This is a genomic window from Tautonia marina (assembly GCF_009177065.1).
In the GTDB taxonomy this organism is placed as follows: Bacteria; Planctomycetota; Planctomycetia; order Isosphaerales; family Isosphaeraceae; genus Tautonia; species Tautonia marina.
Genome location: NZ_WEZF01000025.1, coordinates 1 through 57671, shown reverse-complemented (window position 1 = coordinate 57671; position 57671 = coordinate 1). Strand labels below are relative to the sequence as shown.

Below are 57671 nucleotides of genomic sequence, written 5' to 3'. Positions count from 1 at the left end.
GCCATCGGGAGTGTGCTCACCGGGACGATTGGGATCCAGGGCCACTTCGCCAATGGGCTGGCCGCGCTCTACCTCGCATGCGGCCAGGATGTCGCCTGCGTGGCCGAGTCAGCCGTGGGTGTCTCTCGATTTGAGGTGACCCCGGAGGGCGAGCTTTACGGGTGTGTAACGCTCCCGAACCTCATGGTGGGCACGATTGGAGGCGGGACTCAGCTCCCGAGCCAGCGCGCTTGCCTGGAAATCCTCGGGCTCTCGGGTCAGGGCCACGCCCACGCGCTGGCCGAGGTGGCCGCGGGGCTCTGCCTCTCTGGCGAGCTCTCCATCTCCGCGGCCATGGCGACCGGTGAGTTCTCGAAGGCTCACCGCACTCTCGCCCGGGGGAAACGATGACCGAGGAGCCCGGGATCACCTGAATGGCCTCCCTTGCCTTGCGGCGGTCCCTGGTCTAGTCGCGGCCACCTGGTGCCCTGACGCGTCTTCGTCTTCTCGATGGCTGTCGACCTTCTCTTCACACCGCAGCGAGGATCTCCAGACATGTCCCGACGTTTCAGACCGATGATCGCTTGAGAAAGACCTGCGATCCGCCTATACTTGGGTATCAGCGGTTCACTTCTGACAGGTGAATCGCCTGGTCGTGACGGCCCCGGCTCGCACCGCTGCTTGCGCGTGTGAGATCGGGGCTTTTTTCATTTCCACTTACCCGAATCCCTTCGATCTTCTTCGGGGACGATTTGAGCCCTGGGAGCGCTCGGAACGTTCGGGTGAGCCCCACGGAGGCCGGGCCATGTCGACTCGGACGGCCCAGGGCGCAGGGCTTGAGCATCGGTCGGTCGATCCGGACAGCCCCGAGCGAGCGGGCCCACCCTCCCGGATCCGGGTTCGTCTCCACGGTCGAGGCGGTCAGGGGGTCAAGACCGCCGGTCGCATCCTCGGTACCGGGGCGTTCCTCTCCGGCTCTCACTGCCAGGACTTCCCGGTTTATGGTGCCGAGCGCCGGGGCGCCCCGGTGGCGGCCTTCGCGCGGATCGGCAGCCAGCCGATCGACGAGCGGGGCGTGATCTCGGAGCCGGACCTCATCATCGTGGCCGATGCGACCTTGCTCGACGATCCCGCCACCGGGGTGCTCGACGGGCAACAATGCGCCTCGGCGGTCTTCCTCAACGCCGCCCCTGACGCCCCGCTCCCTCGGGCTGAGATCATACCTCCCCTGATCCGATGGGACCTGACTGGCGCGGCCATCGAGCGCCTTGGCCGGGCCGGAGCCCTCAGCGCCGGCCTCGGTGCGGCGGCTGCTCGACTCGTCGGACTCGTCACCGAGGACCGGCTCGTTGAAGCGATCCGATCAGAGTTCTCCCATCTCGGGCTGTCGCCTGGTGAAGTTGAGGCGAATGTTGCCTTCGGCCTCGACGTCTTCCACGCCTTGCCGGTCGTCTCGTTCCGAAGCGCCACCGAAACCGAGGAGCGGCCGGGCGATTCGGTGATCCCGATCCTCGCGGCCGACCCCCTTACCGGCGGGCCGAACGTGATCAGCCCCGGCAACGCAATCCTGCGAAACACCGGCGCCTGGCGACTGGAACGGCCCGTCATCGATCGCGACCGCTGCACCCGATGCGGACTCTGCCTGATTCGCTGTCCCGATGGGGCGATCTCCTGGGATGAGGAGGGGTTGCCGGTCATCGACGAGCAGCACTGCAAGGGGTGTCTCATCTGCCGCCAGATTTGCCCGATCCACGGCATCGGCCTCGAAGAGGAGGCACGGACATGACCACGACCATGCTTACCGGGAATGCCTCGGCAGCCTGGGGGGCCCGGCTTGCCGAGGCTCGCTACGTGCCCGCGTTTCCGATCACCCCGCAGACCGAGATCATCGAGAGCCTCGCGGGGTGGTTTGCCGACGGGTCGATGTCTGGACGGTTCGTGACCCTCGACAGCGAACACTCGATGATGACCGCCGCCGGTGCCGCCGCCGCGGCCGGGGTCCGCACCTTCGCCGCCACGTCCAGCCAGGGCTTGCTCTACGCGATGGAGGTCCTGTATACGGTCGCCGGCTGGCGCGTGCCCTTCGTTCTGGTGAACGTCTCTCGGGGGCTTTCTGCCCCAATCACCCTCGGTCCAGACCACAACGACGTGCTGGCCGCGCGTGATTCGGGCTTCGTCCAGCTCCATGCGGAGACCTGTCAGGAGGTACTCGATTCCGTCCTGATGGCCTACCGAATCGCGGAGGACGACCGTGTTTCGGCCCCGGTGCTCGTAAACCTCGACGGCTTCTTCCTCTCGTTCACCCGAGAGCCGGTCGAACTGCCCGACCCCGAGGAGGTGCGCCGGTTTCTCCCGTCCCCCGAGGCGAGACCTCTGGGCTTCACAGCCTCCCGCCCGGCGGCGAGGGGGGTCGCCGTGCTGGAAGGGCCGACGTATAGCTATTTCCGCTATCAGCTCCACCTCGCCGTTGAACAGGCCCGGGCCGTCCACGACGAGGCGGCCGAGGAGTTCGAACGCCGCTTCGGTCGCCGGTACGGGGCAATCGACGGCTACCGCCTGGACGACGCCGAGACGGTGCTGATCATGGCCGGGTCGTTTGCGACCAAGGGTCGGGCCGCGGTCGACCGCTGGCGATCGAAGGGCCGCCGCGTCGGCCTGCTACGCCTGCGAATGATCCGGCCCTGGCCTGCGGCCGACCTTGCGGCCGCCCTTTCGGGTCGGAAGGCGGTGGCGGTCCTCGATCAGAACCTTGCGCCCGGTCTGGGCGGCATCCTGTTCCAGGAAGTTGCCGCCGTGCTCGCTCAGTGCCCGGGGCATCCTCCCGTCCTCCGGTCGTTTGTCGGTGGGCTTGGAGGCAAGGAGATCAGCCGAGGCGAATTTGATCATCTCCTGAACATCACCGAGCACGCCAGGCCGGACGAGGGCCCGGTGGGGCCGGTGCTGCTCATGACCGCCCGAGAGGCCGAACAGGTCGGGCAACGGCTCCGAATCGCCGGGCATGTCCCGGAGGAGGTGGTGTCATGAAGGTCGCCCGCGAGCACTATCGCAGTGTGAAGGATCTGCCGGCCGACGAGATCATCGCCCCCGGTTCGCCGCTCTGCGCCGGCTGCGGCGCCCTGACCACGCTCCGGCTCTTCCACAAAGTTCTCGGCGGCAACGCCGTGGTCGTCAACGCGGCCGGCTGCATGACCTTGATGGCGACCTACCCGTTCACCCCGCTCCGGTCATCGTGGCTGTACACGACCATGGCCAGCCCTTCGGCCGGGGCTCAGGGGCTCCGCGACGCGCTTGACATTCTCATGGAGTCGGGCCGGCTTCCGAAGGACGAGAACCTGAATGTCCTGGTTCTGGCCGGCGACGGTTCCACGCTCGACATGGGCCTGTCGTCGACCTCTGGGGCAATCCACCGCGGGCTCGACTTCTGGTACCTCTGCTACGACAACGAAGCCTATGGCAACACCGGCTTCCAGGCCTCGTCGGCCTCGCCGCTCAACTCCCACACGGCGACCTCCCCGTTGGGAACGCCGTGGGTGAAGAAGGACATCTTCGAGATCTGGCGGTCGCACCGGCCGCCATATGTCGCGACGATCTCGGCCCACGACGCCGTTGACCTGGCCGAGAAGGTCGAGCGGGCTCGGCCCCTGCGAGGCGCGAAGCTCTTCGTCGCGCTGGCGACCTGCCCACCAGGCTGGGGCTTCGAGCCCGCGATGGGCGACGACCTGGCGAAGCTGGCGGTCGAAACCGGCATCTGGCCTCTGAAAGAGGCGGTCGAGGGCTCGATCCGCCATACCTTCATCCCCGAGCGCCGCCGGCCGGTCGAGGCGTACCTTGAGCCCCAGCGCCGCTACCGCCACCTGTTCCAACCCGAGCGCCGGCCCGAGGCGATCGCTGCGATTCAGGAGGCCGTCGACCGTTACTGGGACGCCACCATCGCGTCCGAACGACCTTGATTCGAACGGTGGGCCGGTCGGGTCGGAACCCGGCCGGGCCGACCGCCTCTGGCCTCGACAAGAAAGGGGGGCCGACGTGGCTGCTTTCCCCGAGTTTGCCGTGTTCGACGAGCTGGGTCCATCGAAGGTTGTCCACCTGTACGATCCCGGGTCCGGGATGAAGGGGGTCGTGGTTGTCGATAACGTCGCGGCGGGTCCGGCGATCGGTGGCGTTCGGATGGCTGCCGATGTCTCGACCGACGAGGTCGCTCGCCTGGCGCGGGCTATGACCTTGAAGAACGCCGCGGCGGGGTTGCCGCACGGTGGCGGCAAGGCCGGGATCCAGGCCGATCCGAAGACGGCCGACGCCTCTCGCCTCGTCCTCGCCTTTGCCCGTGCCATCCGGGATCTGGCCGAGTATATCCCAGGCCCCGACATGGGGACCAACGAGCGAAGCATGGCGATCGTCCGCTCAGAAACCGGACGGGCTGTCGGCTTGCCCAGGGTTCTCGGTGGCATTCCGCTCGACGAGATTGGCGCCACCGGCTTCGGCCTGGCCCGCTCTGCCGAGGTGGCCGCCGAGTTCGCCGGCATCCACCTGAAGGGGGCTCGGCTGGCCGTCGAGGGGCTGGGAAACGTCGGCCGCCATGCCGCGCGGTTTCTGGCCGAACTCGGTGTTATTCTGGTGGCGGCCAGCGATCGGGGCGGTGCCGTATCTTGCTCGGAGGGGCTGGATCTCGATCGGCTTGCGGAAACCAAGCGCAAGGCCGGGACCGTCGCCGCCTTCGAGGGGGGCCGTCGCCTCTCCCAGGCCGAGCTTTTCCTGGTCGACTGCGACATCCTGATTCCCGCCGCCCGGCCCGACTGCATCCGGGCCGACAACGCCGGAGCGATCAAGGCCAGGCTCGTCCTTCAGGGGGCGAACATCCCCGCCACTCCCGAGGCCGAAGCGATCTTGCACGAGCGCGGGATTGTCAACGTGCCGGACTTCATCGCCAACGCCGGTGGTGTGATCTGCGCCTCTGTCGAGTACCACGGCGGGACCGAGGCCGACGCCCTGCGCCGGATCGCCAATCAGATCAGCCGGAACACCCGGGAGGTCCTCCAGCGCGCTCGGGACGAGCGGATCGAGCCCCGTCGCGCTGCGGTCGCCCTGGCCACCGATCGCGTCCGGGAAGCGATGTCTTACCGGATGCCTTGCTAGCGGAATCGAAGGGGGAGTGGTCGGGCGTCCGGGCCGCCCGGTCCCATCGACCCGCCTGACCGTCCCAGGAGGGAGAGGAGATGGCCATGTCGCCCGACGACTCCCCAGACCCCGAGACCCTCGATGTCTTCTTCCGTCCTCGGTCGATCGCGGTCGTCGGGGCGGGCCGCGATCCTGACTCGATGAGCGGCCGCCTTGTGCGGAACTTGCTGGCGACCTTCCCGGGACCGGTCTACCCGATCAACCCCCGGGCCGGGATCATCGCTTCGGTCCCAGCGTATGCCTCGATCGACGACCTGCCCGAGCCGGCCGACCTGGCCTTCGTCGCCGTGCCGGCGGCCGTGGCGCTGGAGGCGGTGACCGCATGTCTTCGGGCCGGTGTGCGCGGGATCGTGATGATCACCGCGGGGTTTTCCGAGGTCGGCCGCGAGGGAAAGACCCGCCAGGGAGAGCTGGCGGCCTTGATCCGATCGTCCGGCGCTCGCCTGATCGGACCGAACTGCGTGGGGATCGCCGGCACCGATCCGCGTGCGCCGATGAATGGCACGTTTGCCGACTTCCCAATGATTCCCGGTAACGCGGGGCTCGGGGCGCAGAGCGGCGCGTTCGGGGTGGTCATCCCCGAGCGACTCCGACGAGCCGGGGTCGGCCTTTCGGCGATGGTCGCCATCGGCAACAAGGCCGACGTGGGCGAGAATGACCTCTTGGCCTGGTGGCGCGATGACCTCCGAACCGAGCTCGTGCTGCTCTACCTCGAATCATTCCAGGAACCCCGGAACTTCCTCCGGATCGCCCGGGAGGTCGCGTCTCGGAAACCGGTCGTGGTCCTCAAGGCCGGTCGTACCGAGGCCGGTTCTCGGGCCGCCGGCGGCCATACGGCAGCGCTGGCCAGCCCCGATGCCCTGGCCGACGGCTTGCTCCGGCAGGCTGGGACGATCCGGGTTGACGATCTGGATGAGCTCATCGACATCGCTGCGCTGCTCGCGTCTCAGCCGATTCCCGAGGGACACCGCGTTGCAGTACTGACCAACGCCGGCGGGCCGGCCGTGCTCTGTGCCGATGCCCTGGAAGCCGGCGGCCTGCTCTTGCCAACGTTTTCCCCGAGCTTGCAAGGCCGGCTCAGAACCTTGGTTCGACCCGAGTCCCAGGTGGCGAACCCGGTTGATCTGATCGGCTCGACCGATCCGGTCCTCTTCGCCGGGTGCCTCCGACTGCTCCTCGAATCGGGCGAGGCGGATACCGTGATTGCGTCGTTCGTGCCGCTCAGGCCCGGCGACTCGCTGCCGATCGTCCGGGCAATCGACGAAGTTGCCGCCGCCACGCCTGATCACCCCCCGCTGCTGGCCGTCTTGCCGCTCATCGACTCTCCCCTGCCCGATCGCGTCGAGGGCTGCCGCATTCCCTTGCTCTCCGATCCGGGTCGGGCGGTTCGGGCGCTGGCTCGGGTCGTCCGCTACGGCGAATGGTGTCGATCGGGCGGCCCGGGTGCGGTTCCCGAGGATCTCGGGCTCGATCGGTCGGCACTTCGTCGCATCATCGATGCGGCACGTGTGGGTGGAGACGATTCCGGGACGTGGCTTGTCCCGAGGGACACCCAGTCGATCCTCTCGACATGCCGAATGCCCGTGCCCCGCTGGGAGGTCGTGGCATCGGCCGAAGCCGCTGTCGAGGCGGCCGACCGGATCAACGGGCCGGTCGCGCTGAAGGTTGACGCGCCAACCGTGGTCCACAAGCGGGCCGCCGGCGGGATCGCCCTTGGTCTCCTCGGCGCCGATGCCGTGCGCCACGCCTTCGCCCGCGTGACCGCCGCTGCGGCCGACGCCCGGGGCGCCTTCGTTCAGGAAATGGTGGACGAGGGGATCGAGGTCCTGGTCGGCGTGGCCCGAGACCCGCAGTTCGGCCACGCGATCGGCCTGGGCCTGGGTGGCTCTGCGGTCGAGGCTCTCAACCTCCTCGCGTTCCGCCTTCACCCGTTGACGGATCGGGATGCCGAGGATCTTGTCCGGTCCGGCCCCCTCGCCGTCATGCTGGACCGAACCGCCGGCCGATCGGATGCAATAAAGACCCTGCAGAGCATCCTGATGCGCCTCTCTGCCCTCGTGACGGTGATCCCGGAGATTGCGGAGGTCGATCTGAATCCGATCCGGATTCACCCCGATGGGTCCTGCGTCGTGGTCGACGCCCGAATCCGGGTCGCCGCCTCGGGCTCTTTGTGAACCGAGCCGACGGGCGGCGTTCGGAGCACCACCCCGGTCATTCCTCGCTGGGTGAAAAAACCGGGGACTCCGTCGCGGAGAACAGTGGCAGCGACGTGACAACGCTCCGCGAGATTCCCCAGCCCAGCGGGATCAGCACGAGGGTCCAGTAGACGACAAGTCTGATCAGCGAGCCACCGGACTCAGTGCTGGTCATTGATCCGCCTCCAAGGCAAAAGGCTTCCGATTCCGGTTCAGGCCTCGTCCGCGGATGAGTCGAGCGAGTGCCCCGCGAATCGTCGTTCGACCGGTCGAACAAGCAGGTTGCAAACCAGCCCGATCACCAAGAGTCCGGCCATCAGGTACATCGTCAGATTGTACGCTTCGGCCCTCGGGACACCCTGCGCGATCCGATACGTCGAGATGTAATTGACCAACTGCGGTCCCAGAACAGCGGCCACCGACCAGGCGGTGATCAACCTCCCATGAATCGCCCCCAGGTGCAGCGTCCCGAACAGATCACGCAGATAGGCCGGGATGGTCGCAAAGCCACCCCCATACATGGAGATGATCAGGGCGGTCAGGCCCACGAACAGCGCCACGCTCCCGGTCTTCTGACTCAAGGGTATGAGGGTGTAAAGCACGGCTCCGAGCAGGAAGTAGACCCCGTATACCGCCTTGCGCCCGGTCAGGTCAGAGAGTGACGACCACGCCAGCCGGCCCCCCATGTTGGCTAGGCTCAACAGGCCCGCGAATCCTCCGCCGACGGCCGCGCTCACCGCAAACATATCCTGGCACATCAACGACGCCTGCCCGAGAATCCCAATGCCCGCCGTCACGTTCAGGCAGAGCACCAGCCAGAGCAGCCAGAACGGCCGGGTCCGCCAGGCAAGATCCACGGGAATGTCCGAGCGAGCCATCATGCTCTTGCGTCGGATTGCCGGATCATACCCCTTCGGTTGCCAGTCCGGCGCGGGAACTCTGACGGTCGCGGCGCCGAAGATCATGTAGGCAAAGTAGACCGTTCCCATCACCAGGAACGCTTCCCTGACCCCCACCGAGGTCTCCGACGCAAAGGTTCCCATCAACTTGACCCCAAGCGGAGCACCGATCAACGCTCCCCCGCCGAAGCCCATGATCGCCAGGCCCGTCGCCATGCCGGGACGGTCGGGGAACCAGCGAACCAGCGTCGAAACCGGCGCGATGTAGCCGAGGCCAAGCCCGAACCCGCCGATCACCCCATACCCAAGGTAAAGCAACCCGAGGCTGTGCCACTCCACCGCCAATCCTGAGAGCCACAGACCGCCACAAAAGCAGCACGCCGCGGCAAACATGGTCTTCCGCGGTCCTGCCCGTTCGACCCATCGGCCGAGGACGGCCGCCGACAGCCCGAGCATCACCAGCGCAATCGAGTAGGCCCAGCCGACCTGCGGGATCGTCCAGTCCTTCCCCGGAATCGGCTCATCGATCCCGAGAACGCGGGTCAAGGGCTCATTAAAGACACTAAATCCGTACACCTGACCAATGCAAAGATGCACCGCCAGCGCGGCCGGCGGAATGAGCCAGCGGTTGTATCCCGCAGGGGCAACCGTGCGATCGCGATCGAGGAAGCGAAGACGGGGCATGGTCTCGGCCGGTTCGAGAAGGGGGCGGGCGATCGCCGACCGAGCCGAGGTCACCCCCGGGCGTTCGTCGGACAGCATCGTGCCGTCAGCCTTCGGCCGACAGCCTACCCGAGGACCACCGGCGATTCCAGGCCCGATGCGCCTTCGACTCGAATCAGGGAAAAACTCGGGTTCCGACAGCCGTATTCAGGCGGAACATCGACCGGCGATGACGGACCAGGGCATCGAGGTACTGACGTGCGATCTCACCAAAGGCCCGTTGCGCCTCAATCCGGGAAATGGAGTCGGGTTCCTCCGGGCCGCGTTGGGCGAGGCTCAGTTCGAGGTTTTCCCGAGCCGCCGGCAACGTCTCCTCCTGAAGCCGCTTGATCGTGGCGAGGGTCACCGAATAGGCAGCCTCCGCCCGCTGGACTTCGAGAATGATCTGGCGCTCCAGGTTCTCCAACTGGGTCTGCGTCTGCACGACCGTATGCTGCGCCCGAGCGATGTTCCCCTGGTTGCGGTTGAAGATGGGCACGGGAATCGTCACCCCCATCGCCCAGGAGGTCGCAACCCGTTCGCCCGGCATCAACGCCTCCTGAGCCGTGAACGGTTGATAAAGCAAGAAGACATCGTCGATCCGATTGGCCCGAGCCAGGCGAACCTCGGACTGAGCCCGGTGAACTCCGAGGCGAAACGCGGCAAGATCGGGGCGAATCGCCCTGGCTTGCTCGATCAGGAACTCAATGGGCGGAGACGGCAGGTCGAGCCCTCGCAGCGTTCCCCGAATCGGAAACGTCTCGGCCTCATTGAGCGGAATCAGCAGCAATGCCGCGAGGGTCCGCTTGGCGTCTTCGTAGGTTTCGACGGCTTCCAGAAGCGTCAGGTCGGTCGAGTCGATGAGAATTTCCAGATTGTTGAATTCGGTTCGGCTCATGGTCCCTTCGCGGACCCGTTGCTCGATGATCCGCTTCTGCGATTCCAGACTTTCCATCCCCGCCTTGAGAAATTGAATCGTCGCCTGCGCCGCCAGCACGTCGATCCAGGCGGTATAAAGGTTGTCGATCTGCAACCGGATGGAATCCTGGTACAGCGCCTCGGTCACTTCCTGAGCCCGAACGGCGACCTCGATCCGACGCTTCCGTTTACCGTTCAGATCGATCGGCAAGGTGATGTTCAGGTCGTACTGGGTCGGCCCCCCCGCGCTCCCCTCGAAATCTCCGTAGGGCACCTGCGAGGCGTCGGTATAGATCAACGGATTTCCACGCAATCCGGCCGTGAGCACATCGGCCCGAGCCTTGGAAATCTCCATCGCCTGAGACCGCAGCTCAAGGTTCAGCCCCAGAAGCCGATCAATCGCCTGGTCAATCGTCAGGCCGTTGGGCGGGCCTTCCAGATCCTCGAGTGGAACGGTGCCAAGCCGACCACCGATCGGCAAGGACGACTCGGTCAGGGGCGAGATCGACTCAATTCCCAACCCTTCCTGCGGCCCGAATGGTTCCGGAGGCTGGGTGATCCCTCGCGGCACCCGAGGGTAGCTCGGCCCTGGACCAGCCGGAATCACCTGCTCGATTCCCCCCGAGCCCCCCAGATCCACCGTCCCGGTCGCCCCCGGTGCATCTCCCAGGGCCGACGATGAGGGATCACCCGGCGTGACCGACGGAATGGAACGCTCGCCCCCTTGTGCTGGGGCCTCGCTCCCCACCAGCAGCACAACCGCGACAACGATTCCGCTCATTTGCACATGGATCAGACCGAGTTTCATCACGTTCCTCACGATCCGATCCACCCGGCAGATGCGACCGACGCCAGTCGATCCGGTCGAATGGTTCAACCTTGAAAATCGGACAAATTCCTGAGGTTGATTCAGTCGTTCCGGAGAATTCCGCGAAATCTCGTTCGTGAGTCGGGCTGGTCGAGATGGTCTTGCCCCGTGCGCGTGTCCGAGCCAATTCCCTCGCAAGCCGAATCCAATTCACGACTTTCGCCGATCCGTGCCCTCGTCGATTGCCTCCCGTGGGCACCTGTCAATGGCTCAGGTCGGAGCTCGTCCGGGGTCTCTCGGCGCGATCCGAACCGTTCCCGAGCAGTTGTCGAGGGGCTCCAAGTCGGGATTCGGCGCGTCGGCAGCTCCACCCCCGCCGGGTCGAACGCCCAAAGCGATTGCCCCATCCGTCTCGACCGGCTAGTGTAATCCTTTGTTGAATTTTGCGCGGACGGACGACGGAAGCGGAGGGGCATCGCGTGTTGCGGACGATCCTGCTGATGATCGCGGGCATGAGCCCCTTGCTGGCCCTCACCCGCCAGGAGTCTCCCGACGAGGTGCCGGTCTCGCAGCCCAACACGGTCGATGCCCGCTTCGCCGCGGAGGTCCGGCCGTTCCTCGAATCCTACTGCCTGCGATGTCACGGAGCCGACGCCCCGAAGGCGGGCCTTGACCTGAGCGGTTACGACTCGACCGCCTCCGTCCTTGAAGACCTCGCCCTCTGGGAGATCGTTCTCGACCAGCTTGACGCCGAGGCCATGCCCCCGCCTTCGGCCGACGCCCACCCGGACGCAACGGCCCGGCATCGGGTCATCACCTGGATCAACGACCTGCGTCGCCTCGAGGCTGATCGCAACGCGGGAGACCCCGGTCCCGTTCCTGCCCGACGCCTCAGCAACGCTGAGTACGACCACACGATCCGCGACCTGACCGGCGTCGATCTCCGGCCGACCCGCACCTTTCCCGTCGATCCGGCCAACGAGGCCGGGTTCGACAACTCGGCCGAATCGCTCATGATGTCCCCCGCCCTGGTCAAGAAGTACCTCGACGCCGCCCGAGAGGTCGCCGATCACCTCGTCCTCACCCCCGACGGCCTCGCCTTCGCCCCCCACCCGGTCATCGCCGCCACCGACCGCGACAAGTACTCCGTCAACCGCATCATCGACTTCTACGCCCGCCACGACGTCGACCTGGCCGAGGTCTTCCTCGCCGCCTGGCACTACCGCCACCGCGAGGCCCTTGGCCAACCCGATGCCTCCCTCACCGACGTCGCGGCCGATCGGGGAATCAGCCTTCGATATCTGGAAATCGTCTGGGACCTGCTCAACGATCCGCCCGAGGCCGAGTTTGGCCCCATCGTCGCCCTTCAATGTCTCTGGAACGAACTTCCCCCGCCCGAGGGAGCCGACCCGGTATCGGCGGCTCGACCAGCCTGCGAGCGGCTCCGGGATCTCGTGGTCGATCTCCGCAAACAGCTCACCCCGGAGGTCGAGAACCTCACCGCCCGAGGCATCAGCAACGGCACCCAGCCCTTCGTCCTCTGGAAGAACCGGCAAATGGCCGCCAACCGCATGCGTTACGCCGGCGGCGCGGCCGACCTTCGGCCCGCTGACCTCGACCCTGACAGCCCCGCCGCCCAGGCCCTTGCCGTCCCGACCGACCCCGACGCCTTCGCCCGTTTCGAGGCCACCTTCGACCCCTTCTGCCGGGTCTTCCCCGATGCCTTCGTCGTCACCGAGCGGGCCAGGGTCTACCTCGATCCCGATCAGGACAAGAACAACACCGGGCGTCTTCTAAGCGCCGGTTTCCACAGCATGACCGGCTACTTTCGGGACGATCAGCCTCTGTATGACCTGGTCCTCGACGACGCGCAACGGCAGGAACTGGACCGCCTCTGGACCGAGTTCAACCTCATCAGCGATCTGCCCATGCGGCAGTTCTCCAGCTATCTCTGGTACGAGCGGGCCGAGACCGGCTTCATGCGCGGCGACCCCGACTTCGACTTCGTCCGCGCCGAGGACCGCGACGCTGCCTCCGAGGCCAAGATGACCCGTCTGGCCGAGGTCTACCTTGCCAAGGCCCGCCGCATCGGTGCCGGCGACCAGGCGATCCAGGCCATCGAAGACCAGTTCGCCATCATCGCCGAGCAGATCCGCCACGTCGAACACGTCCGCGCCGAGGCCGAACCCCACCACGTCGCCGCCCTCGCCGACTTCGCCGAACGCGCCTACCGCCGCCGCCTCTCGACCGCCGAACGCGACGGGGTGGCCGCCTTCTACCTAGGCCTCCGCGACGAGGACGGTCTGGACCATGAAGACGCCGTTCGCGACACGGTGGTCAGCATTCTCATGTCTCCCCACGTCCTCTACCGCGTGGACCTGCCGCTTGAGGAAGGCTCGGGCATCCAGCCCCTCTCCCCGAACGACCTGGCCAGCCGCCTCAGCTACTTCCTCTGGGCGAGCATGCCCGACGACGAACTGATGACCCTGGCCGATTCGGGGGATTTGCAGGACCCCGAGATCCTCGTCGCCCAGGCCCGCCGGATGCTCCGCGACGATCGCGTTCGCGGCCTGGCCACCGAGTTCGCCGGCAACTGGCTCGACTTCCGCCGCTTCGAGGCGCACAACAGCGTCGATCGCTCCCGCTTCCCGGCCTTCGACGACGAGCTGCGGCGGGCGATGTTCGAGGAGCCGATCCGCCTGTTCCTCGACCTCGTCCAGCACGACCGCCCGGTCGACGAGCTGCTCGCCGGCACCCGAACGTTCGTCAACCCCCCCCTCGCCCGCCACTACGGCATCCCCGAGCCCGAGGGCGGCCCCGACACCTGGGTCGAGATCGCCGACGCCACCCCCTTCGGTCGCGGCGGACTCTTGCCGATGGCCGTCTTCCTCACCCAGAACTCCCCCGGCCTTCGGACCAGTCCCGTCAAACGCGGATACTGGGTCGTCCGCCGCCTGCTCGGCGAGCACATTCCCCCCCCTCCCCCCGACGTGCCCGACCTGCCCGACGACGAGGCCGATCTCGGTGCCTTGACCCTCCGCGAGGCCCTCGCCCGCCATCGGGCCGACCCGGCCTGTGCCGTCTGCCACGACCGCTTCGACGGCATCGGTGTCGCCTTCGAAGGCTTCGGGCCGGTCGGTGAACTTCGGACGGTTGATCTCGGCGGCCGACCTGTCGAAACCGAGGCCGAATTCCCACGCGGCGGCCAGGGAACCGGGGTCGAAGGGTTGCGGGCCTACCTCGAACAGGCACGCCGGGACGAGTTCGTCGAGAACCTCTGCCGAAAGCTGCTCGCCTACGCCCTCGGCCGAACCTTGATCCCCTCCGACGACGCTACGATTCAAAACATGCAGGCCCGTCTCTCGGCCGAAGGCGGGCGGTTCAGCGCCCTGGTCGAGGCCATCGTTCTCAGCCCCCAGTTCCGGAACACGCGCGTCGAGCGCGATCTCGCGGAGTGAAGCCGATGAAGCGACCTTCGAACCCGGCGGCCGACTCGAATCCAGGCGATCGCCTCTCGACCTCCCGGCGCATGTTCCTCCGGGGGGCCGGCGTGACAATGGCCCTCCCCTGGCTCGAATCGATCCCCGCCTGGGGGGCCGCCGCCTCCGGCGAGATCGCGCCCAGCCCAAAGCGGTTCGCCGCCATGTTCATGGGTTGCGGCGTGAACCCCGATCAGTGGTGGGCGAAGCAGTCCGGCTCCGAGATCGAGCTGGGGCCGTCGCTCGAACCGCTCTCGGACGTGAAATCCAAGATTAACGTCATCAACGGTCTCTTTAATCAGCATGCCCTCGGCGTCGGCATCCATCCCGGCCAGACCGGCAACATCCTCTCCGGCGCCGCCCTCCAGCGCGGGGCCGAACTGAAGGGGGGCATCAGTGTCGATCAGATGCTTGCCCGCCACCTGGGCGAGGACACGATCCAGCCGAGCATCGTCCTGGGCTGCGAGCAGCCGATCACCGGCTACCACGAGACGAACTTCTCGATGGCCTACAGCTCGCACATCTCCTGGCAGAGTGCGACCTCTCCGGTCCCGATGGAGGTCTACCCCTCCCTCGCCTTCGACAGCCTGTTCGACAACCGCGGCAGCCTCCGCAACCGAAGCATCCTCGACCGCGTCCGCGAGGAAGCCGCCACCTTGAGCCGCCGCGTCAGCGTGGCCGACCGCGCAAAGCTCGACGAGTATCTCACCAGCGTCCGCGACGTCGAGCAGCGGGCCGCCGCCATGCGTGCCTCGAAGCTCGCCGCCGACGAACGTGCCCAGGGCGGCGACCGCCCCACGCTCGCCATGCCCCGGCCCGATAACGGTCTGCCCGAGGACATCCGCGAGCACATGCGCCTGATGTGCGACCTCATCGCCCTCGGCTTCCAGACCGACAAGACCCGGATTGCCTCGCTTCTGCTTTGTCGAGACATCTCGGGCCTCTTTTATCCGTTCCTCGACGTCAGCGCCGCCCACCACGGGGCCTCGCACGACGATACCTCCGAAGCTTACGGGCGGGTCACGCAGTTCTACGTCAGCCAGCTTGCCTACCTCGCTTCGCGGCTCGACGCCATGCCCGAAGGCGAAGGGACCGTGCTCGACCACTCCTGCCTCCTGTTCATCAACAGCCTCTGGTCGGGCACCCAGCACGACGCCCGCAAGGTGCCGGTCGTCCTCGCCGGTGGCCTCGGCGGCACCCTTCAGACCGGCCGCGTGCTCGACTACTCCGACCGCTCCGACGACGACCGACGCCTCTGCTCCCTCTACCTCGGCATCATGGACCGCATGGGCGTGGAACTCGACTCCTTCGGCGATGCCGACGAACGGCTGGCGAACCTTTGAGATGCGGGCTGGATCTCTCTTGGCCGGGGATACCCTTGCATCGTCATCCCCGGCCCGTTGGGAGAGCGGTGTCAGCGAGCCAAAGGCAATGAGCTGATGAGTATTCGGATGATTCGTATCAGCAGTTCCATTTTCCTTGTCTTGATGGTTTGCGGGGCCATCGATGGGGGGCCCTCGGCTCGGGCAGACGACGTCTACCTGACCCGGATCAAGCCCTTGCTCCGGGAGCGTTGCTACTCCTGCCACGGCGCCCTGAAGCAAGAGGCCGGGTTGCGGCTCGACACGGTCGATTTGATGCTCCAGGGTGGCGACGCCGGCCCCGTGGTCGTTTCGGGCAGCGCCGATGAGAGCGAGCTGCTGGCCCGAGTCTCGACCGACGAACCCTTCGACCGCATGCCTCCCGAACACGAAGGGGAGCTGTTCACCGACGAGCAGGTGGTCTTGCTCCGCGACTGGATTCTCGCCGGGGCCCCTGCTCCTCCGGACGAAGCCCCCGAACGCGACCCCGCCGAGCACTGGGCCTTCCAGGCGATCGTTCGACCTCCCGTCCCCGAGGTCGAAGGGGCGACCAACCCGATTGATGCGTTCATCGCCCGGAAGCAGGATGACCTTGGACTCGTTCCCCAGGGAGAGGCCGACCGTCTGCTCCTGCTCCGTCGGCTCTCGATCGACCTGATCGGCCTGCCGCCGACCCTGGAGGAGATCGACGAAGCTCAGCGCGACCCCTCGCCCGAGTGGTACGATCGCACCGTCGATCGCCTGCTCGACGACCCTCGCCACGGCGAGCGCTGGGCGCGGCACTGGATGGACATCTGGCGATACAGTGATTGGTGGGGGCTGGGTGAGCAGTTGCGCAACAGCCAGCCGCACATCTGGCACTGGCGCGACTGGATCGTCGAGTCTCTCAACGCCGACCTGCCGTACGACGAGATGGTCCGGTCGATGCTCGCCGCCGACGAGCTGTACCCGAACGACCTCGACCGCCTGCGGGCCTCGGGCTTCCTCGCACGCAACTACTTCCTGTTCAATCGGCATCAGTGGATGGACGAAACGGTTGAGCATGTGTCGAAGGCCTTCCTCGGCCTGACCACCAACTGTGCCAAGTGCCACGATCACAAGTACGATCCCATCTCGCAGGCCGACTATTACCGCTTGCGGGCCTTCTTCGAGCCGTATCATGTGCGGCTCGATGTCCGACCGGGCGAGGCGGACCTTGCCCGCGACGGCATCCCGCGTGCCTTCGATGGGCTCCTGGAGGCACCCACCTATCGGTTCATCCGGGGCGAGGAGAGCAACCCCGACACCTCCACACCCCTCTCCCCGAACCTGCCCGAGGTCCTGCGGTTCAAGCCCTTGGAGATCGAGCCGGTGGACCTGCCGGTCGCGGCCTGGAAACCCGAGCGCCGCCCCTGGGTGGCCGAGGCCTACCGCCTCGCCGCCGTTGCAACTCTGAAGGCCGCCGAGGACCGGCTGGCGACCGCTCGGGCCTCGTTCGACGCCTCGTGCCAGGACGATGCGGGGACCGCCGAAGCCTCGCCCGGCGATCCCTCGACCCCCGACGCGGCCTCAGAAGAGGCTCGTCTTGCCCTCCTCGTGGCCGAACGAAGCCGGGATGCGGCCGAGGCCGAGCTACGGAGTGTCGAGCTGCGGATCGCCGCCTTGCAGACCTCCTGGGAACGGGACGATCGGTCCGAAGCCGAGGGAGCAGAGGCCGTCGCCCTGGCCGAGCAGGCTCTTTCCTCGGCCCGCGAGGCCGCTCGGGCCGAACGCGAGGCGAAGGCCGCTCAGGCCCGGCTGACCCTGGCCGAGGCCGAGCTGCAGCTATCCCGCGCCGCCGAGGCCGATCGAGACGGCGCCGGCAAGGCGGTGGAGACGGCCCGCACGGCTCTCGACGAGGCCATCAAGGCAACCGAGGAACCGGGCGACCAGTTCACCCCGCTGATCGGGGCACGCTGGACCCCGACGCGGTTCCTGAACTCGGGCCAGGACGATCCGACCGTTGCCTTCCCGCCCCAGAGTACCGGCCGTCGCAAGGCCCTGGCGGATTGGATCACCGACCCTCGCAATCCCTTGACGGCTCGGGTGGCGGTCAACCACGTCTGGACCCGGCACTTCGGGACGCCGCTCGTGCCGACCGTCTTCGACTTCGGCCGCAACGGCCAGCCGCCGACTCATCCGGAACTGCTCGACTGGCTGGCCGCCGAGCTGATCGAGCATGATTGGAGTCTCAAGCATCTTCATCGATTGATCGTTCGGTCGGCGGCCTACCGGCGTTCGTCCTCGATGGCGGATGCGGAGGAGAACCTGGCGATCGACCCGGACAATCGATTCCTCTGGCGTCGGACCCCGATCCGGATTGAGTCGCAGGCGGTCCGCGATACGGTCCTGAGCCTGGCGGGCACGCTCGACCCGAGCTTCGGAGGCCCCCCGGTCCCGAGAGCCGCTCAGGAGGAGTCGAACCGCCGCAGCCTCTACTTCTTCCACTCGAACAACGAGCGGAACCTGTTCCTGACCATGTTCGATGAGGCGCTCGTCAAGGAATGCTACCGGAGGCAACAGAGCATCGTCCCGCAGCAGGCCCTGGCACTCAGCAACAGTCGCCTTGTTCTGGATGCGTCTCCCCTGGTCGTCGCTCGGATCACCGACGCCATGACCGCTCAGGGCCATGAGGCCGACGATGACGAGGCGTTCCTCCGCCTGGCCTTTGTGCTGGTCCTGGGGAGCGAGCCGAGCGCGACCGAAGCGGCCGCCGGCCTGCGGGCACTTGACGACTGGTACCATCTGTCTGAGGCATCAAAGGGTGAAGATTCTGGCGTCTTTGCGCGTGAGCAACTGATCTGGGTGCTCCTGAATCACAATGACTTCGTGACCCTTCGCTGAACGCGACCGGCGATCGAACCGAACTCGGGATGCTGAGAGATGATTCACTTGCCTCAACGCTCAGGATGGCCCGCCGCATCAGGACTTCTGGTACCATCGCGGAGGACGTTCCTCTCGGGATTCGCCTCGCTCGCGGTCGGGGCCATGCTGCATCGGGATGGCGTGGCTCGCGACGGCGGATGGGCACCTCCTGATGGGAAGCCGCACTTCCCGCCGAAGGCCAAGAGCGTGATCTGGCTGTTCATGAACGGCGGCGTTAGCCACATGGAGAGCTTCGACCCGAAGCCGATGCTGACCCGCTACGGCGGCAAGACGATTGCCGAGACGCCGTTCGCCGATGCGCAGGACCCGGAGAAACTGGCCCTCGAACGCCTGGTTGTGCCCGACGGGAACGGCAACCAGCGGAACACGCTCTACCCCCTTCAAGTCGGCTTTCGCAAGCACGGTGAGAGCGGGATTGAGGTCAGCGACTGGTTCCCGCACATTGCCCGGCATGTGGACCGCCTGGCGATCATCAGGTCCATGTGGACGACCGACAGCAACCACGGCGCCCAGACGCAGTTCCACTCGGGCCGGCACCTGAACGACGGCGACTTCCCGAACCTCGGGGCCTGGGTTCACTACGGCCTGGGGTCGCTGAACGACAACTTGCCGCAGTACATTTCCATCGGCAATCGTGAATACTGGAACCTGAAGGACGGCCATTACCTCGGCCCGGCTCACGACGCCGTCCCGATGCGGGTCGATCCGGACAACCCGCTCGATTTCGGCCGACCGCAACGCCCGATCTCGGACCAGGCCCGGTCGGTCGGGATCGACCTGCTCGAACAGCTTCATGCGGAACGGCTGGCGGAATCGCCGCGCGATGCGGCCATTGCCGCGCGGGTGGCCTCGTACGAGCTAGCCTTCCGGATGCAGCAGTCGGTGCCCGAGGCGGTCGACTTCTCACAGGAGTCGGACGAAACAAAGTCCCTCTATGGGCTCGATCTGCCGCACTGCCGCGAGTTCGGTATGCAGATGCTGGCGGCCCGTCGCTTGGTCGAGCGAGGGGTGCGGTTCATCCAGGTCCAGCACGGGGCCGGAGGGGCCGGGCGCTGGGACGCTCACGGGGGCCTTCGGGCGAACCACGAGCAGAACGCCCTGGCGGTTGATCGGCCGATCGGCGGCCTGATCGAGGACCTGGCTCGGCGCGGGTTGCTTGATGAGACGTTGGTGGTCTTCGCCACCGAGTTCGGCCGCACGCCCGGCTCGCAAGGGGCCGACGGCCGCGACCACCACATCTTCGGCTTCAGCGTCTGGATGGCCGGCGGCGGCATCAAGGGGGGCGTCGTGCACGGGGCGACCGACGAGATCGGCTTCCACGCGGTCGAGAACCGCCACTACGTGACCGACGTTCACGCCACGATCCTCAAGCAACTGGGGCTCGACTCCAGGAAGCTGGAACTGCCGGGCCGCAAGCGATTGGAGATCGATCACGGATCGCCGATTGAGGATGTCATCGCATAAGATTGTCAAAGAGCGTTTGAGACTTTCGAGGGAAAGGTCAAACCTTTCCCTCGAAACCGGAGGTCACTGAGTCGGCAGGGCTCCGGGTTGGAGCAGGCTGAGCGGGACCTTGTGCTGGATGGTGACTTCCCCCTCGTCGTCTCGGATCTGGAGGCGAAGGAGCGGATCGTCGCGGTTCCAGTCGATGGTGATGAGGCCGAAGTTGTCGCCGCGGTTCATGGTGGCCAGGCGGTGGCGATTCGGTTCCAGCGGCTGATAGCGCTTGGAGGCCTGGTTCAGGCCGCTCGAGGTCAGGTCGTAGAGCGGGTAGCCGATGCCGGCGTCCATGACCGACAGCTCGGCGTGGTGGCGGTCGCCGCTGATCAGCACGACGCCGTTTGCCCCGGTGTCTCGGAGGAGGGCAAACAGGCGATCACGTTCGCGGGGGATGTTGGTCCACTTCTCGAAGGGGTGGTCTTCGGCGACGCACTGGATGCTGGAGGCGATGATCCGCACGTCGGCCGGCTCGCGGAGCTGGGTTTCGAGCCAGGCCCACTGCTCCTCGCCGAGGATGGTGGCGTCGGGGGCGGTGTTGGGCAAGTAGGGTCGAATGTGGGGAAAGAAGGCGTCGGGCTGGTCGGAAACCTCCAGGGGGCTGCGGTGGTATCGGGTGTCGAGCAGGATGATCTGGAGCCGACGCCCCTCGGGGCCGAACGTCACGGCGTGGTAGACCCCCTCACGATCGCGTCTCGGTGAGTCGGTCGGCACCTCGAAGAAGTCGAGGAACTGCTGCTGCGAGTCCTCGCGTTTCGAGTAGGTTCGGCCGCCGTCGTTCACGCCGAAGTCGTGGTCGTCCCAGGTGGCCAGGATCGGGCAGGTGGCACGGAGGCGCTGATAGCCGGGAATGGCGGCGAGGCGGTCGTACTTGGCCTTCATCAGGCCCATGTCTTCGGTGTCGGCGTAGATGTTGTCGCCGATGAAGAGGAACAGGTCGGGCTGGGCGGCAACGACGGCATCCCAGATCGGCTGGGGTCGGTTCTGGTCGGCACACGAGCCGAAGGCGATCCGGCTGGGCGGGTCGTCGGCGGCGATGGCGTCGGCAGGGGCCGCGCCGAGCGCTGCCAGACCAACGGTGAGGAGGATGAGCGAGAGGGGACGCCAGGGCATCTCATGACTCCGGGGTTTGCGGGGGAGAAGGCTCAACGGGGTGCTTGAGGGTATCGCTCGATTCTCGACACGACAACGTCGGGGAGCCGGCGGGGCAACCGTCTTGAGTCAAGGGGGGGCCGGAAGCGGCGGAGCGTGCCCTTCGGTCGTCAGGGGAATCGACTGCCAGATTGGCAATTGGCTTTGTTCGGTCCGGGAGGCGGGAGTCCTTGCACTCTGTCAGATTGGCAATTGGCTTTGTTTGGTGACGAGGGGTGAGTCGCGGGGGACTGCCAGAATGGCGATTGGCTTTGTTTGGTTCGGGAGGAGTTGCGGAGGGAGCGTCGGGGCGGTGCGCCTCGGTGCGCGGTCGGGGTGCGCTGAGGTGCGCCGGGGAGGTGGAATGGAAGTGCTTGCTGAGAAGCGGTTTGGGCAATTTGCGCTCGTTCGTTTCGAACATTGAGGGCGCGGGGCGGCTTCTGGAAGGAGTGAGGATTGGGAGGAGGGATCGGACCATCGAGCGGGATCGGGTGACGGATTCTTCTGGAGAGGCAATGGCAGAGAGAGCGGCGACACGGGGCAATTGTGTGCTTGGATGTGTGTGTTTCCGCTGGAAATTGCTGGACAGAGCAATTCGAGCAGAGATGCAGGACGGGTTCAGAGGGGGTTGCGGGTTCATGGGAGGAGGAGGGGTGGAAGCGAGGGGATGAAGGCGTCTCTCTGTTAGTTTCGGGAAAACGGGGAGGTTCAGTCACAAACGGTTCGAGGGGAGGAGAAACGCGGAGCTGCGGAAGAATCGGCGTCAAACGCTTGTTGAACAGAGTGGGGGGCGCTAGCATCAAGGGAGTGATCGCTCCTTGAGCTTGGGAGAAGGGGCCGGTGGGTGGTCCTGACCTCGCGATCGAAGGGGACGAGCGGGTTGGTGAATCGGGCTTCGAGGATCGGCTCGGGTCGTCAAGGGGCGAAGGCGTTTTTCGGAGGAGGAGGCGAATCGTGATGCGTCGGATGCGAGACGAGGCGATCGGGCGCGGTTGGGCGCTCGTGTTGGGGTGGCTCGGGGTGCTGGTGATCGGGGGGAGCGCTCCGGCACCGGCCGAGGAGCCGAGCGGGCCTCGGGTGGCGGCGGTGGTGACCGAGTATCGGCACAATTCGCATGCGGATGTGATTGTCAGCCGATTGTTGTTGACGGACATGCTCGACGGGACGGGCAAGGACTCGCCGTTGACCCTGGCCTCGTTGTATACCGATCAGCGGCCGGCGAACGACATCAGCCGGTTGCTGGCGGCGTCGCATCGGTTCCCGATTGCGCCGACGATCGGCGAGGCGCTGACGTTGGGGACGGAGGAACTGGCGGTGGATGGGGTCCTGCTCGTTGCCGAGCATGGGGACTATCCGTTCTCCGCAACGGGGAACCATCAGTATCCCAAGCGTCGGTTCTGGGATGAGACGCTGGAGGTCTTTCGCAAGAGTGGTCGGGTGGTGCCGGTGTTCATTGATAAGCACCTGTCGGACAACTGGGAAGATGCCTCCTTCATTTATGAGACGGCCCGCGAGCTGAAGATTCCGTTGATGGCCGGTTCGTCGATTCCCGGAACGTGGAGACACCCGCCGGCCGACGTGGAACGGGGGGCGAAGCTGACGGAGATTGTGGCCTTTACATATGGGTCGACCGATGCGTATGGGTTTCATGCGCTGGAAGCGGTGCAATCGCTGGCCGAGCAGCGAGCGGGGGGAGAGTCGGGCGTGCAATCGGTGCAGTGCCTGAGCGGAGACGCGGTCTGGCAGGCGCTGGATGAGGGGCGGTGCGATCCGGAGCTGTTCGAGGCGGCCCTGCGCCGGGTGCCCGCGTATCAGGAGGGGAAGGCGATTGCCCGAGAGGCGGTGCGGGACCCGAAGCTCATGATTGTCAATTACATCGACGGCCTGCGCCTGTTCGTGTTCGAGCTCAACGGCGCGGTGGCCAACTGGACGGCCGCCTGGCGGTACGAGGAGGATCGGGCGATCGAATCGACCCTGTTCTGGACCCAGGAGGCCCGGCCGGCGGCGCATTTCACGCTCTTGCTCAACGGCATCGAGCGGATGATGCTCACCGGTGAGCCGTCCTGGCCGGTCGAGCGGACCTTGTTGACGAGCGGGACGCTCGACGCCCTGCTTCTGTCGTTGACCAGGGGGGGCGAGCCGATCGAAACCCCTTATCTGGACGTGCGCTATCAACCCACCTGGCGATGGAAAGAACCGCCGCCGTCGCCGCCCGGCCGACCGTGGAACGAACAGTAGATCGCGGTCGCCCGGTAGCGTTCTTCGCCGGGGTTCGAGCGGTTTGAGATGGTCCCTGGCCCACTCACCCGGCCTTCGGCCACCCTCTCCCCGCAGGCGGGGGAGAGGGTTGGGAGCTGGTACGCTTGCACCGGGAACGAGCGGGGGGAGAAGGTTGAAGAAGTCGCGGTCAGGGGGCGTGGTGGAGGATGACGCGATTGCGGCCGGATCGCTTGGCCTGATAGAGGGCCTGGTCGGCCTGGCCGATCAGGAGGTCGCGGGCTGAGGTGCCGGCCAGGCCGGTCGAGACGCCGAGGCTGGCGGTGATGGGTCGGAGGGGCCAGGATCGGGCGGCGATGGCCTCACGAAGGCGCTCGGCGATCTGGAGTCCGGCTTCGGCGTCGGCACCGGGCAAGATGATCAGGAATTCCTCCCCCCCGTAGCGAATGGCGCAATCGTACGGGCGAAGGATTTGGCCCAGGATCGAAGCCAGGGAGCGCAAGACCTCGTCGCCGGCGGGATGGCCGAAGTCGTCGTTGAACCGTTTGAACCGATCGACGTCGAGCATGACGAGCGAGATCGAGCCGCCCAGCCGCTCGGACTGCGCGATGGCCGCGTTGAGTTTGGCGTCGAGCGCGTGCCGGTTTGCCAGGCCCGTCAGGGCATCGACCGAGGCCAGCCGGGCCAGTTGTTGCTCGGCTCGAACCCGGTCGGTCACGTCGATCATGAAGGCGGCCCAGCGGTGGCAGCCATCAAACCCCATGATCCGGGTCGCGTCGAGCTGAACGTGGCGCAGCTGGCCGTTCGCGTCGGTGACTTCCAGCGTGCCCCCATAAACCAATTTGCCGGAGGGGCAGTCTTCGAAGATATCTTGCACGAGGGGTTGCAGGGGTTCTCGAAGGAGCGAGGAGAAGCGAAGGCCCGTGAGCCGGGCTGAGGTTTCGCCGAGCAGGAAGGCACAGCGGGGATTGACGGCTTCGATCAACCCTTGTTTGTCGATGATGGCAATACCGATGGACGCGCCGAGGAATAACTGGCGGAAGCGGTCTTCGCTCCGGCTGAGGGCCAGTTCCGCACGTTTGCGTTCGGTGGTGTCCTGAACGACACAGGCGTAGCGTTGTCTGCCCTGGCCAGCGGAGGCAATGGCGCTGATCGAGACATCGAGCCACCGAGGGCCGTTTGGGTTGACCTGATCCAGGTATTCGAAGTGGGCCGGACCTTGACCGGGTTGGGTGGAGCGGAAGGCCTCGTTCCAGAGTGTTCGGTGTTCGGGACTGAGGTAGAACCGCGGGCGCGGCTCCTCGCGCAGGCTTGCGGGATCGAGGCCGAGGTGCTGCGCGGCCGAGGTGTTGAGTTTGACGAGGCGGGGCTCGTCGTCCTGAACCTCGACGATGGCCATCATCATCGGGACGCTGTCGAAGAAGCTGCGGAGGGTTTCTTCCCCCTCGCGGAGGGCGGTCTCGGCCTGGACGTGGTCGGTCACGTCTCGGGAGGTGAACAGCAGGCCGCGGAAGGTGGGGTGATTCAGGAGATTGGAGCCGACGGCCTCCAGCACGCGCCAGGAGCCGTCCCTGTGTCGAATGCGAAGGGTGAGGGCCGGGTGATACGACGGATCACGCAGGAGGTCTTCGAAGGCGGCCCGGATGCCAGGAAGGTCGTCTTCGTGGACATAGGAGAAGACGTTGGTGCCGATCACCTCGTGAGATTGGTAGCCGAGCAGGTGGTCGAGGGAGGGGCTTTCCCATCGGATGGTGCCATCGACCTCGACGATGGTGAGCAAGTTGGAGATTTGCTCCATCAAGAGGTTGAGCCAGCCGGCACCGGCCCCCGGCGTGGCTCCCGGAACGGCCCAGGCCTCGAAGGAATGGCGGGATGGGATGAGCTGCGGAGGAGCGGCTTCGCCCTGGCACTCGATGGCCGAGTGGCCGCGGTCCTGAGCGACCTGATGACAGGAGCCTTCGATCTCTTCGAGCATCTGGATCAAGGCGCGGACGACCTCGGGGTCGAGGTGCGAGCCGGAGAGGCGTCGCAGGTGGTTTCGGGTGCGGCACTCGGTCCAGGCGGATCGGTAGGGGCGATCGGATCGGAGGGCGTCGTAGATGTCGACGGCGGCGAAGATGCGAGCGGCCAGGGGGATCTGTTCACCGACCAGGCCGCGGGGGTAGCCGTTGCCGTCCCAGCGTTCGTGGTGGCAATAGGGGATATCGAGGGCTGACTGAAGGAAGGGGATGGGGGCGAGCATGGCGTGGGCGAGCACGGGATGGCGCTCCATCACCGCTCGCTCACTCTCGTCGAGGGGGCCGGGTTTGTTGAGGATGCGGTCGGGAATGGCCATTTTGCCGATGTCGTGCAGCAGGGCACCGCGTCGGAGGTGGACAAGCTCGGCCTCGGAGACTCCCATGCGCTGGGCGAGCTGGAGGGTCAGGGCCGTGACCCTTCGGGAATGCCCCTCGGTCTCGTGATCGCGGAAATCGAGGGCGCGCGACCAGCCGGCGATGGTGGCGTCGTAGGCGGCCTCCAGCTCGGTGTTCGCGTGTTCCAGGCCGGCGACAAGCCGGGCGTTTTCGAGGGCGATGGCCGCCTGAGCGGTGAGCCCGGCGACGAGCCGTTCGGAGCGCTCGGTGAAGACGCCGGGGCGCTCGTGGCCGAGAAGAATGGCGCCAAGGATGGCTCCGGAAGGGCCGACCAGCGGCAGGGCCATGCAACTGACCAGGGAAGGCCCATCAGACGAGCCGCCGGCTACCCGCTGAAAGTGCGGATCGAGCCGGGCATCGTCGAGGCGGATGATTCCCTGGCCTCGGAACATTGGGCGGAGCAATTCGATCCAGCTCAGGCCCGGGACCTCGGCGGATTCGAGGTGGTCGGAGCCGGAGCTGGTGAACATGCGATAGATGCGTTCGTCCTCGTTGGGGGCCTCGGTAAACAGCACGGCGAACCCGGCTCCGGTCAGGCTGACGGCGGCGTCGGCGATCGCCTGGACGAGGGAGCCGAGGTCGAGCTCGGAGGCGAGCATCAGGCCGACCCGATTGATGGCCTCGACCGCCTCGGCCTGCTCGCGGAGTTCGGCCTCCAGCTCCAGGCGGTCGCTCATGTCCCGGGTAACGCCGGCCATCCCGATCACCGCTCCGGAGGGATCGCGGAGAGGGGCGGCGGTGATATGGACGGGGCACGGATCGCCGAGCCGGCGCAACAGATGGCCCTGGTAGGTGGCGGCTCCCTCGGCGTAGACCCTGGACATGGCCTCGATGACTTGCTCCTCCTCCTCCGGGGGGAAAAAGTCGACGCTCTGGCGGCCGTCAAGCTCGTTGGGAGTCAGGCCGGTGAGCTGTTCGAGCCGATGATTCCAGCGGATGAGCCGGCCGTCGAGATCGAGGACAAAGAGGATATCAGGGACCGCCTCCATGATGGCCTGAAGTTCGCCGAGGGCCGCCTCGAGTTGACGCTCACTTTGTTTCCGTTCGGTGATATCGGTGGCTTCAGGAATGAGCAGGGTGACGGCGCCCGAGGCGTCGCAAATCGGCTTGATCGAGAAGTCGATGAAGGCGGTCGCATCGCCGGCGCCGCGGACCTGCTCCTCGTACCGAACGGAGGCACCGGCTGCGGCCTGGGCAATGGCCGATTGGAGCCGTTGCTGGACCTCGGGCGAGATGGTCCACCAGCGGCATTCCCAGAACGGTTTGCCGATGACGTCGTCGGGGGTCAGGCCGCCGAACTCCAGGGCATGGTCGTTGGCTTGCAGCACGGTGCCGTCGGGCAGGAGAATGGCCGCAAACTGGAAGGTCTGATCGAAGATGGCCCGGAAACGCTGCTCTCCGGTTCGGAGTGCTTCACTGGCCTGAGCCTGCTGGGTGATGTCGGCCAAAAAGCCGATGAACCGAGCGGGCCGGTCCGATTCCTCGGGGAAGTAACTCCCATCGTCTTGCAGGACGATGGAACCTCCTTGTCGGGTGAGCACGCGGTAGGCGCCGTGGAAGGCATTGCCGGGTTGAGAGGAAATGCGGAGGTCTTCGACGAACGCCTCTCGGTCGTCGGGGTGAATCAGCTCGATCCAACGGTCGATGCCGCCTTCCAGCTCCTTGGGGGAGTAGCCGAAGACCTGCTCGCAGGCTCCGCCGAAGGTGAGGTGATCCGCCTGGCAGTCCCACTCGTAGAGCACCAGCCCGGCGGCCGAAGCGGCTTCTTCGTATCGGGTCTTCCACTCGGCCTGCACCTGCTCGGCGAGGCGTTGCCGGGTCACATCCCGGACGATGAGACCCAGGGCGCAGGGAGTGCCATCGGCCTCCCGGATCGGGAAGACGAGGGTACTGGTGACCGTGGGGTGCTCGATGGGCCCGTGGCGATCTTCGAACTGCCGCGGAGCGTCTTGCTCGAGCACGAGTTGCTCACGACGGCGAGCCTCGGCGGCCTGGTCCGGAGCGAGCAGCTCCTCGACCGATCGGCCGATCAGCGCCTCGGGATCGAGGCCGAAGGGGACGCTGTAGCGCGCATTGGCCATGAGGCAATGGCCGTCGAGCCCCTTGAGGGCCACGCCGGCCGGAACGTGATCGAGGAATCCCCGGAGCAGGGCCTCGCGGTTGCGAAGGGCTTCGTAGGCGGTTTCGAGGGCGGCGGTGCGATCGGCGACGTGAGCTTCCAGCGCGTCGCGTTCGGCCCTGAGCTCGGCTTCCAGCCGCTTGCGAACGGAGATGTCGCGGATGCTGGTGCGAAATCCCATGGGCTGGTCGTGGGAATCGACCATCGACTGCCAGGAGATCGCGGCCCATCGGATCGATCCGTCTCGATGAAGGATTCGGAACTCGACGTCGTTTCCGGAACGGCCGGCAAGAGCAGTGCGGAGGATCTCGGCAAAGGTTGCCTGGTCTTCGGGGTGGACAAAGCCGATCGGGTAGTCGTGACGCTCCAGGCAATCGGTAACGGAGTATCCCGTGAAGCGCTCGACGGCCGGGTTGATCCATCGGGTCACGCCGTCGGCGTCGATCCAGCTTTCCCAGTCCGACGTCGTGTCGGCGATCAGGCGAAAGAGGTCGTGCTGGCTCCATCGCGTCTCCGCGGTGCTTGTCGAACAATCAGAGCAGAGGGGTTGCACGTCGAACCCCCTGATCTCGGGTTTGGGCTCGGGGGAGAGTTCCGTTGGGCTCGGGCTGGCGACCGGATCACCGCATCCCTGGGAGCGTGGTGGCACGTTGATCCAGGAGTGGAGACGGCTGGGGTGGCCTCGGCCGGGGTCGGCCTGCCATCTCACATCAAATTGATCGTCTTGCACCTTGACCATCCTGACGAAACGACGAGTCGCGCTCTGACTGCTCGATCAGCGAGCAAGCCACCGAGCGACAACCGGCCTTCACACGAGGAGCGATCCTGACACCAACCTCAGCGGAGGCCCGCCGCCCCCAGCAGCCCTCCGTTCGGAACCGCCGGAGGCGACGGTCGGACGAATCTGGAAGCTGGTCCTGGAGGCTCCCGAAGGTTTCAGCTCGTGCTGTCTTGCGACGCGTTCAATTCCCGATCGATCGGCCCCGGAGCGGTTTCCAATGGTCTGAATCTTCCATCGAGCGGAGCGGGATGGGCCCATCCTCCAACGGCAAGTACGGAGGAAGGGGCTTCGTTCCCCGACCGATGCTCGACGATCCAGCGGAAACGGTTCGAAAGGCCCGGATATTGAAACCTAGGTTGCTTTCGCTGGGATGGTGGGAAGTCTCAGAAAATCACTCAGGGAGGCCGACGGGATGGCGGCCGCCTTGCGATTGAGACAAAAGGCCCAGGTCTGGGTGAGGGGAAGGGAGATGATCGGAGGAATCACTCGGGGGAGCCGCGGATGGGGATGCGGCTCCCCCTGGCGGGGGGTGGAGATCAATCGCGCTGAGGACGGTTGTTGCCGTACGACCAGGGTTTGCCGGTGAACGGCGGACGACGGGGAGGCTCGGGAGTGATGCCGGGGGTGAGCTGTCGGATGAGGTCGATACCGACGTCGCGCATCTGGGTTCCGGCCGTGATTTCGAGGTTGCTGTAGCTGGTCAGTCGGGTTTCGTAGCCGCCGCCGTTGGGACCGAAGGCGGCCTCATCGGGGACGTAGCCGACGCAGCCGTTGGCGAGCGAGACGGGGAAGGTGAACGGGAAGGCGCTCGCGGCCTTAATGTCGAGTCCGAGCTGACAGAAGTACTCGGCCGGAGTCGTGACAAAAACGGCCGGGCCGACCTGCACGGCCTGGACCTCGACCTCGGCCGCCGGCTCCTTCTGGAGCAAGGCGTCGAGCATGACGGTTTCCTTGGCGAAGGTCCACTCGGTCGGATCGACCTCCGAACGCTCTCGGGCGAGGATGTCCTGGCTTTCTCGGACGCGATCGGGCGCAGGCACACGTCGATCAATGTCCCAGACCTTCAGGTTCGCATCAACCGGTAGCAGGTCGCCCGGCTCCATGCTGAGCAAGACCTTGACCGCCTCGGCTCCGACGCGACCGCCGACCTGTTGAGCCCAGCGCTCGCCGTTGGGATACACATAAGGGCTTTGATTGTTGACCTGGGTGATGTCGGCCGAGGCCCCAGCCAGGAAGACGACGACGGCGTCTTCGCCGTAATACCCCTGAATCACCTTTTCAAGATAAAAGATGTAGTTCGCGGAGATTCCTCCCGGGCTCGTCGTGGCGTGGCAGGCGAAGTTGACGATGCAGCCGAGCAATCGGTTGGGGTTTTCCGCGTCCCAGGCCCCAACGACGCCGACCTCCGGATCGACCGGACCGGCGGGTTCGACGATGTCGGGGTTGCCCAGACCCGGATGGGTGACCGTGCGCCCGTCGTTCATCAGGAAGCGTCGGTTGAAGGCGACCTGGTCTTCAATCCCTGACCCGACGCCCCCCTTGGCCACGATGCGCTGGTCGTTCGCCTCGCAAATGGCGTCGATGAGGGCTTGCTCGGTTTCTTCGAGGTAAACAGGATTGACACAGGTGGAGTGTTCATACGCAAGCTCCTGCACATTTTGCGGAGCATGGTCATATTCGTCGGGCATGATCCAGACGATCGGGCCGGACGAGTGCGAATGAGAGGCGCCGATGAGAATGGAATCGCCGGGAATCCCGGTGCGCTCCTCGACCGCCTGCCGGACCTTCATCACCGTTTCTCGGCGGATGCCCAGCGCATCGACCCCGACAACGGCCACGCGGGATTGGCCATCGTCAAAGACCGCCGCGCGGACTTTACAGGGGTCGTGCAGCGACCGGTGGTACGATTTGCCGTAGCCTCCCGGTGCTTCCATGCCGATCTCCGGCGTGATGTCGCGGACCGCAAACCCGGCCTTGAAGACCGGCGCGGGGGCTTCCGGTGTGTCATCGGCGCGAATCGGAGCGTTCGCCGAAAGCAGGCCGAGAAGAAGCCCCAGGGGGACGAGTGATCGGAGCATGTCGAGTCCTCTTGAAACACGGGCGGATCGGTGGGTGGCCGGCGAGCGTGGCAGAGCCAGTCCACTCGCCATCGACGTTCCAGGGGCCGCGCACGGTGCATGCTGGTGAACGGCTCGGCCTGCCGCTATGGTAAGGAAGCCGCGGTTCTTCAACAATGGATTGACCAATCTTGGAGCCTTGTGATGATGCGCCTTGCGAGTGTTTGTGGCGGAATGGGCTGCCTGGTGGCGGCGATGCTGGTTTATCCGTACTCGGTCATCGCGGAGGAGGACGCAGGCCCCGACTCGTGGAACGTGGGAGTTGCTCGGGTTGTGATCACGCCAAAGGAGGACGTCTGGCTTGCCGGTTACGGCACGAAGCGGGTTCCCGACGGGAAACTGCACGACCTGTGGGCCAAGGCGATCTGTCTGGAAGATGTCGACGGCAATCGGGCCGTGCTGATCACGTCCGATTTTCAAGGGGTGCCGAAGGGGATGAGCGATCGGGTGTTCGATCGCCTGAACGAGCGGTTCGGAATCGAGCGTCATCAGGTCATGCTGACCTTCTCGCATAATCATTGTGGGCCTCGACTGGGGGAAGACCTGGTGGATTACTACCCGGTTGAGGAGGAACAGGTTGCGCGGGTCGAGCGTTATACCGAGGAGATGGTTGGAACCCTGGTCAACCTGGTGGGTGACTCGATTCAATCGCTGGCCCCGGCGATGCTGAAGACAGGGCAGGGAACGGCGACCTTTGCGGTGAACCGCCGGAACAATGCGGAAGCCGAGGTGCCCGCCATGATCGAGCGCGGCGAACCACTGGCCGGGCCGGTCGATCATTCGGTGCCGGTCTTGACCGTCGAACGACCCGATGGCGCTCTTGCTGCCGTGCTGTTCGGGTATGCCTGTCACCCGACAACCTTGAGCTTCACAACCTGGTGCGGTGATTATCCCGGGTTTGCGCAGCTTGAGCTGGAACGGTTGTATCCCGGGACCGCGGCGATGTTCGTCAATACGTGCGGGGGGGATCAGAACCCCCTGCCCCGTCGATCGGTCGAGCTTTGCGAGCGCTACGGCAACGAACTGGCCAACGCGGTCGAGGAGACCCTTCAACACCCGCTCGAACCCATTGCGCCGATTCTTCGGACAGCGTTCGAGATGGTCGATCTGCCGTATCTCGAAGTAGTGACCCGCGACCAATTGAGCGAACGATTGACTGATTCGAACGCGATCCGCTCCCGGTGGGCGGCTCGGCTACTGGCAAAGCTGGACGCGGGGGAGCAGTTCGAATCGGCATACCCCTATCCCGTTCATGCCTGGCGAATGGGTGAGGACACGCTGATGATTGGAATGGGAGCCGAGACGGTGGTGGATTACGCCCTTCGGTTCAAGCGGGAATACGGCTCGAAGACGTGGGTGTGCGGATACGTCGATGATATGATCGCCTATATTCCCTCACGGCGGGTCTGGGAAGAAGGCGGATATGAGGGGGGATCGTTTTTGTATGAGTATGGGCGGCCCGCGTTTCGATGGGCGGGCGATGTCGAGGACCGGATCGCGGCGACGGTGGAGCGGCTGGTGAGCGAGGTGAGGGAGTGAAGAAGAACTCGGGCCGCGGTTCCGTGGGAACTCGCGGCCCAAGAGAGGGTCAAGGGGTGGGGGAGTCGGCGGCCGGATCGCCCCAAAGGACGCGGCCGATGAACAGGGCGCCGGTGGCCCCTCGGCGTCGAGCGTCCTCGTTCCAGACACCCTCGGAGACGGTGACCCAGGACTCGCGGTCGCTGATGGCGTTCGCGCCGAAATTGCCGAGTTCGCCGCCGCGCTCAGGGATGATCACGCGCTCGGTCCTGCGAATGACCTGGAGCAAATCGGGATCGACCTGGGCGAGGAACAGCGGGGCGCGGTGCCGCATGATGTGGTCGTTGTCGGCGCCGCGACGGGTGTAAACGAGGAACAGACCTCCTTGATGCGTCAGCCAGTGCTGTTGCGTGTTGTAGCTGCCGAGGTCGGTGCCGTCGTCGAAGGTCCAGGCCTTGGCTGGGCGGTAGTTCAGACCATCGGAGCTGACACTGGCGTATCCTTTGAGGTCGTTGCGAATCGTGAGATAGTAACGGTCGGCACAGCGGATCAAGGAGGGCTCGTACAGCCCGCGAGCCTGATCGAGTGCGAGAATGTTCCCGTGTTCTCGGTAGGAGAGGCTTTCGCCGTCGAAGGCACAGCGAACCACGATGACGCTGAAAGGCTCTCCGGCCGATCGACCGATGTAAAAGGGCAAGAGAACGGTTCCGTCGTCCTCGATCACGAACTGAGCACAGGCGCTGCGGGCGAAGTTGAAGAAGGGGTCGTCGGGCATTTCCAGGCGTTGCCAGTGGGTCCACTCGCCTGTTTCGGGGTCGAAAACGGCAAAAGCGGTCTGATGGGCCCGGGGCTGATCTTCGAGTTGTTCGCCGGTCGCGCTGTAGCGGACCTGAGCCCCCACGGCGATCACCTTGCCCGATGGCGGGTGCAACATGGGCGTGACATCGGCGACGGCCACATCCACCCCTTCCGGCTCGCGGATCCAGTCGAGTTCCTTGACCGGTTCGGGGCCGGCCCAGGTCTGGCCGAGGTCGGTGCTGGTGAGCATGCTGAGGCCGGAGTAATGGTCGGAGGTGTGCAAGTGTTGTTGCAAGGTGATGAGAACATTCGGACGCTGATGATCGTCTGAGGGGGGAAGGATGGTGGCCCTCGGGTGATACCAGAGAAACTGGCCGTCGTCGTGCTCCAGGACCGTCTGGAGCTGCGTTTCGAAGGGGATGATTGGGGGAGACTCAAGCAACCGTTCAAGCGCGGGCATCATGAGATTGGCCAGTTCCTGATGGCCGCGAGGGTTGGGGTGAAGGCCGTCGGTCGTCCAGTCTCGGAGGTTCTGGCCGTTTGCCCTGGCCTCGGTCCAGTGGGCGTAGTGATCGACGAGTGCCACGCCGGTGGCGTCGGCAACCTGTCGGCATGCCTGGATGTAGGGTTCGAGCTGGAGGTTCGGATTGCGGCCGAGGCCGTCGGGCGAGGCGTCGTCGGCCCAGCGCGGTTCGGTCATCAGGATGGGCTCGATGCCTTGGAGCAAGAGACGCTCGACGATCGTTCGGAGATTGCGGGTGAAGTCATCAAGTGAGAGACGGCTGGCGGTCGCTCCCTTGTCAACATAACTGTCGTTGGCGCCGTACATCACGGTGACGATTCGAGGCTGCAATGCGATCAGGTCGTCGAGCCGAGCGAGGGCCTGGTCGGTTCGTTCGCCACCGATGCCGAGGTTGATCCCCTCGGCCGAAACGCCGTCGGCGTTGAGGGCCGATTCGACGAGGGCGATGAAGGTCTCGTCGGGCGCGACTCCCTCTCGGACCCCTTTGGTGATGGAATCACCGAGGGCGACGATCCGGCTCGCCTTGGGGGGAGTTGACGCCGGAGGCTCGGCAGTGGAAACCGTCCCCAGGAGAACGATGAACGGAACAGCGGTGATCCATCGGAATTGCGTCATGAGTTCAGGTTCCTTGGCCTCTTGGGGCCAGTCAAGGTGAGCGAACGAAAACGGCCGGGGCGATTTTCCCGGTGAAGTCCGGCGGAATCGCCCCGGCACGGGGTGCCTTCACACGTTCTTTGGGACGAGGTGCCAGCGAGCCTTACTTGAGAATCTCGATGCCGGAGAGGACCGGGGGCAGGCTGCCATCGGTCCCTTTGAGGTCGAGACGAAGGACGTCGGTAACGGTGATGTTCGGGTACTCACGAACGAGGGGGCGGAGTCGGCCTCCGGCGGTTGCAACGACATCGAGGCCGGATTCCCTGGTCTCGCCCTGCAGGGCCACGTCGAACACGCGACGGCCGGGGGCAACATCGTCGGGTTCGAGGAAGTGGAGGCGAACGGTATACGACGATTCGGGCAGGTCATCACCCGTCCGTAGGGTCAGTTCGAGGGAAACATTGCCCTGGAAGCCCGAGGCCGCGACCCACGGCAGGGTTTGACCGGCGAGCGCACTGGTTCCATCGGTCGATGCCAGGAGGGCGGAGTGATTGCGGAAGGTGTCGGTCATCTCACCAGCCACGAGTTTGACCGGGATGTCGGGCGAGGGGCCGGCGATGCTCGGATAGTCGACCCAGAGGGTGCCACTTTCGGCCAGGCGGTCGCCGGGCGCATTGAAATTGATGCCGATGCGTTGAACGTCCTCGTCCTCCCTGGGAGCGGGGACGGTACTGTAGGTCCAGGTTTCGACATCGGGCATGTGAATCATCGCCAGCGAGGTCTGGTTTTGATACGAGCAACTGCAAGTGCGGGTGTAGTCGGGGGCGTTGAGAATGCCGTCGGCCGGAACGAGGTTCGGGGTGCAACCGGCCTTGAACCCGCCGAAATTGCCGGTGCCGCCGTCGTTCTTCAGGTCGAAAAACCCGGCCGCACCGGATCGGAAGGTCAGCAAATTTTCGCAAGCCAGAACCGTGCCGCAACCGTAGGTTCGGGTGTGGGTCCAGGGAAGTTCCGCGCCAGTGATGGGATGGAAGCGGGTCTGGATTTCACCGGTGAGCAGATCGACCGCGCCATCGTTTCGACCGGAGGAGATGATTTGATTCCCTCGGATGACCAGGGGGCCGGTGTATCGGATCGGATTGTCCCAGAGAATCTTGCCGGTGGTGCCGCGAAAGGCAACGATTCGTTCGGAGGGTTCGTCCGGCAGGTGTTCGCGGCCGCCGGTGCGTCCGCCCTGGATGAGGATGTCGTGGGCCTCGGAGTAGCCGAGCCAGGTGCCGAAAATGCTCTCGGCGCTGCTCCAAAGTTCCTCGCCGGTCGCCAGGTTGTGAGCGGAAAGCACGGGCAGATCGTTGCTTTTGCGGCCTCGGCGAGCGAGCAGATCCAGAGCGCCATCGGAGAGACGATCAATGAGGAACACCATCTCACCCACCGGGACGATGGCGTTGTGGCGGAAGCCGTAGGTCGCGGTGCGGGACCAGAGGACCTTGCCCGAGTGCCGGTTCATCACCACCACGCGCTGGCTGCTGGTGGCGTTCCAGTTTTTCTCGCCCAGGCGGGCGTTTTGATCGAAGATTTGAGGAGATGCTCCGGCGACAAGGTAATCTCCCGTCACACCGATGTAGCCCCAGCCGTCGGGCGTGTCGTCGTCGGAGCTTGAGGGCAATCGGAACGTGGCGACGGTCTCGCCATTGGTCGGATCGAGTCGGTGGCACTCGTTTTTGTAGACCACATAGATGGCGTCGGGCAAGGAGACGTAGTTACTGCCGATGAAGTTCGCACCGGGTTGGTTGTTGATATAAACGGTTCCCGAGAACGTATGGTTGTTGGCCTTATAGGGGAACCCGATGTCGGGGAACTCGTGACGCCAAAGAGTGCGGCCGGTGTAGACGCATCGGGCGCTGATCGAGTTGACTCCCTCGATGATGAGGCGACCACCGGCGACCTGAGGGATCGGTCCCTGGCCGTGGCGCGGGAGGGCGTCGAAGTTTGTCGGGCCGCCGAACCAGAGCATCCCGAGCGGAGCCTTGACGAGTTTGTCTCCGGAATCGACCGTGTTGGCCGAACTTCCGTACTGGTGGGTCCACTGCCCGGCCCCCGGCAAGGGGCCCACGCGAGTGAGCGTGACGAATGCGCCGAACGATTCGACCGACGCATTGGCCAGTTCGGCGGTCGAGACGTGCTCGGCGAGCCGGGAATGCGTTTCGGGAGCGAGGGGAAGCGCGGCCACGCCGCCGTAGGGGCGGAGCGTGTGAAAGAGACGCTGGAGGAAGGCGATGGACTGATCCGGATTCGCCTCGGGGCTCCAGATGGACCCGTCGAGCCGCTCTGAGACGACCAGCTCGGCCAGGTAAGGCGGAAACGGGAATTCGTGAGGCGGGGCATTGAGGACGTGAGCGCGATGACCGTAAACGCGAGCGTCGTCGAGGCGTCGGCGCAACGAGGAAACGCGGGCCGGGTCGGCATCGACGGCGATGATCCGAAGGTTCGATTGAGCAATCAGGGCTTCAACAAGCATGCCGTCGTCGATTCCCCAGACCAGGGCGATGCCGTCGCGCTTGCCGGTCTGGTCGAGGAGGGTGCCAGCTCGTCGAGCGGCGGGCGAATCCTGCTCGGGTGCCGGGGTTGAGGCGAGCCGGTGCTGCTGGGGCTTCGCGTCCTGCGTGTCGGCCGACAAACTGTGCAACCAGCCTTCCTCGGTGACGACGAACAGACGATTGTCGGCGGCGAGGACATGGTCAACGGTGCCGGAGATGGTGTGTTCGCTGACCAGGGAAAGGGGGTTGGCGGTGTCGGTCCAATCGAGGAGGGCGATGGTGCCGTCCTGGGTGAGGACGACGATCCGAGATTCGGCCTGCAGGAGCAAGCGATCGACCGCAACCGGGAGTTTTGCCCGACCGAGTTCGGCGAGGGAGTGCTTTTGCTGCGTGACCGGTTTGCCGCGGCGATCGGTGGTTTGGACCTCGACCGTGGTCATGTCGGTGGAGAAACGAATCAGCTCGCCTTGAGTGACGATGGTGATCTCGTTGTCTCCCAAAAGCGGGAGTCCGGTGCCGATCGAGAGCCGGGGCATGCCGTCTTCGGTATGAAAGAGCAAACCGGCGTTGAAGTAATAGTCGCCCAAGGCGGCCAGGTCGAACCCGCCAGTCCCTTTGCCAACCGCGGCATGCGACTGCTCGAACGCCAGGAATTCCCCTGTTTTTCGGTTGAACAAGGCGGGGACGGTCAGACCACCACCGACGACCAGATGATCGCCCGAGATGGCCATGTAACCCTGTGGAGCGATGCCGCCAAAGGCGTCGGCTCCGCCGTGCTGGTGCAGGTTGTAGATGGCGCCGGTGCCGCTGTTGGTCCAGACGATCTCGCCCGAGGCGGCATCGACGGCGTGCAGAAAGATGCCCATGAAGGGCCAGATGCCCGCGCCGAAGTAGATCAGGCCGTCGTCGGACAGGACCGGGGCTCCCCGAGCCGGCCAGGAGGAAATGAGCCGTTCGTTCCCAAGGATCGCCCGCTGGTCAGGACCGCCGCGCACCTTCCAGATGAGGGAGCCGTCGTCGGCCGAGACGCAGTAAAGGTGCCCATCATCGGACACGAACGAGACCCTGCCGTTGTGGCCGACCGGGGCGAAGCGGACGGGGCCATCGGCATAGAACCGCCACAGCTCCTGGCCGGTTCGGGTGTCGTAGGCCGTGACCGAATCGGACGCCATCGAGGGAACAATGATGCGCTGACCGAGAACGATGGGTTGATAGGTGCGGTCGAATTCGAGTTTGCCGTGATAGTCTTGCTCGGGGGGCCAGGCGGGAGCCGGTGGCCCCAGTTCGCGTGACCAGCTCAAGGTCAGGTCGTCGGGCAATCCGGCGGTGGTTGTGGCGCTTCGTCCGGCATCGTGCCGCCACATCGGCCAGTCGTTGGCCAGGCAAACACTTGGAACTCCGACGATGAACAGAAGGCTGGCAACGAGCCATCTTCCATGATGATGAATCAACCTCGGCATGATTCCTCCTGCGAGCGAGACGACGGCACGGCATGTTTTCCAGGACTTACAGGCGACGAGTGAATGATACCAGCGACGAGGGGTGCTCGTCGATTTGCACGGCCGGAACCTTGAAGAAGCTTGTCCGGAGAATGTCGCTCAGGCTGTCGGGGCATTACAATCACTCACGAGGTTTCGGATTCCCGTCCAAAGGGAGATCGACAATCAATCGACATGGGACGATCGAAGGAACGAGCCGATGGCGATGGCCTGAACCCGCCTCGCAAGCGACGCAACGTCTGTCGTGCGGCCTGATTGTGCTTGGCGAACGAGATCGCTTACCGTATCATGACCGTCGATCCCGAGGGTGATGAAAAAGTGTCGTCAGGCTCATTTTCACACGATCTTCCTTTGCCGTGATTGAGGGTTCCGCTGACACTCGTTGCCGACTTTGAAGGTTTCCGAATTCACACAAGTGGAAGAATCAATTCGGTCATGATGATTGGCGTTTCACTGAACCTGATTCAAGGTTGCTTCACGGATTCTCCACGGATCGAGGACGTTCAACCCGCGCGAGTACCTTCCGTTTGTCAGGTAATTTCCAGGGGATGAGGACGTCTGGCAGCGAACCGACCGTGATCGTTCGCTTGCCCAAGGGTCGTACTGACCGGCCCTCCGCCCCCCCGCCGAGGCTCTCCATGAGACGTTCACAACGGTTTCTTGCGGCGATGGTGGCGGTTGCCCTGTCCGTCGGCGTCGGGTCGCTCGGCTCGGCCTGCTCGGTCCCCGTTTTTCGCTATGCCCTTGAGCTGTGGCCACCCGATCACTTCCCGCTGGCCGTGGTGCATCGGGGGGAGCTGAGCGACTCGGACCAGGCGCTCGTGGATCGGCTCCGGCAATCGAACCTTGCCAACGAGGCCAACCTGCGGGTGATGACGGTGGATGTCGAGGGATCGCTTGATCCGCTTGAAACCGCCGTCTGGGAGTCCCTCGGTCAACCGCCCCTCGATCGCCCTTTGCTCGTCTTGCAAACTCCCGCCCGGCTCGGGCCGACGGCGACCGTCTTGACCCTGGAGCTGTCGGAGGAGCACGTCGATCACCTGCTCGACTCTCCCGCGCGGAAGGAGATTTCCCGGCGGTTGCTCGAAGATCACTCCGTCGTCTGGGTCCTGCTCGAAAGCGGCCAGGCCGAACAGGACGAGAAGGCGTTTCTGACCCTCTCGGCCGAGATTGCCCGGTTGGAAGAGACCCTGGAACTGCCCGAACTCGCGGCGGAAGACTTGCTCTCGGCCGAGTCGGAACCCCTTAAGCTGAGGTTTTCGTCAATCCGGGTCCGTCGTGACGATCCGGCCGAACGTGCTCTTGTCGCCATGCTTTTGAACGTTGAGCCCGACCTCAACGACCCCGAGTTCGCCAACGAGCCGATGATCTTCCCCATCTTCGGCCGAGGCCGGGCCCTGTACGCCCTCGTCGGTCAGGGGATCGTGCCGACCACGATCGAGGAGGCCGCGCGCTATTTGACCGGCGAGTGTCAGTGCACGGTCAAGGCCGAGAACCCCGGCGCTGACCTGGTGATGGCCGTCGACTGGGACCGCTGGATCGTGCCGACGATTCAAGAGGACGGCCACATGCCCGCCCTGGGCGGCCTCGCGAGCTTTGCCGACGTGGCGGACGCTCCTCCCCTGCCCTTCGCCGCCACCCCGGAGCTATCGGCCGACCCGGTCGAACCCGAGATCCTCACCACCGTCGCCGCTCCTGCTCCGGATGCCCTCGAACCTGATTCGGATTCGGAGTCGTCGGATGCGATTCATGACCATGCTTACGAAGCGACCGACGATCACCGGGCGGTCGCTCCTGTGACGTCACGCTCCGCCACAAGGGCCGGGCCGGGGCTCAGTGCCATGCTCATCGTCGGGGCCATCGGGGTCGTGGTGGTGCTTGTCGGCGTGGTCTTGATGCGGGGAAACGGTTAAACGTGTCATGGTCTCTCGAATGGTTTGGTCGATTGTGAGGATTGAACGGTCATGACCCTTCATCATCTGGTGCTTCGTGAGATCGGCCATCGGAAGCTCAATTTCGTGCTGTCGATGGTTTCGGTGGCGGTCGCCGTGGCGTGCGTGGTTGGTTCCGAAACCCTGCTGAGACTCGATCGCGTGGTCACAGCCGACATCCTCGGCCGCAAGCAGGCCGAGATCGAGCAGCGGGTGGCCGATCGCCGGGCCGAGGTCGAACAGGCCGGCGCGGCCTTGCAGGACGAGATCCGCAAGTCGATGCTCGGGCTCGGCTTCAACGTCCTGATTCTTCCCGAAGGTCAGGACCTGACCGAACTCCACCTCGACGGCACCCTGTCCGAGACGATGCCCGAGAACTACGTCGATCGCCTGGCCAATTCCGATATCGTGACCGTCAACCATCTCTTGCCGAGCGTCACGCAGCGGATTCACTGGGACGAACACGACCTCGACGTGATTCTCACCGGCACACGAGGCGAGGTGCCGATCATGCATCGAGGGCTCAAGAAACCACTCCTTGATGCCGTCGAGCCCGGCAAGATGGTGGTCGGTTCCGAGATTCACCAGCGTCTCGGCCTTTCGGAAGGGGACCGCGTCACCTTGATGGGCAAGGAGTTCACCATCTCGACCTTGCACCCTCCGCGCGGATCGAGTGACGACGTGACAATCTGGATCGATCTGGGCCAGGCCCAGGAGCTGCTTGGGCTGGAGAATCTGATTCACGCAATCCTGGCGCTCGAATGTGATTGCGCAGGGGATCGTCTGGCCATGATTCGGGCGGAGATCAGCGCGATCTTGCCCGGCACGAAGGTGATCGAACGGTACTCACAGGCCCTGGCTCGGGCCGAGGCTCGCACCCAGGCCAAGGAGACCGCCGAGCAGGCGCTCGAACAGGAATTACGCGCCGGAGACGACGCCTTGCAACACGAGGCCGCTGGCCGGGCCGAGATCGAGCGCAGGAGGGAACAATTTGCGGGCGTACTCGTCCCTTTTGCTGTGCTGGCCGCGGCGGTCTGGGTCGGGTTGCTTGCGTTCGGCAATGCCCGCCAGCGTAGCGGCGAGATCGGCATTCTCCGGGCCATCGGCCTGCGGTCGCGTCAAATTCTCACGGCATTTCTGACCAAGGCGGTGTTGGTTGGGCTGGGAGGGGCGATCCTCGGGGCCTTGCTCGGTCTGGTGATCGGGCTTTGGGTCGGGCAAGGGACCTCGACGACGGTCGGCCTTCGAGAGCTGAACGGAACGGGCTCGTTTGCCGTGGTGCTGGTGTTCTCGTTGCTGTTCGCCCCCTTGCTGTCGGTCGTCGCCAGCTGGCTCCCGGCGATTCTCGTCAGCCGTCGAGACCCGGCCACCGTGCTTCACGCTGATTGAGTGGTGCTCATGTTGCTTTCCATGACCGATGTCAGCAAGTCGTTTCGAGGGCCGCAGGGGACCGTCCGGGCCGTCCAGGAGGTCTCGCTCGCGATCGAGCCCGGCCAGTTCCTCGCCGTTCGCGGCCCAAGCGGCTGCGGCAAATCGACCTTGTTGTTGATGGCCGGCGGCTTGCTGCGCCCGGATCGTGGCTCGGTTCTGGTGAACGGAGAGGATCCGTACGCCCTTTCGCCTGACGCGAGGGCCGTGTTCCGGGCGCGTCATCTCGGGTTCGTCTTCCAGCAGTTTCACCTGGTGCCGTATCTGAGCGTCCTCGACAATGTGCTCGCCCCGACGCTTGCCAACGCCACCGAGGGGGCTCGTGGTCGGGCCGAGGAGTTGATCGAGCGCTTCGGCCTTGCTTCTCGTCGCGATCACCTGCCCGTCGAGCTGAGTAGCGGAGAACGCCAGCGCACCGCTCTGGCTCGTGCGTTGCTGAATCGCCCAAGCCTGATTCTGGCCGACGAGCCGACCGGCAACCTCGACCGAGAGAACGCCGACATCGTGCTCAGTGTGCTGGTCGATTTCGCCAAGCAAGGCGGCGGGGTCTTGCTGGTCACTCACGACCCGCTGGCGGCGGAACACGCGGATCTCGAGATCCGAATGCAAGATGGCTCCCGAGTCTCCGAGTCGGCGATCGCCTGATGGATCGGCAGGCGTCCGCGTTTTCATCTTGATATTCCTTCTCCTGGTGAGTGAGGTCATGGGTCCTGTGAGATGCCGTTCTGATGCTGGTCATCGCGGTCGATGGGGTCGAATCAGCAGTCTCTGGGGGTTGGTACTGGGAGCCGTGGCCCTGATTGCCGCCCTGATCGGCCTTCTCTGGATGGGTGGGCCGGGCGAGGAACCCGCCGCCGATCGCATCACCATGTTCTGCGCCGCCGGACTCCGAGAGCCCGTCGAACGCGTTGCCCGAGCCTATACCGACGAAACCGGGGTCGAGGTGGACTTGCAGTACGGCGGCTCGAATACCTTGCTCAATCAGATCGAGATCAACAAATTCGACTCCGCCGACCTCTATCTCGCGGGTGATGATTTCTACACGCAAGAGGCGGTCGATCGTGGTCTGGCGGCCGAGGTGCTGCCGATCGCCGAGATGCGTCTCGTGGTCGTCGTGCGTGAAGGAAACCCCAAGGGGGTCGAGTCGTTCGACGACCTCCTCCGGGACGATCTGACCGTTTCGATGCCCAGCCCCGATCAGGCCGCGGTTGGTCGAGCAGTACGTCAGGTCCTCGAAGGACAGGCCGACGGCGAAGGGACGCGGTGGGATCGTCTGGAGGAGCAGGTCACACGCTCTGGCGTCTTCAAGCCGACAGTAAACGACGTGGCCAACGACGTGAAAGTGGGCGCGGCCGATGTGGGGATCGTCTGGGACTTCACCGCAAAGGCCTCCGGCTATCGCGACGATTTGGACCCGATTTCCCTGCCCGAGCTGGATGGGCCGCCCAACCTCGTCAGTGTGGCCGTTTTGCACGCCTCTCGACAGCCAACCGCTGCCCTGAAGTTCGCTCGGTATCTGACGGCCCGCGATCGCGGCTTGCCGGTGTTCAAGGAGGCCGGTTTGCAACCCGTTGAGGGAGACGTCTGGGCCGATCGGCCGCAAATTACCTTTTTCTGCGGCGCCGTGAATCGCAAGGCCGTTGAGACGATCGTTCAGGAGTTTGCCGCCCGGGAAGGGGTCGAGGTGAACACGATCTACGACGGTTGTGGCATTCTCACCGGCCGCATGAAGACGATCGACGATCAGCGGACTGATCTTGGCTTTCCTGATATTTACATGGCGTGCGATGAGTACTATCTGGAAAACGTCAAGGAATGGTTTCAGGATGCCGCTTCGGTGTCGTCGACTGAGATCGTGATCGTCGTTCCGAAAGGAAACACGAAGGTCTCCACGCTTGACAACCTGCTTGAGCCTGGGGTTCGCGTTGCCGTCGGCCAGCCCGACCAGTGTACCATCGGCGCCTTGACTCGCCGCCTGCTCGCCAGGGAAGGACTCTACGATCGGCTCAAGGAGAAGCAAGGGCAGCCGGGCGAGGTCGTCGTCGAGAAGTCGTCGTCCGCCTTGCTTGTTCCCGATGTGGTGACCGGCCACGTCGATGCCGCCATTGCCTATCATTGCGACACCCTGGCAAGCCAGGATGCCATCGACGTGGTTCGGATCGATTCCACGTTGAACCAGGCGATTCAACCCCTGAGCATTGCTCGGAACAGCGATCACAAGGCCCTCTCCCGGCGCCTCTACAATCGGGTGACGTCCAGCCCCGAAGCCTTCACGGCGGCCGGGTTCGAGTTCCTGCTGAATCGCCCCTCACCGATCGCCACCACCCCTGAAGCCGAGGACGCTGCTCGTGTCGATTGAGCCGACGGCCGCTCGGGTTCATGGGGAGGGTTCACCCCTGGGGCGGCAACCGGGAGCGATGAGCCTGATCGTGGCGAACCTGGGTTTTTTTCTCGCCCTGAGCTTCATCGGGTCCACGTATGTGATCCTGATTGTTGCCATGCTGCTGGCTGACGGCACCTACATGGCGCAGCAAACATCGCGGGCGATGACGGATTCTTCAAGTCTTTGGGACGGCTTCTGGCGTGAGGGACCGATCGGTAGGGCCCTGGCCGATCCGAAGATTCGTTATTCGATCTGGCTGAGCCTGATCTCCTGCACCCTGTCCGCAGTGCTGTCGGTCCTCGTGGCGGTGCCGCTGGGTTACTTGATCGCGCGGCATCGGTTTCCGGGACGTCGGGTGTTGGATGCAATTCTGGATATCCCGATTATTCTGCCCCCGTTGGTGATTGGACTGAGCCTGTTGATCCTTTTTCAGTTTCCGCCATTTTCCCTCGTGGCACGATCGGTGGTGTATCAGATTCCCGCAGTCATCCTGGCCCAATTTTCCGTGGCCGCGGCCTTTGCCGTGCGGACGATGAAGGCAACGTTTGATCAAATTGACCCGCGTTGTGAGGCTGTTGCGATTGCCCTGGGATGCAGCCGGGCCCAGGCATTCAGCCGGGTGGTCCTGCCCGAAGCCGGACGCGGAATGATGACGGCGTTTACGCTGGCGTGGGCGCGATCGCTTGGTGAGTTCGGCCCCTTGCTGATTTTCGCCGGGGCGACCCGGATGAAAACCGAGGTCCTCTCCACGACCGTCTTCCTGGAGATGAACGTCGGTGACCTGGAAATGGCGGTGGCCGTCTCGTTGATCATGGTCGCGGTGGCCATTGCCGTCCTCGCCGTGACCCGGCTCTGGGGCGACCACAACGCGGCCGGATTCACGCGATGAGCTTGCGAGGTGGCCTTTTTCTGGTTCGCGGACGTGGTGTTGCATGATTACGATTGATCGCCTCTGCATTCGTGCCGGAGCCTTTCGGTTGCAGGACGTGTCTCTTGAGGTTCCCTCAGGAGATTACGGGGTGTTGATGGGGCGAACCGGATGCGGGAAAACCACGATCCTGGAGGCAATCATCGGTCTGCGGAAGGTTCATGGGGGGCGCATTCTGCTGCATGGGGCCGAGGTGACTTATCAGAATCCGGCCGCGAGGGGGGTCGGCTATGTTCCCCAGGATGGGGCCCTGTTCGCCGGCATGACGGTTCGAGAACACCTGGAATTCGCGCTCCAGATCCGCCGAGTCGGTTCGATCCAGATCCGCCAGCGCGTGGAGTTGCTGGCGGAACTGCTGGGGATCGCCCACCTGCTCGATCGCTTGCCCCGAGGGCTCAGCGGTGGCGAACGTCAGCGCGTCGCGATCGGGAGAGCCCTTTCCTTTCAACCTCGGGTGTTGTGTCTTGACGAACCGCTCAGCGCGCTCGATGCCGAGACGCGATCGCAACAAATCGAACTGCTTCAAACCATCCAGCGCACGACACGGGTCACCACCCTGCATGTGACTCACAACCCAGAGGAAGCCGACCTCCTCGCCGACTGTCGGTTCCGGCTGGAGCAAGGGCGTATTCTGACCGAGCGAACGCCCCGATCAGCCCAGGAATCCCCTCGGTCGCTCCCTCCGTCCCAGAAACTTGCACCGGATTCACCGGTCTCGTTTGATTGAAAAAATGAAGATAAGCCTTTGTTCCGAACCGATTCGATCCGGGTAACGAAAACCCCCCGCTCGAATTCCCCCTTGATTCACGGCCGCGTCGGCGCTATAGTGTGTGAGTTCAATAATACACCAGAACGGAGGGCCTGAGCGATGCTCTTACTCGGCCTGATCCCGGGGGATGATCGGGCAATTTACGCTCAGATTGCCGATCGGGTGCGGTTCGCGGTGGCGTCTGGGGCTTTGCGGCCGGGTGAGCTGGTCCCTTCCGTCCGCGAACTGGCGAAGCAGTTGGTGGTCAATCCGAACACGGTGGCGCGGGCCTATCGGGAGCTTCAGGCCGAAGGGCTGCTCGATGCGGTTCGAGGCACCGGCCTGAGCGTGACCGCCGAGGCTCCCGAGCGTTGCCAGGCGTCCCGCCGGGCCTACGTCCGCGATCGCCTCCGAGCGGCGATCGACGAGGCGAGGCGGAGCGGGCTGGAACCATCGGAAATTGAACGGATCTTGCACGACCAGTGGCGTGAGTCCGGCATCGCGGCCAAACACGAGGGGGCACAGTCATGACGCAACAGGATGCGGCCATCCGAATCGATCGCCTCGTGAAGCAATTCCGAGGAGTGACGGCGGTTTATGACCTCTCGCTCGACGTGCCCGAGGGGGCGGTCTTCGGCCTGCTGGGCGAGAACGGCGCGGGCAAGACGACGACCATTCAGGTTCTGCTCGGCCTGCTCGCCCCCGACGCCGGCCAGACCCGCGTGCTGGGGCTCGACCCGAGCCGAGAGGGCCTGGCCGTGCGGCGCCGCGTTGGCTACGTGCCCGAGGTCCCGGCCCTTTACGACTGGATGACCCCGGCCGAGATCGGCTGGTTTGCCGCCGGGTTCCACACCGAAGGCCCCGGTGGGTCGGTCGGGTATGAGTCGCGGTTCAACGACCTGATCCGGGGATTCGCCCTGCCCCCAACTCGCAAGATCAAGACCTTGTCCAAGGGAATGCGGGCCAAGGTCAGCCTCTCGCTCGCCCTGGCGGGCGATCCGGGGTTGTTGATCCTTGACGAACCGACCTCGGGCCTGGATGTGATGGTCCGCCGCGAGTTTTTGGAGCAGATGGTGGACCTGGCCGGGTCGGGCCGCACGGTCTTGCTCTCCAGCCATCAGCTTGCCGAGGTGGAGCGGGTGGCGAGCCACGTGGCCCTGATCCACGGCGGGAAGCTGCTGCTGGCCGAGCCGCTCGATCAGCTTCGGTCGCGGACCTTCTTGCTGGCGCTGACCTTTGGCGATCGTTCCCATCCGGACGCCCCTCCCGATCATCTGCCCATCGAACTGATCGACGCGGCCGACGCTCCTCGCCAGGCTCACTGGCTGGTCCGGGCTCGTGATCGGGCCGCCTGCGAAGCGCTGCGGGCCTTGCCGGGGGTCGAGTCGGTTGAAATCGAAGTTCCCACGCTCGAAGACATTTATCTTGGTTACATGCGATCGCGTCGGCCGACGCCTACCGGTTCTCCGTCCGAGGTTCATGTGGCCTGATCGGGTTCCTGTTTGTTCAAACGTTGACCTGATTGAGGGAGGCCCGCTCATGCTTGCTCGGCTCTGGTGGAAAGACGCCCGGCAGTTCGGCCCGGCCTGGGTGGCGATCGCGGTGATGGCGCTGGTCGGCTTTCTGCTGGCCGGTCGCTACTTGCCCAATGAGGACGGGATCGATACGAGCATCTGGGGTTTCGCGATCCTGTTCTCCGGCCTGTATGCCCTGGCCATTGCGACGGCCGCGATCGCCGGCGAGCGCGAGAACGGGACCTTGCGCCTACTGGATACGCTTCCGGCGCCGAGGGCGCGCCTCTGGGATGCCAAGGCGTCGTTTGCGGTCGTCTCGTCGCTGGCGTTGACGCTTGTCTTGCTGCTGGTCGCGGCCACGCAGGTGAGTGCCGGGGCATTCGATCGACTCGGAGGGATGGGAGCGACGCTCGGAGCCCTGGCCCTGGTGCTTGCTCTGATTCTGGAGGCGATCGGTTGGGGATTGTTCTGGTCGGCCCTCGTGCCGAACGTGCTGGCGGCGGCGGCGGTAGCGGCATGTTGCTTGCTCCTGCTCTTGCCCGCGCTGGCGCCGGTGATTGGCGAATCGACTCCGACGATCTTGATGCCAGCCTCGACGCCGATCCGACTGTGGATCGCGATTGCCACTGCCGGACTCTCCCGAGTGATCTTCCTCGCCTCCGGGCCGCCGCATCGCTCCTGGGGTGGTGTTCGAACGGAACCACCGCGCATGGAACACTCCGTCGCGTCGCCGAGCGATCCCATGTCCATTCGTGCTTCCTCCGGGTCGTCCTGGACCCGGACCCTGGCCAGCCTTGCCTGGCAGGCATCGCGGGAGGCGCGATCGGCATGGCAGTACCTGGCGCTGCTGGGCCTGGGGGTCCCGGTGCTGGGGTGGCTCGCGGCCGATGTGATCTACGGCCTGGATCCGTTCGGCCTGGCGCTCTTCCTCTGCCCCGTGGTGGCGTTGCTGGCGGGCGTGGGGGTGTTCCACGCCGAGCAGCGTGGCCGGTCGTTCCTGCTCCTGACCCATCACGGGGTCCGCCCGGCCATCGTCTGGCCGATCAAGTTGGCGGTCTGGGGGGTGGGACTCATGATGATCTGGGTTCTCCTAAGCTTGTTTCTCCTCGCCGTCGGACCGAGGCCGACTCTCGAATTGGTCGATGCAACGGTGGTCTACCTGGGCCTGACCCTGGCGAGCTTCTCGGTGGGATTGCTCTGCGGCATGGCGATTCGGCGGGGGATCACGGCGGCCCTGATCGGCGTGGTGCTGCTGGTGGCCTTGATCGTGCCGGTCGGGATCATGATCGACATCCGGTTGCTCGATCCCCGGTGGACGATCGTCTTGCCCCTGGCCTTGCTCGCGGTATCGTGGGCCTGGACGGGCCCCTGGATGCTCGACCGGCCGGGGGCGTCGCGGTGGCTTCGCCTGGGGGGACTGGTGCTTCTGTTCGTGGGGACGTTGCTCCCCCTGTACGTCGGCCTGCGCGCCTGGTCGATGCCCGACCCCGGCCCCTTACCCGCGGATCTTCGTTCTCAACTCACCGTGTCCCAGGCAGACAAGGGGGATGACGCCGGCCCACTCTACCGCAAGGCCGAGATCGCGTTCAGGGCGGTCCAGTTGGATCGCGTGATGGCCGAGGGGATGGGCCGGCCGATGATTCTCAGCAGCGAGGATCTCGATCGCCTACCCGATGCACAGACCTGGATCGCTGCTCATGCCGAAGCCATTGAATTTGCCCGACGCGCCAGTAATCGCCCGTTCGTCCGGTTCGGTTGGCTGGACGGGCGCACTGCCTTCGGGGGGAGCGACTCGGAATTCGATCCGGTGATACCGGCCCAACTCCTCCAAGTGGTGGCTGATCGACGCCGGCAGATCGGCGACATGGACGGCGCGTGGGAGGATTTGCTCACCCTCTTTCGCATGTCTCGCCAGTCGTTCGAACCCCGGACGGCAAGGAATGCGTCCCTCCTCCTACACATCGAGGAACAAACTCTGCGCCGGGCGATGAACTGGGCGATGAGCGAGCGACAGACGCCCGAGCTGCTTCGCAACGCGCTCCAATCGTTTCAAGCGCTCGATCCTCCGCCCGATCCCCTGCTCGTGATCGCGACCGAGCAGGTGGTCGCCGAGCAGACGCTCGACCTCCCGCGCGAGACCTTGCGGGATGGCCTGGCACGGAGCAACACGCCTTCACGATCTCAGGGGAGCGTCACCCCTGAAATCGCCGCCTGGACGGGGGCCATCAGCACCCCCTGGGAGATCGAGCGGGCGCGGCGGGTGCTGCGGACGGTGCTTGGCGACTGGCGCATCGGGTTGGATCGGGGGCCGTTCCGCTCGGTGATTTACGAGCCATACCGTGTGCAACGCGAGGCGCAACTGCTGGAGGCGTCTCCCCTGGCCGAGCAACTCCTCCCCCCGATGCTCGCCCCGATGATCCGGGCGAATGACCAGAACGAGGTCGATCGGCGCGCCCTGGTCCAGATCTTCGCCCTGCGGGCCTGGCAGCTTGAGCACGACGGCCAGTGGCCCGACCGGCTCCAGGACCTCGTGCCGTCGGAACTCGACCGCCTGCCCGACGACCCGTACAAGCCCGGCCAGTCGTTCGGCTACGTCGGGTCATCGACCGATGCGTTGCACGTCATCGGCTCGCTGAACTGGTTGCTGGGGGCCCCGCGCGGACCCTCGCCGAGCGGGATGCCGGTCATCGTGCTCTACAGCATCGGGCCCGATGCGGTGGATCAGCGCGGGGCCTTCGTCCTGCCGCGCAATCAAATCGGGCAGGGGGACATCATCTACCCCCTGCCCGATGATCAACCACGCCCCGCGAAACCGGGCGATCCGGTCCTGGAGTCGCCCGCGCCGGATTGATCGATCAATGCCGGAACAAAAATTCCGGGTGGTTGAGCAACGACCAGAGCAGGTCCTCGGCCACCCGGCGGCGGTCGGCGTCGTCGGTGACGGCGTCGAGCCGATCGAGGGCCAGGGCCGTCTCGCTCTCGGTCGGGAAGCGGCAGAGGGTGGCGAGGAAGAGTTCCTCGATCACGCTTGCATCGTCGGCCCCCGAGGCCATCAGGCGGCCGATCCGGTTCTCCTCGGCGCTGACCTTGCGGTGGACCGTACGACCGCCGACGAGTTGCAACGCCTGTTCAAGCGTGGAATCTTCCTCGCGTTCACATTCGCACGCTTCCGACCGCAAGGGCTGGCCGAACGTCCGCAGGAACGGGTGATTGAACTCGCCGTCGGGAACCTCGACCGCCCGCGTCCCGGGGGGAAGGTGGAACAGCTGTTCATCCACGCCGGTGGCCTGGGAGATGGCGTCGAGCAGGACCTCAGCCGGGAGCAGCTCCACGAGCGACCGGGAGAAATAGCGGTCGTCCCCGGCGTTGAAGGTGTTCGGCTCGGCCGAGAGCTGGTAGGCGCGGCTCGTGCAGATGAGGCGGATCGTCCGCTTTACGTCGAAGCCGTGGGCCACGAAGTCGTCGGCCAGGGCATCGAGCAATTCCTCGGAGATGGGAGGGTTCGAGGCGCGGAGGTCATCGACCGGATCGACAATCCCCTTGCCCATCAGGTGATGCCAGATGCGGTTGACGGCCGCCCTGGCGAAGAAGGGGTTGTCGGGTGAGGTGATCCAGTCGGCCAGGGCCTCGCGGCGGTCACCTCCCTCGGGGATGTCGGACGGTTCAGCCCCTAGCGGCTTCGGGGCCATCACCTGGCCGGTACGGGGCTGGCGGACCTCGCGGCCGGGGCGGAGGTAGACGGTTTCTTCCTTGTTATACTGGGCGAAGAACTGCGGGCCGTTCTTGTAGTTCACCTCGCTGAAGAAGGCGGCCATGCCGTAGTAGTCGTCCTGGGTCCAGCGGTCGGCCACGTGGTTGTGGCACTTGGCGCACTGGAGCCGGAGGCCGAGAAAGAGCTGGCTGACCGTCTCGACCCGCTCCTCCGGGTTCCGGATGCGCCGGTAGAAACTGGCGGGCGGGTTCGAGTAGTTCGGCCCCTTTGCGGTCACAATGGAACGGACGAATTCATCAAAGGGCGTGTTCTCGGCGACCTGGTCCCGGATCCAGCGGTAATAGCTGAACGCCCCCTTGTGCCCCGTGTAGCGCTGATTGCACCCGAGCCGGTCGGCCCACTTCATCGTCCAGAAGTCGACATACTCGGTACTGTTGAGCAGGTTGTCGACCACCCGCTCCCGCTTCTCGGGTGATGAATCGCTCACAAAGGCCCGGATCTGCTCCGGGGTCGGCGGGAGGCCGGTCACGCCGAGCGACACGCGCCTCAGGAAGGTCGTATCGTCAGAAAGCTCCGAGGGCGTCAGCCTCAGCAGTTCCCACTTCGCGGCGAGGTGCTCGTCGATGAAGTTGTTTGCAGGAGGATCGGACCAGGCGAACCCGTCGAGCGGCTCTCGGAAGATGAGGCGGACGGTGGCGACCTGAGTTTCGAAGTTGACCAGAATGGTCGTTTCCCCCGTGCCGACCTTGCGGACGAGGCCACCCGGTTCGATCGTGGCGATGGTTTCATCCGACGACTCGTACCGGGCCAGTCGGGTCACATCGCGGCTCGATCCGTCGTCGAAGACCACCCGGGCCGACAGTTGTTGCGACGTGCTCGGCAGATCGAGCACGCGGTCGCCGGGCGAGACTTCCAGGGCGACCGGTTTGGGCAAGCCCTCGGGTTCGGGACGAAGCCCCTCGGCGATCCAGTCGCGGACGATCTGATAGGTCGGGTCATCCGGCGTGAACCGGACGCCTCCTTCATGCGGCACGGCTCCCGACCCTTTCAGCAAGACCAGGCTTTGCTCCGGATCGAACGGGTTGACCCGACGGTTGCCGACCTCTCGGGCGAGGCTCGCGTAATCGAGCACCGGATCGTACCCGCGAAGGCTCAGGCGGAAGCCGTCCTTGCCGGTCGGGGTGCCGTGGCAGGCCCCCGCGTTGCACCCGGCCTTCGTCAGGGCGGGCAAGACCTCATGCTCGAACCGCCGAGGGTCGGCCACCTCCGCCCGATCGACCGTCACAATCGCCGAGGCTTCGACCTCTCCGACCCGGGCCACGACCTCCGACCGGCCATTGCTCCGAGGCCGCAGGAGGCCGGCCCGCTCGACGCTGACCACCGAATCCCCGCTTGTTTCGAGCGCGGCTTCGGCGGTCAGGTCGCGCACTGAACCGTCGGCAAAGTGGCCGGTGACAATCAGTTGTGCCTCGCTCCGGGCTCCGTCCAGGTGAAGGGAGGCCGGTTCGATCGTCAGGCGAAGCGGTGCCTCTTGCTCATCGGCGATGACGGAAGATGAGGCGAGCATCAGCACCAGAATGGCGAGCGCAACCTGCAGCCATTGATGAGTGGGCGGGATCGGCCGGTCGGTCATGATGACCTCCTCACGGTCGGTCGGTCGGGTCGAAATCAGATCGGGGTGGTTTCCCGAGCCTTGACTGTTTATAAGATATTAAACGCGCAGAGGCCCGAAACGCGAGGCCGATTCCCCGAACGATGGAGGAGAAAGGCGATGCGCCACGAGCCAATCGGTTGCCGGGAGTTTTTCGAGACACGCACGTCGCGCCGCCAGATCCTTCAGATTGGGGCTCTGGGATGGCTTGGGCTGGGCCTGGCCGATGTGCTAAAGGCCGAGGGCTCGGGCCTGGGATTGCCGGTCAAGGCGAAGTCGGTCATCTTCCTGCACCAGTTCGGCGGCGCGAGTCATCACGACACGTTCGACATGAAGCCCGACGCCCCGGCCGAGATTCGAGGGGAGTTCAACCCGATCGCCTCAAACCTCCCTGGCGTCCAGGTTTGCGAATTGCTGCCGAAGATGGCGACCGTGATGGACAAGGTCTGTCTCGTCCGATCGGTCAATCACCGGACCGGGGCGCACAACTCGGCCACCTATTACTCCCTGACTGGTCACAAGCCGCTCATTGATATTGTGACGGCCAACGCCACGGCGACCGACTTCCCGGCCTATGGGTCGATCGTCGACAAGCTCGCCCCCAGCCCGCCGACGATCCCCACCGCCGTCTCCTTGCCTACGATGATCGCCGACGGCCCGTTCCGCACCCCTGGCGAGTTCGCCGGCTTTCTTGGCAAGCAGCACGACCCGCTGTTCATTCTGAAAGATCCGAACAAGCCGGAGTTCTCGGTCGAGGAACTGAGCCTGCCGCTCGAAGTCCCCACCGACCGCGCCGGCGACCGGCGGGCGATGCTCTCGGAGCTGACCCAGTTCGCCCGGCTCGGCGACCAACTGGCCGCCGTGAAGGGGATGAACGCCTACCAGCAGCGGGCCTTCGACCTGCTCACCTCTCCCGAAACCCAGCGGGCGTTCGATATTCACTCCGAGCCGGATTCTGTCCGGGAACGCTACGGCCGCACCACCTACGGCCAGAGCGTGTTGATGGCCCGCCGCCTGGTCGAGGCCGGCGTGCGATTCGTCACTGTCTACTACTCCCCCAACATCGGCGGTTGGGACACGCACAAGGACAACTTCAACACGCTCCGCAATTCGCGCCTGCCGATCACCGATCAGACCCTGCCCACCCTGCTCGAAGACCTCGACGAGCGCGGTCTGCTCGATGACACGATGGTCGTCTGGACCGGCGAGTTCGGCCGGACCCCCCGCATCAACAAGGACGCCGGCCGCGACCACTGGCCGCAGTGCTACACGATCCTCATGGCCGGCGGCGGGCTGAAGCGCGGCTATGTCCACGGCGCGTCGGATGCCTCGGGGGCCTATCCCAAGTCCGACCCCTGCACGCCCGACGACATCTCCGCCACCATGTTCCACTGCCTCGGCATCGACCCCTCGACCGAGCTGCGCGACCAGCTCAACCGGCCGATCCCTGTGTCCTACGGCTCGCCGATTGCCCCGATCCTCGCGTGATCGGTCGTCTCGCTCGCACTGGCCAGAGGAATTCGCTCGATGCCGGGGGAAGCGGCTCGTAACCGCCCCGGCATGGACAGGACCGCAAGGGATTGGATGGGGACGCTGGGGCCATTCGTGCCCCAGCGTCCTGAATCCTCAGGACGTTAGGTCTGGTCGATCTCCGCCAGGAAGACGCTGAGCAGGCGGTTGAACGCCTCCGGCTGACAGAGGTTGCTCGGGTCGAACGACTCGGGGATCACCTCAAGCCGCGCACCGGGAATCGGCCCGATCGCACGTTCCATCAGTCGGATCGCCGTGCGGGTCGCCCCGCCGACGATCCCGAGCGTTGGGCAGGTGATTTGCCCGGCCTGGCGAACCGCGTCGATCCGGCACATGGCGATGCTTTGCAAGACCGCCTCGGTCGGCCGGAAGCCATCGACCAGCTCGGGGATTGCCGCCTGCGCTGTCGGCCAGCGCCGGAAGAACAGGCCGGCCAGTCCCTTCAGGACCGGCCGGGGCAGGTAGTACATCCCCAGCGTCAGGTACGATCCGAGCAGCAAGAGCCCCTCCATCGGCCGGCTCGCCCGCAACTCGCCGAACGAATCGACCACCACCAGCCCCGCGAGCCGCTCCGGGTGTCTCAGCGCGAACTGCAAGGCGACCGCCCCGCCATACGAGACGCCGACCATCACCACCGACCGCTCGCCGACCGCATCCAGCACGCTCGCCAGGTCGTCGCATTGGCGGTCGATCACCGTCCCGATCGGTCCGTCGAGCCTCCCCGACCTGCCATTGCCTCGCAGATCGGGCCGAATCACCCGGTAGGACTCCCGAAACGCCACCGCCTGCGGCGCGAACATCCGGTGCGTCCCTCCCAGGCCGGGGACGAACAGCAACGCGAGTCCGCTCCCTTCGTCCTCGTAATGCAGGTCCGTTTCGTTGAGCACCACGCGGGGCATCGTCGGCGGCTCCCCCTCGACGGAGATCGGGCAAATGGGGAAACTCGGGCGATCGTCGCACCGACGAGCGCCATACTTGCGTACGCGTCTCGAATCGCCTTTGCGGATCGCCCCCCTCATCCGGCCTGCGGCCACCCTCTCCCCCGTAACGCGGGGGAGAAGGTTGAAAGTGTCTCCCTCTCCCCCGAACGGGGGAGAGGGCCGGGGTGAGGGGGCCTCGGCAATCACGCAAGAACCGCGCTCGATCTTACCCGATCCCTCATCGGAGCCTCCCCCCATGCGCATCGCCATCGCCGGCCTGATGCACGAGTCGAACACCTTCAGCCCCGACCGGACCGGCCTTGAGCAGTTCCGCGAAGGCAGCCTCGCCGACGGCCCCGACCTGATCCCCGTCTGGCGAGAGGCCCACCACGAGGTCGGCGGCTTCCTCGAAGGGGCCGAGCGCTTCGGCTTCGAGGCCGTGCCGACGACGATGGCCTGGGCCACCCCCGGCGGGCCGGTCGATGACGCCGTGCTCAACGAAGTGACCGCCCGGATCGCCGACGCCCTCGCCCGCCTCCCCGTCGATGGCCTCCTGGTGGCGCTCCACGGCGCGATGGTCACGCCCCGCCACCTCGACGCCGACGGCGAGGTCCTCCGCCGCCTCCGCGCCGCCCTCGGCCCCGACCGCCCCCTCGTCTGCTCGCTCGACTTCCACGCCAACGTCTCCCCGCTCATGGCGGAACACGCCGATGCTCTGGTCGGTTATCAGACCTATCCCCACGTCGATCAGCGCGAGCGCGGGCTCCTCGCCGCCGAGTTGATCGCCCGCACCGTCCGCGGCGAAATCCGGCCCGTCACCGCGATCGCCCAGCCGCCGATGATCGTCAACCTGCTCGGCCAGGACACAAGCGCCGAGCCGATGCGCTTGCTCATGAACGAGGCCCGATCCCTCGAACGCCACCCCGGCCTCCTCTCGGTCAGCCTGATGGGCGGCTTCCCCTATGCCGACGTGCCCGAGATGGGCTCGTCCGTCATCGCCGTGGCCGATGGCGACCGCTCCCTCGCGCAAGCCGCCGCCGATGAACTCGCCGCTCGCCTCTGGTCGATCCGCCACGACCTCGACGCCCGCCGCCCCGACGCCGCCGAGGCCGTCCGCCTGGCGATCGCCTCCGACCGCACGCCCGTCGTCCTTGTCGACCTCGGCGACAACATCGGCGGCGGCACCCCCGGCGACGGCACCGTGATCCTCTCCGAACTCATCCGCCAGCAGGCCCGCGGCGCCGTCGTCGTCATCCACGACCCCGACGCCGTCTCCGAGGCCGCTCGCCTCGGCCCCGGCGCGCCCTTCGAGCGCCCCGTCGGCGGCCGGAGCCACCCCGACTACGGCGGCCCGGTCCCCGTCCGTGGCGTCGTCCGATCGCTCCACGACGGCACCTGGATCGAGGACGCCCCCCGCCACGGCGGCCGTCGCCACAACGACCAGGGGCCCACCGCCGTCATCGACCTCCCCGGCCCCATCACCCTCGTCCTCAACACCCTCCGCACCCCCCCCTTCAGCCTCGGCCAGCTCACCAGCCTCGGCCTCGACCCCTCCTCCTCCTCCATCCTCGTCGCCAAGGCCGCCGTCGCCTACAAGGCCGCCTACGCCCCCATCGCCGGCCGCATCCTCGAAGTCGACACCCCCGGCCTCACCGCCATCGACCCGGGGAGATTTGCGTATCGGAACATTCGAAGGCCGTTGTTCCCGATCGATCAGTGAATGAGAGACGATTCTCCTTCCTGGGCTCCCCGATCACCGATAAGATGATAGGCGTTCTCTGGTGCCGGACTGCTTGTGGGTTTAAGCATCACGTCAGGAACGTCAGCGGGCCTTCAATCGTTGCGTTGAGTCACGTCGGCTGGGTTGCTAGGGGATTCCGGGGGTTGCAGCAATCAGGCGCTGGGCCGGACCGGCATGTCGTGCGTCTAGGTGAGGCATCGTCTTTCATGAGGCAAAGAGCCGTTCATCAGCGATTGACTCTCTCAACCATCGCCTTGCTGATCGCGGCGATCGCGCTCGGTCTCGCCCTCGCTATGCCCGCCTCAAGGCACCTCGACGACCAATCTGGCAAGTGGTCCGTTCTCTTCCACGCCCGACTCCACGCCACCCCTGTAATATTGCTTTGCTCACTGACCACGCTGGGATTGAGCTTGCGATGGCCCCGCCCCCCTCTGAAGCGACTGGCGAGATGGCCCGGCTTTGTCGCGAATGCCGCCGGTATCCTCGGTGTATTCGTTATGCTTCCATTCTTCATCGGCATGGCGATTTCGCAGGCGAAATCGATTGAGTTGATGTCGATATATGTGAATTTTGTAGCATACGGTTTTCCCAGCAAGGTGGGTTTTTTCGTCATCGGGGCGTTGCTCCCCTCAATGATACGCCGGGACTGTTGTCCTCGTCCGACCTGGGAGGATCAGCTCGGTTGGTGGCTCGGGATGCTCTGGATTTTCATGTCGCTATTGACCCTCGCTGAAGATTTCTTGCCTCTGCCGGAGTGGTAGCCACTTCACCGCATGCCGCGGGAGTTACCGGCCACCGCGTCAGTAAGCGTCTACTTCAAAGTGTAGGAAGAGTGGCCGCCGAGTTTCCCTCGGCAGTCGTAGACCCGCGCCGCTGCCACCCTATTTGTCGGGGCCGGGGGTGGGGATCCGGACCATTTTGGTCGGGAGTCTGGCCGGGTGTGCCGCAACGCGCCGGCCACGCCGGGGAGTGCGACTTTGTGGGCTCGTCGCACCCGCCCGGCCTGGTAGGATCCGCTGT

At 65.3% G+C, this 57671-nt stretch carries 34 protein-coding genes (1 of these 34 running past the window's edge); 23 read left to right on the top strand and 11 right to left on the bottom strand.

The genetic code is table 11. The features are described 5' to 3' along the window. The 6 genes from GA615_RS23580 to GA615_RS23555 all read left to right on the top strand — a co-directional run. A protein-coding gene (locus tag GA615_RS23580) for a hydroxymethylglutaryl-CoA reductase (protein WP_152053789.1) crosses the window boundary here: on the top strand, positions 1-390 show its 3' end. The gene continues 882 nt to the left of window position 1, outside the view; only the last 390 of its 1272 coding nucleotides appear in the window; its start codon lies off the left edge, out of view; it ends in the stop codon at positions 388-390. A gap of 394 nt (positions 391-784) precedes the next feature. Further along, positions 785-1765 (top strand): 2-oxoacid:acceptor oxidoreductase family protein, encoded by a 981-nt coding sequence (locus GA615_RS23575; RefSeq protein ID WP_152053788.1) that lies wholly within the window; start codon positions 785-787, stop codon positions 1763-1765. Further along, positions 1762-3003 carry a pyruvate synthase gene (locus GA615_RS23570; RefSeq protein WP_152053787.1) on the top strand — a complete coding sequence of 414 codons (1242 nt, stop codon included), beginning with the start codon at positions 1762-1764 and terminating at the stop codon, positions 3001-3003. Before GA615_RS23575 ends, GA615_RS23570 begins: the two co-directional genes overlap by 4 nt. Further along, a complete protein-coding gene (locus GA615_RS23565) occupies positions 3000-3929 on the top strand; it encodes a thiamine pyrophosphate-dependent enzyme (protein ID WP_152053786.1) in 930 nt (309 codons plus the stop codon). The genes GA615_RS23570 and GA615_RS23565 overlap by 4 nt, the downstream gene beginning before the upstream one ends. Positions 3930-4005: 76 nt before the next feature. Continuing rightward, a complete protein-coding gene (locus GA615_RS23560; protein WP_201750297.1) occupies positions 4006-5112 on the top strand; it encodes a Glu/Leu/Phe/Val family dehydrogenase in 1107 nt (368 codons plus the stop codon). Between the two features lie 80 nt (positions 5113-5192). Continuing rightward, positions 5193-7328, top strand: coding sequence for an acetate--CoA ligase family protein (locus GA615_RS23555; RefSeq protein WP_152053785.1), 2136 nt, complete (start codon positions 5193-5195; stop codon positions 7326-7328). Positions 7329-7365: 37 nt separating this feature from the next. Here the strand turns inward: GA615_RS23555 and GA615_RS23550 are convergent, their stop codons facing one another. The 3 genes from GA615_RS23550 to GA615_RS23540 form a co-directional block, all read right to left on the bottom strand. Then, positions 7366-7524 (bottom strand): MFS transporter small subunit, encoded by a 159-nt coding sequence (locus tag GA615_RS23550; RefSeq protein WP_152053784.1) that lies wholly within the window; start codon positions 7522-7524, stop codon positions 7366-7368. A gap of 37 nt (positions 7525-7561) precedes the next feature. Next, a complete protein-coding gene (locus tag GA615_RS23545) occupies positions 7562-8932 on the bottom strand; it encodes an L-lactate MFS transporter (protein WP_152053822.1) in 1371 nt (456 codons plus the stop codon). A gap of 154 nt (positions 8933-9086) precedes the next feature. Next, positions 9087-10676, bottom strand: coding sequence for a TolC family protein (locus GA615_RS23540; RefSeq protein ID WP_152053783.1), 1590 nt, complete (start codon positions 10674-10676; stop codon positions 9087-9089). A gap of 479 nt (positions 10677-11155) precedes the next feature. Here GA615_RS23540 and GA615_RS28505 point away from each other — a divergent pair, with 479 nt between their 5' ends. The 4 genes from GA615_RS28505 to GA615_RS23520 all read left to right on the top strand — a co-directional run bounded on the left by GA615_RS28505 (position 11156) and on the right by GA615_RS23520 (position 19884). Beyond that, complete coding sequence (locus GA615_RS28505; RefSeq protein WP_261343966.1) at positions 11156-14134, top strand: DUF1592 domain-containing protein; 2979 nt, start codon at positions 11156-11158, stop codon at positions 14132-14134. 5 nt (positions 14135-14139) lie between these two features. Beyond that, positions 14140-15498 (top strand): DUF1552 domain-containing protein, encoded by a 1359-nt coding sequence (locus GA615_RS23530; protein ID WP_152053782.1) that lies wholly within the window; start codon positions 14140-14142, stop codon positions 15496-15498. Positions 15499-15594: 96 nt separating this feature from the next. After that, the gene (locus tag GA615_RS23525) at positions 15595-18378 is read left to right on the top strand and encodes a PSD1 and planctomycete cytochrome C domain-containing protein (protein ID WP_235905641.1); all 2784 of its coding nucleotides are present in this window, start codon (positions 15595-15597) and stop codon (positions 18376-18378) included. Between the two features lie 39 nt (positions 18379-18417). Next, on the top strand, positions 18418-19884 hold the full coding sequence (locus GA615_RS23520) for a DUF1501 domain-containing protein (RefSeq protein WP_152053780.1): 1467 nt from the start codon (positions 18418-18420) through the stop codon (positions 19882-19884). Positions 19885-19947: 63 nt separating this feature from the next. Here the strand turns inward: GA615_RS23520 and GA615_RS23515 are convergent, their stop codons facing one another. Further along, on the bottom strand, positions 19948-21030 hold the full coding sequence (locus GA615_RS23515; protein WP_152053779.1) for an alkaline phosphatase D family protein: 1083 nt from the start codon (positions 21028-21030) through the stop codon (positions 19948-19950). Between the two features lie 975 nt (positions 21031-22005). Here GA615_RS23515 and GA615_RS23510 point away from each other — a divergent pair. After that, positions 22006-23286, top strand: a complete 1281-nt coding sequence (locus GA615_RS23510; protein WP_152053778.1) for a hypothetical protein — start codon at positions 22006-22008, stop codon at positions 23284-23286. A gap of 169 nt (positions 23287-23455) precedes the next feature. Here GA615_RS23510 and GA615_RS23505 read toward each other — a convergent pair whose 3' ends face one another. Together GA615_RS23505 and GA615_RS23500 are read right to left on the bottom strand one after the other, a co-directional pair. Further along, positions 23456-28528 carry a PAS domain S-box protein gene (locus GA615_RS23505; protein WP_161602512.1) on the bottom strand — a complete coding sequence of 1691 codons (5073 nt, stop codon included), beginning with the start codon at positions 28526-28528 and terminating at the stop codon, positions 23456-23458. Between the two features lie 587 nt (positions 28529-29115). Beyond that, complete coding sequence (locus tag GA615_RS23500) at positions 29116-30657, bottom strand: hypothetical protein (protein WP_235905640.1); 1542 nt, start codon at positions 30655-30657, stop codon at positions 29116-29118. Positions 30658-30840: 183 nt separating this feature from the next. Between GA615_RS23500 and GA615_RS23495 the strand changes: the two genes are divergently transcribed. After that, positions 30841-32235, top strand: coding sequence for a neutral/alkaline non-lysosomal ceramidase N-terminal domain-containing protein (locus GA615_RS23495; RefSeq protein WP_235905639.1), 1395 nt, complete (start codon positions 30841-30843; stop codon positions 32233-32235). Between the two features lie 49 nt (positions 32236-32284). On the opposite strand, the gene GA615_RS23490 is transcribed toward GA615_RS23495, so the two are convergent. Both GA615_RS23490 and GA615_RS23485 read right to left on the bottom strand, forming a co-directional pair. Next, positions 32285-34150: a GDSL-type esterase/lipase family protein gene (locus GA615_RS23490; protein ID WP_152053776.1), complete on the bottom strand. Its 1866-nt coding sequence runs from the start codon at positions 34148-34150 to the stop codon at positions 32285-32287. Positions 34151-34292: 142 nt separating this feature from the next. Beyond that, positions 34293-38126: an outer membrane protein assembly factor BamB family protein gene (locus tag GA615_RS23485; protein WP_152053775.1), complete on the bottom strand. Its 3834-nt coding sequence runs from the start codon at positions 38124-38126 to the stop codon at positions 34293-34295. Positions 38127-38803: 677 nt separating this feature from the next. Between GA615_RS23485 and GA615_RS23480 the strand changes: the two genes are divergently transcribed. From GA615_RS23480 to GA615_RS23440, 9 genes are all read left to right on the top strand, one after another. Continuing rightward, entirely contained in the window at positions 38804-40078 is a 1275-nt protein-coding gene (locus GA615_RS23480; RefSeq protein WP_152053774.1) for a hypothetical protein, read from the top strand. Between the two features lie 51 nt (positions 40079-40129). Then, on the top strand, positions 40130-41485 hold the full coding sequence (locus GA615_RS23475; RefSeq protein ID WP_152053773.1) for an ABC transporter permease: 1356 nt from the start codon (positions 40130-40132) through the stop codon (positions 41483-41485). Between the two features lie 9 nt (positions 41486-41494). After that, a complete protein-coding gene (locus tag GA615_RS23470) occupies positions 41495-42169 on the top strand; it encodes an ABC transporter ATP-binding protein (RefSeq protein ID WP_152053772.1) in 675 nt (224 codons plus the stop codon). A 67-nt stretch (positions 42170-42236) separates the two neighbouring features. Next, the gene (gene modA / locus GA615_RS23465; RefSeq protein ID WP_161602511.1) at positions 42237-43883 is read left to right on the top strand and encodes a molybdate ABC transporter substrate-binding protein; all 1647 of its coding nucleotides are present in this window, start codon (positions 42237-42239) and stop codon (positions 43881-43883) included. Then, a complete protein-coding gene (locus tag GA615_RS23460; protein ID WP_201750296.1) occupies positions 43873-44796 on the top strand; it encodes an ABC transporter permease in 924 nt (307 codons plus the stop codon). The genes modA and GA615_RS23460 overlap by 11 nt, the downstream gene beginning before the upstream one ends. 43 nt (positions 44797-44839) lie before the next feature. Continuing rightward, positions 44840-45562: an ATP-binding cassette domain-containing protein gene (locus GA615_RS23455; RefSeq protein WP_152053770.1), complete on the top strand. Its 723-nt coding sequence runs from the start codon at positions 44840-44842 to the stop codon at positions 45560-45562. Between the two features lie 141 nt (positions 45563-45703). Continuing rightward, a complete protein-coding gene (locus GA615_RS23450; RefSeq protein WP_152053769.1) occupies positions 45704-46114 on the top strand; it encodes a GntR family transcriptional regulator in 411 nt (136 codons plus the stop codon). Next, positions 46111-47073, top strand: a complete 963-nt coding sequence (locus GA615_RS23445) for an ABC transporter ATP-binding protein (protein ID WP_152053768.1) — start codon at positions 46111-46113, stop codon at positions 47071-47073. The genes GA615_RS23450 and GA615_RS23445 overlap by 4 nt, the downstream gene beginning before the upstream one ends. A gap of 49 nt (positions 47074-47122) precedes the next feature. Next, a complete protein-coding gene (locus GA615_RS23440; RefSeq protein WP_161602510.1) occupies positions 47123-49948 on the top strand; it encodes an ABC transporter permease subunit in 2826 nt (941 codons plus the stop codon). Between the two features lie 4 nt (positions 49949-49952). Here GA615_RS23440 and GA615_RS23435 read toward each other — a convergent pair whose 3' ends face one another. After that, complete coding sequence (locus tag GA615_RS23435; protein WP_152053766.1) at positions 49953-52442, bottom strand: DUF1549 domain-containing protein; 2490 nt, start codon at positions 52440-52442, stop codon at positions 49953-49955. A gap of 138 nt (positions 52443-52580) precedes the next feature. On the opposite strand from GA615_RS23435, the gene GA615_RS23430 reads away from it, so the two are divergent. Continuing rightward, positions 52581-53948, top strand: a complete 1368-nt coding sequence (locus tag GA615_RS23430; RefSeq protein ID WP_152053765.1) for a DUF1501 domain-containing protein — start codon at positions 52581-52583, stop codon at positions 53946-53948. A 146-nt stretch (positions 53949-54094) separates the two neighbouring features. On the opposite strand, the gene GA615_RS23425 is transcribed toward GA615_RS23430, so the two are convergent. Further along, entirely contained in the window at positions 54095-54889 is a 795-nt protein-coding gene (locus tag GA615_RS23425; RefSeq protein WP_161602509.1) for an alpha/beta fold hydrolase, read from the bottom strand. Between the two features lie 277 nt (positions 54890-55166). On the opposite strand from GA615_RS23425, the gene GA615_RS23420 reads away from it, so the two are divergent. Next, on the top strand, positions 55167-56630 hold the full coding sequence (locus GA615_RS23420) for a M81 family metallopeptidase (RefSeq protein WP_152053763.1): 1464 nt from the start codon (positions 55167-55169) through the stop codon (positions 56628-56630). Positions 56631-56877: 247 nt separating this feature from the next. Here GA615_RS23420 and GA615_RS23415 read toward each other — a convergent pair whose 3' ends face one another. Next, complete coding sequence (locus GA615_RS23415; RefSeq protein WP_152053762.1) at positions 56878-57264, bottom strand: hypothetical protein; 387 nt, start codon at positions 57262-57264, stop codon at positions 56878-56880. Between the last annotated feature and the right edge of the window lie 407 nt (positions 57265-57671).

Coding starts and splice junctions, on each gene's coding strand:
- GA615_RS23575 (WP_152053788.1), top strand. CDS start 785: ATGTCGACTCGGACGGCCCAGGGCGCAGGGCTTGAGCATCGGTCGGTC.
- GA615_RS23570 (WP_152053787.1), top strand. CDS start 1,762: ATGACCACGACCATGCTTACCGGGAATGCCTCGGCAGCCTGGGGGGCC.
- GA615_RS23565 (WP_152053786.1), top strand. CDS start 3,000: ATGAAGGTCGCCCGCGAGCACTATCGCAGTGTGAAGGATCTGCCGGCC.
- GA615_RS23555 (WP_152053785.1), top strand. CDS start 5,193: ATGGCCATGTCGCCCGACGACTCCCCAGACCCCGAGACCCTCGATGTC.
- GA615_RS23550 (WP_152053784.1), bottom strand. CDS start 7,524: ATGACCAGCACTGAGTCCGGTGGCTCGCTGATCAGACTTGTCGTCTAC.
- GA615_RS23545 (WP_152053822.1), bottom strand. CDS start 8,932: ATGCCCCGTCTTCGCTTCCTCGATCGCGATCGCACGGTTGCCCCTGCG.
- GA615_RS23540 (WP_152053783.1), bottom strand. CDS start 10,676: ATGAAACTCGGTCTGATCCATGTGCAAATGAGCGGAATCGTTGTCGCG.
- GA615_RS23530 (WP_152053782.1), top strand. CDS start 14,140: ATGAAGCGACCTTCGAACCCGGCGGCCGACTCGAATCCAGGCGATCGC.
- GA615_RS23525 (WP_235905641.1), top strand. CDS start 15,595: ATGAGTATTCGGATGATTCGTATCAGCAGTTCCATTTTCCTTGTCTTG.
- GA615_RS23520 (WP_152053780.1), top strand. CDS start 18,418: ATGATTCACTTGCCTCAACGCTCAGGATGGCCCGCCGCATCAGGACTT.
- GA615_RS23515 (WP_152053779.1), bottom strand. CDS start 21,030: ATGCCCTGGCGTCCCCTCTCGCTCATCCTCCTCACCGTTGGTCTGGCA.
- GA615_RS23510 (WP_152053778.1), top strand. CDS start 22,006: ATGCGTCGGATGCGAGACGAGGCGATCGGGCGCGGTTGGGCGCTCGTG.
- GA615_RS23500 (WP_235905640.1), bottom strand. CDS start 30,657: ATGCTCCGATCACTCGTCCCCCTGGGGCTTCTTCTCGGCCTGCTTTCG.
- GA615_RS23495 (WP_235905639.1), top strand. CDS start 30,841: ATGATGCGCCTTGCGAGTGTTTGTGGCGGAATGGGCTGCCTGGTGGCG.
- GA615_RS23490 (WP_152053776.1), bottom strand. CDS start 34,150: ATGACGCAATTCCGATGGATCACCGCTGTTCCGTTCATCGTTCTCCTG.
- GA615_RS23485 (WP_152053775.1), bottom strand. CDS start 38,126: ATGCCGAGGTTGATTCATCATCATGGAAGATGGCTCGTTGCCAGCCTT.
- GA615_RS23480 (WP_152053774.1), top strand. CDS start 38,804: ATGAGACGTTCACAACGGTTTCTTGCGGCGATGGTGGCGGTTGCCCTG.
- GA615_RS23475 (WP_152053773.1), top strand. CDS start 40,130: ATGACCCTTCATCATCTGGTGCTTCGTGAGATCGGCCATCGGAAGCTC.
- GA615_RS23470 (WP_152053772.1), top strand. CDS start 41,495: ATGTTGCTTTCCATGACCGATGTCAGCAAGTCGTTTCGAGGGCCGCAG.
- GA615_RS23455 (WP_152053770.1), top strand. CDS start 44,840: ATGATTACGATTGATCGCCTCTGCATTCGTGCCGGAGCCTTTCGGTTG.
- GA615_RS23450 (WP_152053769.1), top strand. CDS start 45,704: ATGCTCTTACTCGGCCTGATCCCGGGGGATGATCGGGCAATTTACGCT.
- GA615_RS23445 (WP_152053768.1), top strand. CDS start 46,111: ATGACGCAACAGGATGCGGCCATCCGAATCGATCGCCTCGTGAAGCAA.
- GA615_RS23440 (WP_161602510.1), top strand. CDS start 47,123: ATGCTTGCTCGGCTCTGGTGGAAAGACGCCCGGCAGTTCGGCCCGGCC.
- GA615_RS23435 (WP_152053766.1), bottom strand. CDS start 52,442: ATGACCGACCGGCCGATCCCGCCCACTCATCAATGGCTGCAGGTTGCG.
- GA615_RS23430 (WP_152053765.1), top strand. CDS start 52,581: ATGCGCCACGAGCCAATCGGTTGCCGGGAGTTTTTCGAGACACGCACG.
- GA615_RS23425 (WP_161602509.1), bottom strand. CDS start 54,889: ATGCCCCGCGTGGTGCTCAACGAAACGGACCTGCATTACGAGGACGAA.
- GA615_RS23420 (WP_152053763.1), top strand. CDS start 55,167: ATGCGCATCGCCATCGCCGGCCTGATGCACGAGTCGAACACCTTCAGC.
- GA615_RS23415 (WP_152053762.1), bottom strand. CDS start 57,264: ATGACGAAAAAACCCACCTTGCTGGGAAAACCGTATGCTACAAAATTC.